Here is a 54166-nt window from a genome sequence, read left to right on the forward strand (position 1 = left end):
GGATGAAGGGGAGGGCGGGGCGCCCGGTGAGGCTCCACTCTCGTGCGGACCCGTTTCGGGCGGCGCGTCCGCGTGTAAATTCGCCGTGACGCGAGAGGACGTTCTGTATGGCCTACCTGCTGTCGGACGCGATGCGGGATCCGCGCCTCGCCGCCATGCTCCCGGTGGTGGCCGCCGGGCACGCGGCCGCCGAGCGCGCCGTGATCCGCTGGGCCCACACGAGCGAGCAGCTCGACATCGCGCCCCTCCTCCTCGGAGGCGAGCTGCTCCTGATGGAGGGCGCGCTCCTCTCGACCGACCAGGACCCGGCGGAGTGCCGCGAGTACGTGCGGTCTCTGGTGGATGCGGGAGTCGGCGCCCTCGCTCTCGAGCTCTCGCCGCGCCTGCCCGCGGTGCCGCCGCCGATCGTCGCGGCGGCCGACGAGCTCGGCCTCCCCGTGCTCGCCCTGCCCCGGCGCGTCCCCTTCGTGCAGGTCTGCGAGAGCATCAACACCCACCTCACCGAGCAGAAGTTCCGGAGCATCCGACTGGCGGACAGAGTGTCCGGTCTGCTGGCCGACGCAGCCTCCGGGGACGCGGGCGTCGACGAGCTCCTGCAGGTCGTCGCCTCCGCGACGGGCGCCTCCGCCTCGCTCGTCTCGCTCACGGGCGACGAGATCGCCCGCGCCTCGCCCGGGCCGGGCGTCGACACGGAGCCGACGGCCGGGACGTTCTCGAACGTGCTGCACGCGGGCGACTCCCTCCTGGGCACCCTGCATCTGCGGGCCCACGCCGACGCCGACCTCCACGCCGTCGCCGTCGCGCTCGACCGGGCGCCGGACGTCCTCGCGATCGCCGTGCTCCGGCACCGCCCGCCGTCGGTCACCGAGCGGCTGACCGCCCAGCTCTTCGCGATCGCATCTGTCGAGCGCGCGGACCCGGCGGCCGACCTCCAGATCGACGCCTTCCTCGGCCGCCTCGGCGCCGGATCCCGGGAGCGCTACCTCGGCGTCCGGGCCGACACCGGTCACGACGACCGGCGGCTCCGCGCTCTGCTCCGCCTCCTGACGGGCGCGGGAGCGGATCCCGGCCCGGTGCTCTGCGTGGTCGGCTCCGAGCTGCTGGCGCTGCTGCCGTTCGCCACCGCCGCCGCGATGGAGGAGGGCCGGACGGAGCTCCTGCGCCTCGGCGCCGCCCTCGACTCGGACGCTCTGCTCTGCGTCGGAAGCGGGCTCGGCGGGCAGGAGCGGGTGCCCCGGGAGCTGGCGGAGGTGCGCGGCGCGCTCGAGTGGGCGCCCGCAGGCGGAGTCGTCGACTCGCGCCAGTACCGCCTGGAGCGGTTCGCGAGCTCCCTGCAGGACGATCCGGAGGCGGACGGCCTCGTCGAGGAGGTGCTCGGGCCCCTGCGCGCCCAGCGCGGCGAGCTGCTCGCCACCCTCGAGACCTTCGCGTCGCTGTGGGGGAGCAAGACGGCGACGGCGTCCGCGCTCGGCATCGGCCGGCAGACCCTCTACGACCGGCTCGCGCGGATCGAGGAGCTGATCGGCCCGCTCGACTCGTCGCCGGCCCGCGCCCGGGTCGTCATGACCGCCGTCTTCCTGCACCGGGCGCGCGCGGCGCTCCCGGCGGGCTCGCCGCCGGTCGGGCGGACGTTCCCGCCTCCCGCCGAACGCTGACGCGGCCGGACGGGATCGACCGGCTCAGGCGGGCAGCAGCTCCGCGACGAGCGCCTGCACGCGGGCCCTGATGTCGTCGCGGATCGAGCGGACCTCCTCGAGCGGTCGGCCCTTCGGGTCGGCGAGGTCCCAGTCCTCGTAGCGCTTACCGGGGAAGACGGGGCAGACGTCGCCGCAGCCCATCGTGATCACGACGTCGGAGGCCTGGACCTGCTCGGTGGTCATCAGCTGCGGGACGGCCTGCGAGATGTCGATGCCCTCCTCCGCCATCGCCTCGATCGCGATCGGGTTGATGCTGTCGCCGGGCTCGGAGCCGCCGGAGCGGACCTCGACGGCGCCGCCGGAGAGGGCGCGGAGGTAGCCGGCGGCCATCTGCGAGCGGCCGGCGTTGTGGATGCAGACGAAGAGGACGGTGGGGGCGGCCATCGGGGCTCCTGGTGTCGAGGGGCGGTGCTCGGAGGAGCACGGGGCGAGGGTAGCGCGCCCGGGCGAACGGCTCGCGCGCCTGCGGAGCCGGAGGAGACTCCGACGGCCGGGTCGGGAATATACCCCCCGGGGGTATGTTGCACCCCCCTGGACCGAACCGGAGGAGACACCATGACCGACCACGCCCACCACCACCCGACCACCTGGCGCGCCGCCGCCCTCGCGACCCTGCACTGCCTGACCGGCTGCGCGATCGGCGAGGTCCTCGGCATGGTGATCGGCTCCGCCCTGGGGCTGCCCGCCCTGACGACGGTCGCCCTCTCGATCGTCCTCGCGTTCGTGTTCGGCTACGCGCTCACGCTGCGGGGCGTGCTCCGCTCCGGAGTGACGTGGCGCGCCGCCGTCGGCATCGCCCTGGCGGCCGACACCGTCTCGATCGCCGTGATGGAGGTCGTCGACAACACAGTGGTGCTCGCGATCCCCGGAGCGATGGACGCGGGGCTCTCGTCCGGCCTCTTCTGGGGCTCGCTCGCCGGCGCCCTGGCCCTGGCCTTCGTCGTCACGACCCCGGTGAACCGCCTGCTCATCTCCCGCGGCCGCGGCCACGCGGTCGTCCACGGCCTGCACGGCTGAGCCGCGCGGGCCTCGACAGGGCGCCTGCGGCGGCTGCTCGACCAGCAGGAGGCGCGTGCCGATCGAGCCGCCCGGGCCGCGGGCGCCGCGAGATCCCGCCGGGCGTCAGCCCTGCAGGCGGCGGTAGTGGCGGTTGCGGACCGAGAGGATCGCGCCTCCGATCACCGCCGCGAGGAACGAGCCGGCCAGGACGCCGACCTTCACGTGGTCGTCGGACTCGCTGCCCGCGCCGAACGAGAGCTCGCCGACGAGCAGCGACACCGTGAATCCGATGCCGGCCACGAACGCCATGCCGATCACGTCCACCCAGCGCAGCGACGGATCCAGGCCGATGCCGCGGAACCGGGTCAGGAGGAAGGTGCTCCCGGCGATGCCGAGCGGCTTGCCGAGCACGAGGCCCGCGATGATGCCCACGGCGATCGAGTCCTGGAACGAGTCGACCAGGCCCGCGACTCCGCCGACCGTCACTCCGGCCGAGAAGAACGCGAAGACCGGCACCGCGACCGCGGTCGAGAGGACGCTCCAGCGATCGGCGAAGTGCGCGGCGAGGCCGTCGTAGACCGGGCGCCCCTCCGCATCCGACCCCACCTGCACCCGGGCGCGCTTCGTCGCGACGACCGGCACGGTGAAGCCGAGCAGCACGCCCGCGACCGTGGCGTGGATGCCCGAGGCGTGCACGAGCGCCCACGTCGCCACTCCGAGCGGGATCAGCACCCACCAGGCGCGCACGCCGCGCTGCACGCAGACCGCGAAGACCGCCAGCGGCACCAGCGCGAGCAGGAGCATCAGCACGTCGATGCCGGCGGTGTAGAAGACGGCGATGATCGTGATCGCGATGAGATCGTCCACCACGGCGAGCGTGAGGAGGAACGTCCGCAGCGCCGGCGGGAGGAAGCGGCCGACCACGGCGATCACCGCGACGGCGAAGGCGATGTCGGTGGCGGCGGGGATCGCCCAGCCGTCCAGCGCGGCTCCTCCGCGGGGCAGGTTCACCGCGGTGAAGATCAGGGCGGGGACGGCCACGCCGCCGACGGCCGCGACGATCGGCACGAGCGCCGTCTTCGGGTCGCGGAGCTTGCCGGCGACGAACTCCTCCTTGAGTTCGAGCCCGACGACGAAGAAGAAGATCGCGAGCAGGCCGTCGGCCGCCCACGACCCGACGCTCAGCTCGAGGTGCAGGGCCTCGGGGCCGAAGCGGAAGTCGCGGACCGCGCTGTAGAGCGCGGACGCGGGGCTGTTGGCGACGATCAGGGCGAGGAGGGTCGCGGTGAGCAGGAACGCTCCGCCGACCGTGTCCTTCTGGAGGGTCTGGCGGAGTCCCCGCCAGATCGAGTGGGGGGCCTGATCGGCGGGCAGGGGCTCGTGCGGCATGAGGGGTTCCGTCCGGAGGGGTGGGTGAGCGCGGGGACGCGGCCGCGGGCTCCGGAGGAGGGGCGGTCGCGGGTCAGCCGCGCGGCGGCGGGCAGCCGGCGATCTCGCCGTGCGCGTTCGTCCCCCACGAGCTGAGCCATCCGTTCGTGCCCGAGGCGCGCTTGGTCAGCAGCTGCCGGGTGGGGTACGCCGCGGCGGCGCGCGCGCGGGCGCGGCTCAGCGGAGGGAGGGTCAGGGGCACCGCACCAGGGTACCGGTGGCACCCGCGAGGGGGCCGGGTGTGCACGAGCGCTCGGAGGAGGAGCCGCCTCTCCCGCTGCCGAGCCTCCCCGCCCCCTCCACTCAGGGGACCTCGTGCCCCGGGCCCGGCTGCCCGCCGAGCAGCGGGCGCAGCGCGGTCGCGACGGCGTCGGCGCGCTCCTCGCCGCCGAACCACGCGTTGCCGGCCCGCACGAGCGGGTAGGCGGCCGCGAGGAGGTCGCGCCCCGCCGGGGTCAGGGCGATCCGGGAGTGACGGCCGCGGCCGCGCTCGGCGCCCCGGTCGAGCAGGCCCCGCTCCGCCAGCCCGGCGACCAGGGCCGTCATGCTCTGCGGGCGGACGCCGACGGCGCGGGCGAGGTCGGCCTGCGTCAGCCCGTCGGCCGCCGAGAGCTGCGCCAGCACGCCGAACTCGACCGGGCTGAGCCCGACCGGCGCGAGCGCGTCGCCGACCCGCCTCGCCAGGTCGCGGGCGGCGCGGATGACCGTCCAGGCGGCGATCGCGTCGACGTCGTCGCGGGTCAGGGAGAACTCCGAGGACATGGACCGAGCGTAGCGGCGTAGTCTTCGAGTATCAGTTAGTTGATACCTAGGAGGAATCATGAGCGACGTGATCGCGATCACCGGAGTCACCGGCGACGTCGGCGGCAAGACATTCGAGCGGCTCGTGGCGGCCGGCGCGCCCGTCCGCGCGATCGTCCGTCGGCCCGAGCAGGCGGCGGCCCTCGCGGCCCGCGGCCTCGACGCGCGGATCGCCGATCTCGGCGACGGGGCCGCACTGACCGCCGCCCTCCGGGGCGCCGACCAGCTCTTCCTGGTCACCGCCGCCACCCCGCGCCAGGCCGAGCACGGCGCCACCGCCGTCCGTGCCGCCCAGGAGGCGGGCGTCCGCGCGCTCGTGCAGCTCTCCGGCGGCGACGCGGCCGAGCACTCGCCGCTCCCCTGGGGCCGCGCGATCTGGCGGACCGACGAGCGGGTGCGCGCCTCCGGGCTGCCCGCGACGATCCTCCACGCCTCGGGCTTCCTGACGAACCTCGAGCCCTCGGCGCCCGCGATCTCGCGCGGCCTGCTCCCGCAGACGATGGGGCGCGGCGTCATCCCGTGGATCGACACCGCCGACATCGCCCGGGTCGCCGCGCACGTCCTCGAGGCGGGAGGGCACACCGGCGCCGAGCCCGTCCTCACCGGACCGGCTCTGCTCGACGGGCCCGGCGCCGCCCGCGAGCTGACCGCGGGGCTCGGCCGTCGCGTCCGCTACCTGCACCTGCCCAGCCGCGTGTTCGCCGCTGTCCTGCGCCTCACCGGCATGTCCGCGTGGCAGGCGGAGGGGCTCCGCCGGCAGTTCGGAGTCGTCGCCCGCCGCGGCCTGGACGGCGTCGACGTGCTCACCGACGAGGTCGAGCGGATCACGGGGACGCCGGCCCGCTCGACGGCCGACTGGGCGCGGTCCCGCCGCTCCGTGCTCCTCGGACGGGAGCAGCCGCGACCCCTGCACGCTCCACCCGGCACCGGTACCCCTACCCGTGGATCCGCCGCAGGCGCATCGTAGGGCTATGAAGCAGATCCAGTACGCCGGCGCGACCTTCCAGGTGGGGGACGCGGTCGCCGACGCGCTCGTCTCCTACGCCTCCGGGCTCGCCGCCCACGGCCGCACCGACAGTGTCGAGCTCCCTGTGCTCGGCGGCGACGGCCACGCGACGGTCGTGACGCTGCTGCTCAACTCCGCGACGAGCCTCTTCGTCTCCGGCGCCGCAGGCCTCCTGCCCGGGCTCGACGAGAAGGCGGTCGCCGCCGACCTCCGCCAGCGGACGCAGTGGCTGGACGCGGTCCCGGCGGTCACCGCCGTGGAGCCGAGCGCTCCGGAGGACCTGATCTGGCTCGAGTTCCCGGAGGTCGCGGCCCTGATGGACCCCGAGACCGGCGCCCACTCCCCCGCGACGCTCCACCTCGTCGAGCACTCGCCGCGGCGCGACTCCCTCGTCTTCACCGTCGTCTACGTCAGCACCCTCGACCGCGACCTGGGCTCGGGGGAGATCCGCCGGCTGCTCGAGACCTGCCGCCGCAACAACGTCGAGCACGGCGTCTCGGGGATGCTCGTCTTCCGCGGCCGCCGCGTGATGCAGCTGCTCGAGGGCGAGGAGTCCGACGTGCGCTCGCTCTACGCGCGGATCCTCGCCGACCCGCGGCACGAGGGAGTGGTCACCGTCTGGACCAGCGTGCACGAGCAGCGCCGCTTCCCGGACTGGTCGATGGGCTTCGACGAGCTCGACCTGCCCGTCGAGCGGCCCGCCTCCTGGCCCGAGCCGGACCTCCCCGAGCAGTCGATCGACGCCGTGGCGGACGACTACCTCCGCCGCCGGTCGGAGGCGCTGCGGAGCGCGCTGGTGAGCAGCGACCCCCTCGTCGCGAGCCTCGCCGTCATCCTGCACGGGCACCGCCCCGAGCGCGTCCTCGAGGGCGGCGCCGGAGTGCGGCTGCGCTGCGCCGAGTGCCGCGCCTTCGACGCCCACGACGGGTACGACTCCTACCCCTGCGCGACCGCGAGGACCGCGATCCAGGCGCTCGAGGCGGCCTGACGCGAGCCGGGCGGCCGTGCGGGATCACCGTCCCGGGGCACTCCGAGCGCACCCCCCTTCCGCGCGTCTGCGCAAGCCCGTCCGCTCGCCCCGGCGCGCCCCTAGGGTGAGGCCATGACCGATCCCGGCGCGGCCCGCCACGACGTCCTCATCATCGGCGGCGGCAACGCCGGACTCTCGACCGCGGGACGGCTGCGGCGCTCCGGAGTGGACGACGTCGCGGTGATCGAGCCCCGGTCGACCCACGTCTACCAGCCGATGCTCTCCCACGTCGCGGGCGGCACCGCACCCGCCTCCGCGGCGACCCGGCCCCAGGGCTCGGTGACGCCGAAGGGGGTCGTCTGGATCCAGGACCGCGTCGAGACGCTCGACCCGGTCGCGCACACGGTCACCCTCCTCTCCGGCCGCACCGTCGGCTACGGGCAGCTCGTCGTCTGCCCCGGGATCCAGAAGGACTGGGCCGCGGTCCCCGGGCTCCAGGAGGCGATGGACTCGCCGTTCGGAGTGTCCAACTACGAGTACGAGTACGCCCGCAAGGCGTCGCAGGTGCTCCGCGAGGTCCGCTCCGGCACCGTCGTCTTCACGCAGCCCGGCGGCCCCGGCACCTGCTCCGGCGCCTCGCAGAAGCCGATGTACCTCGCCTGCGACTACTGGCGCGCGACCGGCGTCCTCGACCGCATCCGCGTCGTGCTCGTCGTGCCGACCCCCACCCTGTTCGGGATGCCGCTGATCGACTCCAAGCTCGAGCGGAAGGTGGCGGAGTACGGGATCGAGGTCCGCTACGGCCGCGAGCTGGTCAAGGTCGACGCGGCCGAGCGGAGGGTCGTCCTCGCCGTCGACGAGCGCGCAACCGCCCTCCCCGGCCCCGACCGCGCGCGGCGCTCGACCGACGGCCCGCGCGAGACGCTGTCGTACGACGTGCTGCACGCCGTGCCCCCGCAGTCGGCCCCCGACTGGCTGGCCGGCACCGGACTGGCCGCCGAGGGCGACGAGGGCGGCTTCGTCGAGGTCGACCCGCTGACCCTGCGGCACCCGCGGTTCCCCGACGTCTGGGGGCTCGGCGACGCGGCGGCCACGGTCAACTCGAAGTCCGGAGGAGCGCTGCGCCAGCAGACCACCACGCTCGCGAAGAACCTCGTCGCCGCGCAGAAGGGCCGCCCGCTCCCCCGCGTGTACAACGGCTACTCCGTCTGCCCCTTCGTGGTCTCGCGGTCGAGCGTGGTGTTCGCCGAGTTCGACGACCGCTACCGCCCGAAGCCGACCGTCCCCTTCTGGACGGGCCTGGCGAAGGAGCGGCGCCTCACCTACCTCGCCGACCGCCGCGTCCTGCCGTGGGTGTACTGGAACCTGATCCTGCAGGGACGGGCCTGAGCGTCCTCTTCCGGACATGTCCGGAAGAGGCGCTTGCCGCTGCCGGAGGCGCTCCCGAGACTGAGGGGTCGGCACCACCGTCCGACGTGCCCCCTCGTCTCCTGGAGGACCCGATGCGGCCCAGCCCGACTCCCGACCGCTCCGGCACCGCGCGATGACGACCGCGCAGGACTGGGGGCCCTCGACCGACGCGGACTCCGCCGGCGGTCCGCCTGCCTCGCGGAGGCAGCGCGTGCGCGCCTGGATGCGCGGCGGCTCCTTCGGGCCGACCGGCCTCACCCGGCGCGGCTGCCTCCTGGTGCTGGCGTCGGTGCTCGTGGTGGCGGTGCCGGTCGTCGCGCTGACGCTCGCGCACGTCGATCCGCACGCGTCGCTCAAGGTCTGGATCCTGGCGATCACGCTGATCGCGCTGGTCGGAGCGCTGCTCCGGGTCGTCGCCGACGCCGGTCCGGACCCGCAGGCCGACCTCGACCGCGCGGGCAAGGCGGTCGGAGCGGTGGCCGCGGCCTACACGGCGCTGGCCGTGATCATCGACTGGGGGATGCTGCACCTCTGAGGCGCGGTCAGCGGGCCTCGTCGCGCGGGTCGTCCGTGCCGTCGGGAGCGCTGCCGATCACGTCCGGTGTGCCGCCGGTGCCGCCCTGCGCGCTCCCGGTCCCGCCCTGCGCCGCTCGCTCGTCCTCGCGCCGGCTGAGCCAGCCCGGGCCCTCGCGCCGCAGCCGCTCCGCCTCCGGACTCGGGACGGGCGGCGCCGCCGGCCGCCGCAGGAGCCGCACCTGCCGGACCGCGCCGAGCACCACTCCGGCGCCGAACAGCGGCAGGCCGAGCAGGAGCACCAGCCACAGCGGCGCGTGCCGGCGTCCGCCGCCGACGACCGCGCCGAGATCCCAGCCCGCGTCCGCCGCCAGCCAGAGCATCCCCGCCACGAAGACGGCGCTCACCAGCGAGAGCGCCCAGGGCTGCGCGAGGAGGAGCGCCTGCGTGCGCTCCGTGCGGAAACCCTTCGCCATGCGCCGATCCTAGGCGGGCGTCAGCCGGCGAGGATCCGGTCGACCAGCCCCTGCGCGTCGCCCTCCGCGGGAACGATCTGCACGGTGTCGCCCTCGATCGGCTGCATCACGGAGAGCGCCGACTCGACCCGGTCGCCCACGCGGAGGAGGAGCCGGGCGTCGGCCCCCTCGTCGATGGCCGCCTGCGAGCCGCGGCGCAGGAGGGCGGCGCCCGCCTCGTCGAACCGGACGTCGACGACCCCCGTGCTCGGATCGGCCTCGACCGCGGCGACGCCCGCGCGGGTGAAGTCCTCGGGATCGACGAGGACGTCCTGCCCGCCGACCGGGACGCACTGCGGATCGGAGCCGGGCTCGCAGAGCGCCGAGACGGCGACCCCGAGGCCGCCGACGGGCTCCGGAGTGGCGGACGGGGACGCCGCGAGCGACGACCCGGCGGAGCAGCCGGTCAGGGCGAGCAGGAGGAGCGCGGCGGCTCCGGGGGCGGTGCGGCGGATCACGGGGTCTCCTCGGGTCGCGTCGGAGCGCGCCACGATACCGAGGCTCCGGCGCTGCGGCCACTCGGCGGCACAGCTCGGGCGGAGCAGCTGCGGGCGGAGCGGCCGGTCCGCGGCCCGGCGGGGCAGGCGGCGGCGACCCGCCCCTCAGAGCCGGACGACCAGCTTCACCGCCGACACACCCTCGTGCAGCCGGTCGAGGGCGGGCTGCAGCGCGGCGAGCCCCTCACCCACCACCTCGGGCGCCGGGGCGCAGACGTGACGGCCCTCGGCGAGCGCCGCCGGCAGGTGGTCGCGCCACAGCATCGGCCCCACCTCGTTCGTCATCAGCGAGCCGCCCCAGACGAAGCGGGCGCGGATGCCGCGGCGCCGGGCCGCGATCTGCAGCGCCGCGGTGCCGCCGACCACGCGCAGCATCGTCCGTACGAAGGCGGCGCTGACACCGCGCCGACGCGGGAGCGAGCCGAACGAGACGGAGGGGCTGGCCAGGGCGACGCGTCGCGCTCCGGTGCCCGCGGCCACCGCCACCGACGGAGCACCGGAGCCCGTCCCGATCGCGAGCACCCCCGCGACCTCATGGCCCGCGAGCGCCGCCACCAGGTCGGCGACGACGGTGGGGCTGCGGTAGTCGAGCACGATCTCGGCGCCCAGCTCGCGCATCCGATCGTGGTTGCGGGGGGACGCGGTCGTCGCCACGCGGTGCCCGGAGGCGACGGCGAGCTGGATCGCGTTGCTCCCCACGCTCGTCGTCCCGCCCCAGACCACGACCGTCCTGCCCGTCGGCCGGACCGGGACGCTCGGGTGCAGCAGGGCGAGGTGGTCCCGCTGGAACAGCGCCGTCGCCGCCGTCGAGACCGCGAGCGGCAGCACCGCCGCCTCCTCGAAGCCCAGCCGGTCGGGGATCGGCGCCGCCAGGTCCTCGCGCACGACCGTGTACTCCTGGAAGGCGCCCTCGTCGCGGTTCCGCCGCCCGCGCTCCATCCCGACCGCGTACGCGACGACCCGGTCGCCGACGGCGAAGCGCGTCACTCCAGGGCCGACCGCCTCGACCACTCCCGCCACGTCCTCCCCGAGCACCGCCGGGTACGGCACCCACCGGAACATCAGATCGCCCGTCCACTGCTTCATCTCGTCGACCGGATTCACGGCCAGGGCGCGGTTGCGCAAGAGGACCTCCCCCGGACCGGGGACGGGCATCGGAGCGGGGCGGACGACGAGGTCGGCCCGCGGGGCGGTCAGCAGGGCGGCGGCGTTCTCGGGCACGGGCGGCTCCAGTCGGAAGTGATGGCAGGACGTGTCGTCACACTACTCCTGATGACACGTCGTGTCGTCAGCTATCCTGGGCGGATGTCACGCTGGGCCCCCGATGCCGCCCTCCGCCTCGAGCAGGCGGCGATGGAGCTCTTCGCCGAGCACGGCTACGCGGGCACCACCGTCCCCGCGATCGCGGAGCGCGCCGGGCTCACCACCCGCACCTTCTTCCGCCACTTCGCCGACAAGCGCGACGTCCTCTTCCTCCGCGAGCGCGAGTTCCCCGAGATCGTCGGCCGCCTGCTCGCCGGCGCCCCCGCCGGCCTCGCGCCGATGGACCTCGTGATGCACGGCCTCGAGGCGGCCGCCTCGGGCGACCTCCAGACCTGGCGCGCTCCGATCGCCGCCCGCCGTGCCGTCGTGCGCTCCGAGCCGCAGCTGCGCGAGCGCGAGCTCCTGAAGTCGGCCGCCCTCGCCGAGAGCATGCGCGCCGCCCTCGTCGACGCCGGAGTCGCGCCGGAGGACGCGGCCCTCGCCGCCCTCGCGGCCTCCGCCCTCTTCGACCTCGCCCTGGAGCGCTGGCTCGCCGCGCCCGAGGGGTCCCTCCTGGTCGACGTCCTCCGCGCCGAGCGCGCACGCCTCGGCGCGCTGCTCGCGCGCTGACCCCGCATGACGCTGTCGAGGCGTCGCGAACGGTCGTCCTCCGCGGCGGGAGGCGGCCGTTCGCGACGCCTCGGACCGGCGAGCGGGGGACGATCCGCTCAGAGCGCCCAGGGGAAGGCGGGGGCGTTCGAGCGGGCGCCCTGCGCGGCCTTCGAGCGGCCGGGCTCGCCGAGCTCGGCGAGCAGCGCCTCCGACTCGCCGACGAGGACCGCGAGCGCGCCGGGCGTGAACCAGTCGGGGCGCAGGGCGAACAGGAGGTCCTCGGTCGCCGTGTTGCCGCTGGCGCCCGGTGCGAAGGGGCAGCCGCCGAGGCCGCCGAGCGCGCCGTCGACCACCGCGGCCCCGGCCTGCACGGCGGCGATCGCGTTCGCGACGCCCGAGCCCCAGGTGTCGTGGCCGTGGAACACGATCTCGCGGGGCGGGGCCTCCGCGGCCACGCGCGAGACGAGCGACGCCACCTGGCCGGCGTGCGCCTGACCGAGCGTGTCGCAGACGACCACGTCGGCCGCTCCCTCCGCCCGCGGGTCGCGCGCGATCGCGAGCACGCGCTCCGGGTCGACCGGGCCCTCGAACGGGCAGGTGAAGGAGGTGGCGATGCACAGCTGGATCCGCCCGCCGACGCTCTCGGCGAGCGCGACCGCCTCCGGCATCGCGGCCATGCTCGCCTCGGTCGGTCTGCCGACGTTGGCGAGGTTGTGCGAGTCGGACGCGGAGAAGCAGTACTGGAAGCGGCGCGCCCCCGCAGCGGCCGCACGCTCGACGTGGCGCGGAGTCGCGACCCACACCCAGCACCGCTCCAGCTCCTCGGGAGTGAGCGCGGCGATCACGTCGAGGGTGTCGGCCATCGGAGGGACGAGGTCGCCGCGCGCGAGCGAGCCGATCTCGAGCTCGGGCACTCCCGCGGCGAGCAGCGTGCGCGCGAGGTCGACCTTGCGCTCGGTCGTCAGGAGCTTGCCGGTGAGCTGCAGGCCGTCGCGGAGGGTGACGTCTCGCAGGCGCGCGGTGGCGAGCGCGGTCACCGGCCGGCCTCCTCGGCAGCGGCGGCGGAGGGAGCGGCAGGAGCCCCGCCGGCGGAGGGAGCAGCGGGACCGGTGCGCCGGAGCATCCCCAGCACCTCCTCGGTGTCCTGGCCCAGGTCGGGCGCGAGCGAGCGGATGGGGAGGGAGCGGCCGCCGAGCACCGGCACGATCCCCGGGAAGCCCACGCCGCGCAGAGTGCCGCCGGCGTCCTCGACGTCGAAGGCCTGGATCATGTCGCGCGCCGCGTACTGCTCGCTCGCGCTGATGTCGGCGGCCGTGTAGATCGGGCCGGAGGGGACGCCCTCGTCGTCGAGGACCGCGAGCGCCTCGGCGGCGGTGCGGCCCGCCGTCCACGCGCCGATCGCCGCGTCCAGCTCGTCGCGCCGGGCCCAGCGCTGCTCGTTCGAGGCGAGCGCCGGGTCCTCGCCCAGGTCGGCGCGGCCGATCACCGCCATCAGCCGCTGGAAGATCGCGTCCGCGTTCCCCGCGATCACGATGCTCGCCCCGTCGGCGCAGGTGTAGGCGTTGGTCGGGGCGATGCCCTCCATCCGCCCGCCGACGCGCTCCCGGACGATGCCGTGCGCCTGGAAGTCGGGGATCAGCGACTCCGTCATCGAGAACATCGCCTCGTGCAGCGCCACGTCGACGACCCGCTCCGCCAGCGGTGCCGGATCCAGCCCCGCGGAGCGGCGGGTCTCGCGCTGGAACAGCGCCATCATCACTCCGTAGCCCGCGTACAGCCCGGCGATCGAGTCGCCGATCGAGACGCCGACGCGCACGGGCGGCCGGTCCGGGTCGCCGACCAGCTCGCGGAACCCGCCCATCGCCTCCGCGACCGCCGCGAACCCGGGCCGGGCCGACAGCGGGCCGGTCTGCCCGAACGCGGAGATGCGGCCGATCACGATGCCGGGCCGGGCCTCGTCGAGCACGTCCGGCCCGATCCCCCAGCGCTCGAGCGTGCCGGGCCGGAAGTTCTCGAGCACCACGTCGCACTCGGCGACCAGGCGGCGGACGGCGTCCCGCCCCTCGTCCGTGCGCAGGTCGAGCGCGATCGAGCGCTTGTTGCGGTTGATCGTGTGGAAGAGGAGCGAGGTCTCGGACCCCTCGTGCAGCCGCCAGCGGCGCAGCTCGTCCCCCGTGCCGGGCCGCTCCACCTTGATCACCTCGGCGCCGAAGTCGGCGAGCAGTCGGCCAGCCGTGGGCGCCGCGATGAAGTTGCCGAGCTCGAGGACGCGGACGCCCGCGAGCGGGAGGGGTGCGGTCATGGCACGGCCTTTCGCTCCCGTCGAGGCTAGCGCGGAGGACGGCGCCACCCCCTGCCCTCACGCGGACGCCCGACCTACACTTGCCGGACATCATGCGCAGACACACCCTCACTCCGCGACCGGACTGGCGAGCCCGCTGCGACGAGATCGGCTTCAGCTTCTACGACCTCCCCTCCGAGGGCGGCCGCCCCTACTGGAACGAGTCCGCGGCGTACTCCTTCGAGCCCGCCGAGATCGACCTGCTCGAGCGCACGACCTCGGAGCTCTTCGACCTCTGCATGGAGGCCTGCGAGCTCGTGGTGCGGAAGGGCCGCTTCGCCGAGTTCGGCATCCCGCCCCGCTTCCACGAGCTGGTGCGCACCTCGTGGGACGAGGACGACCCCACGGTCTACGGCCGCTTCGATCTCGCCTACGACGGCGCGGGCGCGGTGAAGCTGCTCGAGTTCAACGCCGACACCCCGACCTCGCTGGTCGAGACCGCCGCGGCCCAGTGGCAGTGGCTCGTCGAGACGAAGGGTCCCGACGCCGACCAGTTCAACAGCCTGCACGAGCAGCTCGTCGAGCAGTGGCGCCACCTCCGCCTCGAGCGCTGGAGCCTCGACGAGGGCGCCCGCCTGCACCTCGCGTCGCTGCACGACTCCGGAGACGGCGAGCTGATCGTCGAGGACGCCGACACCGTCGCCTACATGGCCGAGACCGCGGCGCAGGCCGGCTTCGACCCCAAGCTGATCTTCGTCGAGGACATCCGCTACGAGTTCGACGGCGCCGGCTTCCTCGACGGCGACGGCGAGCCGATCCGCCACGTATTCAAGCTGTACCCGTGGGAGTGGATGCTCGGCGAGCAGTTCGGCGGCCTGCTCCTCGACCGGCGCGAGCGCACCCGCTGGGTCGAGCCGGCGTGGAAGCTCCTGCTCAGCAACAAGCAGCTGCTGGTGGTGCTGTGGGAGATGTTCCGCGGCCACCCGAACCTGCTGCCCGCCTCCGTGCATCCGCTGCCCGGCACCGCCCAGGTGCGCAAGCCGCGCCTGGGGCGGGAGGGCGCCAACGTGACGGTCCTCGACGCCGACGGCTCGGTCGTCGCCGAGAACGGCGGGAGCTACGGCGCCGAGGGCTTCATCCACCAGGAGCGCGCCGAGCTGGCCCGGGTCGACGGGAAGACCGTCGTCATCGGCAGCTGGATCGTCGGCGAGACCCCGGCCGGCATCGACGTGCGCGAGACGAGCAGCCTGATCACCGGCGACCTGGCGGAGTTCGTCCCCCACTACATCGAGGGCGGACGGAGCGACGGGGCCGCGACGGACGCGGACGCCGCGTCGGCCGCCTCCCGCCCCGGGCACGGCGCCACCCCCGCCTACGGCGCTCCCGCGTCCGGCACCCCCGCGCCCGAGTACGGCGCCCCCGAGCACGACCGGCCGCAGGACACCCGCGCGGCCCGCCCGCAGGACGAGGAGACCCGATGACGGACGACGACCGCACCCCCGGCGATTCCGGGACGCCGAACTCCGGGAACGACTGGGGCAGCCGCGAGCCCGCGGCGGGCTCCGGCACGCCGAGCGGCGGCTCGAGCGGCGGCACCGGCCGCGGCGACGGCCCCACCCGCACCGCTCCCCACCGCTCCCGGAGCGTCGGCATCAGCGGCATCGCGAAGAACCGCCGCGGCCTGCTCATCGGCGGCGCGGTCGCGGTCGGCGCGGTCGGCCTCGCCGTCGCCCTCGCGAACGGCGGCCCCTCGACCGACGGCGTCGTCGCCACGGGAGCGGACGGCCAGGACTACGTCATCCCCGAGAACGCCGAGCGCCCCGTCTACGCGAGCCGCGAGGACTGCCTCGCCGACGTGCGGGAGCAGATCGCCCAGCTCCAGGCGCAGGGCGAGGAGGTCGGCGACGACCCCGAGCAGCTGTGCGAGGCGACCGACGAGTACCGCGGGCACTACGCCGGCGGCTTCTGGCTCGGCCCGCTGATCTTCGCGTCCTCGCGCTGGAACTCGACGCGGGCGACCAGCTGGGCGCCCGTCGCGTCCGGCGGCTTCGCGGCCCGCGGAGCGACCCAGCCCGACGTCGTGCAGCGCGCGCCGGCCGGCTCGACCGTCGGCTCGAAGGCGACCCTCTCCGGCGGCTTCGGCGCCTCCGGCAAGTCCGGCTTCGGCTCCACCGTCGGCGGCTGACCGCGGCGCACCTCCGCCCTCGCGCCCGGGACGCGGGGCGAGACATCCGCCGAGACACCGCTCGCACGCCGGCCGTCTCGTCGATCACGGGGACGGCTCGCCGCCGCTCCCGCTCTCAGGAGGAGGGCGTCGCGCTCGGGAAGAAGTGCCGCTCGACGGGATCGCCGTCGGCGTGGGTCAGCGCCGCCGCGCGGATCTCGCGGTCGCGGCCGGTGAGCCGCTGGGTCTCCTGCCGCCGGAACTCGCCCCACGAGGGCACCATGAACGTCTCCAGCTGCACGTCGGCCTCCTCCCCGCTCCGGTAGAGCGCCCACCGCGAGGCGCCGGTCCGGCGGCGGGAGCTCTCCAGCAGCCGCATGGCCGATCGGAAGTCCGCGAGGGAGTCGGGGCGGACCGTCCACGAGATCTGCACCATCACCGGCCCGTCCGTCGGCTCCGGCTCGAACACCAGCGTGGGCGTGGGCCACGACATCGAGATGCTGCGGTCGACGGTTCCCGTCCCCGGCAGCAGGGGCAGCACCCGCACGCTGGCCGCCACGAGGAGGAGCAGAGCGGCCGCCGCGGCGTACGCGGGCGCGGTGCCGAGCACCTGCGCGGCCAGGCCCCAGCCGATCGACCCGACCGCCATGGTCCCCATGAAGACCAGGATGTAGATCGAGGCTCCGCGGGACCGCACCCACTGCGGCAGTGTGAGCTGCAGTGCCGCGTTCAGCACGGTGAGGGTGCCGATCCAGGCCAGCCCCGCGAGGACCAGCAGCAGCAGCGCCGGGACGAGGGGCAGGAAGGCCGCCGCGAGCGTCCCCGCCGCGAACAGCACGGCGCTCGCCCCGATGACGACGTCGTCCGAGAGCTTCCGGCGGGCGAGCGGCAGGGCGAAGACGCCGAGCACGGCACCGGCACCGAGGGCCCCGAGGAGGAAGCCGTAGCCGCTGGAGTCGAGCTGGAGGCGCTTCGCGGTGAGCGGCAGCAGCGCCCAGAGCGCACTGGCCGGCAGGGCGAAGAGCGCGGAGCGGAGGAGGATCCGGCGGACGAGGTGCGCGGAGGCGACGTACCGGATCCCTCCCTTCAGCGCGGCGCCGAACTGCTCGCGGTCGTCGAGGCCGGTCTGCGCCGGCCGCTTCCACCAGAGCAGAGCGAGCACCGCGCCGATGAAGCTCAGGGCATTGATGCCGAAGACCACCGGAGCGCCGAACGCCGAGAGGACGACGCCCGCTAGGGCCGGGCCGACCGCGCGCGCGCCGTTCACCGTCACCCCTCCGAGGGCCGACGACGCCGCGATCAGGTTCCGGGGCACGAGCTCCGGCTGGATCGCCTGCCAGGCGGGCGAGGTCAGGGTGGAGGTGATGCCGAGGAGGAAGGTGAAGGCCAGGATCGTCCACGGCGTCAGCGCACCGACCGCCGCCACGACCGTCAGAGCCGCCGCCAGCAGCGCGCTGGCCGACGACCCCCAGATGAGCAGCCGCCGCCGGTCGAGCGAGTCGGCCAGCACGCCCGCGGGGAGGGCGACGAGGATCGAGGGCGCCAGGCTGGCCGTCTGCACGAGCGCGACGACCGCCGCGCCCGCGGCCGCCTCGACCAGGTACCACTGGGCTCCGACGGTCTGCATCCAGGTGCCGATGTTGCTGCCCAGCTGGGCGAACCACAGCACGCGGAAGGCGGTGATCGCCATGGGCGCCCAGGCCGACGGCTGCGCCGGCGCGGACGTCTGCGCCGGGGCGGCGGGAGCCGGAGCGACGTCCTCAGTCACGGGGCACGGCCTGCCGCACCGAGAAGAGGTTGCCGAACGGGTCCAGCAGCTGGCACAGCCGCTCCCCCGTGAACACCGTCTTCGGACCGCGGTGGGCGACGGCGCCGTTCGCCGTCCAGTCGGCGACGACGGCGTCGACGTCGGGAACCGTCCAGTACGGGCTCGTGCCGTCGGGTCCGGGCCGGTTCAGCTCGTCCCGCTCGTGCAGCGTCAGACGGGTGCCGTCCAGGTCGTAGGCCACGAGCGCCCCGCCGCGGACGACGGGCTCGCGCCCGAGCCGCGCCGAGTACCAGGCGACAGCGGCGTCGAGGTCGTCGACGAAGTAGAAGACGTTGCCGACTCCGGCGAACTCCGTCGTCGTCATGCTCGGGCCGGCGGGAGGGCGTCGCGGAGGAAGGCGAGCGAGGGGCCGATGGCCGCCTCCGTGTACCCCTCGGCGTGACGGGTGCCCGGGATCAGCTGCAGCGTGCTGGCGACTCCGACCGCGGAGAGCGCCGCCTGCATGGCCTGCGCGTCGCTCACGGGGACGAACTCGCCGAGCGAGTTGGCCAGGAACACCGGCCCGCCGTCCGGGGAGGCGTGGCGCGTCGTGGAGGCGGCGGTGAGCAGCCCGCGGTCGCCCCCGACCTCGTTGAGGATCGTCCAGCGCAGGAAGGCGTCGTTCCGGCCGGTCTGGTTGATGTCGGCGCTCTTCATGGCGTCGAGGTCCTGCGTCGTCGGCGTGGCCGGGAGGTCGTCGGTCGCCTCGACGATGCCGAGGAGGTCGAACATCCCCGACCAGCTGACGGCGGGCCGACCGGTGGCGATCGCGGCCTCCACGACCAGGTTCCCGCCCGCCGATCCGCCGAAGAACGCCAGCCTGCTCCGGTCGAACGCCCACTCGGACGCGACTGCCCACCGCTCCGCGGCGAGCACGTCGTCCCTGCTGGCCGGGAAGACCGAGTCCGGAGCCTCGCGGTAGTCCGCCGCGAACACGAGGTAGCCGGCGTCGACCAGCATCGTCGCGAGCGCCCGCTCCTTGCTCTTGTCCCCCCGGAACCACCCGCCGCCGTGGATCAGCACGACGGCCGGCCGAGCGGCGTCCTCGGCCGGGGACACCGACCTGCTGTACACGTCCAGCACCTGCGGCGACGACCCCCCTTCGACGTACGGAACCCCGATGCTCACTGACGGCTCGTCCGACACGGTGACCCCCTCCGGTCCAGATTCTCGACTGCAGTCAGACCGTAGGAGCCGGGGGCGGCGCGAGCCAGGCCCTGGCGGGGTCACCCAGGAGGGCGCCCGCAGGCCCGCCTCCCGCGGCTGGGCGGATCGCGACTAGCCTCGGAGGGTGTTCCTGACCGAGCCGTACGGCTTCCGCGACCGCTCCGCCCTCGACGAGCGCCGGGCCCTGCTCGAGGACGAGCCCTCGGTGCAGCCCCTCCGGGCGTTCCGCGAGGAGCTCCTCGCCCGGCGCACCCGCAGGCATCCGGGTGCCGTGGTGCCCGACTTCGACCCGGCCGAGGCCGGCGTCGAGGCGCGCGCGCTCATCGTGCTGGAGGCCCCGGGACCGATGTCGACCGGCCCCGACGGCTCCGGCTTCGTCTCGGTCGACAACGACGACGCGACGGCCGCTTCGACCTGGACCCTCCGCGACGAGGTCGGACTGCACGCCCGCACCCTGATCTGGAACATCGTGCCGTGGCAGCTCGACGGCGCCCCCGACGCGGACGAGGTGCGGCAGGGCGCGATGGAGCTGCGCCGGCTCCTTCCGCTGCTCCCCGACCTGCGGGTCGTCGTCAACGCCGGGACCGCGCCGACCAGCGGCTGGAAGAAGAACATCGAGCCGTACCTGGTCGACGGCCCGACGGTCATCGACTCGTGGAGCCCCGGCCAGCGGGCGATGAGCCAGCCCCGCAAGCGCGACGAGCTGAAGCGCGCCTTCGAGCGCGCGACGCACCTGGTCGGCTGAGCCCCCGGGGCTCCGAGGCGTCACGAACGGTCGTCATCGGAGCCGGGAGGCAGCCCTTCGCGACGCCTCGACCGCCGGCGGACGGTCCGCTCAGGCCGAGCGGGCGTCCCGCAGCGCGTAGGCCGACTGCTGCGCGGCGCGGCGGACGTCGCGGTCCGGGTCGCGGAGCATGCCCGTCAGGACGGCCTCGACGCTCGCCGCGAACTCGCCCTTCGCGTCGCGACCGGAGGAGATCCCCGCCAGAGCGGCCGCCACGAGAGCGCGCGCTCCTGCCGCGCGGACCCGGGGGTGCTCGTCGGTGGTCAGGCGGGACAGCTTCTTCTGCCCGCCCAGCACGCGCTCGGCGCAGACGCGGGCGCACATCTCGCGGACGCGCCAGGAGGGGTTCGCGAGTCCGGCGGTCACCGCGTCGGCGGCGTCGTCGTCCCAGACGTAGAGGAGCGCGCGGGCGCCCCAGAGCTCGGGCCAGTAGAGGGAGGGCGCTCCCTTGAGGATCCCGTCGGCGTGCTCGCCGCCCACGGTGAGGAGGAAGGACTCGCCCTCGTACCCGCCGGTGAGCAGGGCCGCGGATCGCAGAGCGACGTTGCGCTCCCCCTCGCGGGCGACCTGCGCGCGCAGGCGCTCCTCGAGCGGATCGGTGAGGGTGACGGTCGGTTCGTTGTCGCGTGCCATGAGGCTCCCGAGAGTACTCGCCCGCCCCGCGCCTTCGAAGACCCGCAGCGTTCGGCGCCGCGGCGGTCGGCCCTCTCCGTCCTGCGGCGATGGTCCGATCAGCACTCGTGCCACCTGCTGGTCGAGTGGCGCCGCAGGGACCACGGCTGAGGGACGCCTGGTAGATTCGATCCGATCGACCCCCTCCCAAGCCTCTCCGCGATGCTCACATGGGAGGGGCCTTTTTCTTCGGCACCGAGGTACTGCGATGGCACGGAAACCGAGCCTGTCGTGGAAGCAGCAGGTCCAGCTCCTCCGTGACCGCGGGCTCGGCATCGCCGACGGGGAGGCCTGCACGAGCTACCTGGCCGCGCAGAACTACTACCGCTTCTCCGGGTACGCCCGCTACTTCCAGCGGGCTCCGCACGACGGGGACGACTCGTTCGCGGACGGAGTCTCGTTCGAGGACGTCCGAGCGGTCTGCGACGCAGATGAAGCGCTGCGGCAGAGCCTGCGTGCTCGACTGGCTCGTGCCGAGATCCTTCTCCGCAGCCGTACGGCTCATGTCATCGCTCGTGAGCACGGCCCGTACGAGTGCTCTCTCGAGAAGAGCTTCTACTCCGAGTCTCCGAACGCGGAGTCGACAGTCGATTCGTGCCTCCGCGACATCGAGCGCAGCAGGGAACCGCATGTCCTCCGCTTCACGGAGCTCCCCGGCGGCAGGGGCGCCGGAGCCCCCTCGATCATCGAGGACCGCAGTGAGAGCGACGCGACCGGGACGGACCCGCCCGCCCCGCGCCACGGCGGATCCCGCAGCGGAACGGACGGTGCCCGCCCGCTCAGGAGGCGCCCACCGGGAGGTCGGCCCCGCCTGACTATGCTGGTGCCACCCCCGGCAGCCGAGCCCTCTGAGCCTCGTCCGCGCCGGGGTGGCGCGGCTCACCCGCCCGGGGAGCGGAGGAGGTCCTCTCATGGCCGATCGGCCGAACCTCCGCCATGTCGCGGCGGTCGCGGGCGTCTCGCACATGACCGTGTCGCGCGTGCTCAGCGGGCACCCCAACATCAAGGAGTCGACCCGCCAGAAGGTCCTCGAGGCGGTCGACGAGCTCAACTACAGGCCGAACATCGCCGCCCGCTCCCTCGTCACGCAGCGCACCGACCGCATCGGCGTGATGATCGAGAGCGGCGCCGAGTACGGGCCGTCGAGCACCCTCCGCGCGATCGAGCGCGCCGCCCGCGAGAAGGGGTACTCGATCACCTCCGTCGCGCTGCGGCCGGACCTTGAGATGACCCCCACCGACGCGATCGCCCACCTGATGGGCCTCGGGATCGACGCGCTCTGCGTGATCGCGCCGCGCTCCTCCTCCGTGGCGACCCTCCGCACCGTCGAGATCGGCGTGCCGACGCTCGTGGTGAAGAGCGACAAGGATCCGAGCTTCCTCACCGTCTCGGTCGACCAGCAGGCCGGCATGTTCCAGGCCGTCGACCACCTGGGCAACCTCGGCCACCGCGACGTGCTGCACCTCTCCGGCCCCCTCGACTGGCTCGACGCGCGCGCCCGCGAGCGCGCCTTCCACAGCCGCGCGAAGTCGTGGGGGATGCACGAGCGCCCCATCGTCATCGGCGACTGGACCCCGGACTCCGGGTACGACTTCGCCGCGAGCCTGCAGTCGGTGCCCGACTTCACCGCGATGGTCGTCGCGAACGACGAGATGGCGCTCGGAGTGATCCACGGCCTCGTCGAGCGCGGGATCCGCGTGCCCGAGGACGTGAGCATCGTCGGCTTCGACGACCTGCCCACCGCCCGCCACTTCCTCCCGCCGCTGACGACGGTCCGCCAGGACTTCGACAAGCTCGGGACGACGGTCGCCGAGGTGATCCACGCGAGGATCCGCGGCCAGGAGATCCCGCAGCGCACCCGGATCCCCACGGAGCTGGTGATCCGCTCCTCCACGGCCGCTCCCCGATCGTGACCCTCCTGTTCCCGTCCCGCCGCATGCGCTCGCGTATCATCGGCGGCAGCCCCTGGCACGCCGGACCCTGACGGCGCGCCGCACACGAACCGAGGACGGCACGTGGCGATCTCATCGAGGACGACCCGGAGCTCCGCGGCACCCGTCGTCGAGATGACCGGCATCCGCGTCTCCTTCGCCTCCGGACCCGCTCTGAAGGACGGGAACCTGCGGCTGGTGCCGGGCGAGATCCACGGGCTGATGGGCGAGAACGGCGCGGGCAAGTCCACGCTGATCAAGACGCTCACCGGCATCCACCAGCCCGACGCGGGCGAGATCCTCGTCGACGGCGTCGCGCGGCGCTTCAGCGGTCCGGCGGAGGCGAAGGCAGCGGGCATCACGGCCGTGTTCCAGGACGAGCGCCTCACCGACAACCTCAGCATCGGCGAGAACGTGATGCTCGGACACGAGGTCCGCGGCCGCTTCGGCATCTCCTGGTCGCGCACCCACCACCGCGCGGCTGAGATGCTCGCCGAGCTGGGCCTGGAGGACCTCGACCCGCACCTGCCGCTGCGCTCGCTCTCGCCGGCGATCCGCCAGCTTGTCGCGATCAGCCGCGCGATGGTCGACCGTCCGCGCGTGCTCGTGCTCGACGAGCCCACCTCCAGCCTCGACCTCAGCGACGTGGCCCGCCTCTTCACGGTGCTGCGGAGGCTGCGCGACCAGGGCGTCGCGATCCTGTTCGTCTCGCACTTCCTCGAGCAGGTCCTCACCCTCAGCGACCGGCTGACGGTGCTCCGCGACGGCGGCACCGTCGGCGAGTACCCGGCGCACACCATGGACCGCGCCGAGCTGATCGCGAAGATGATCGGCAAGGACATCGACGCGCTGCGGCAGATCGGCTCCGACCGCCGCGAGCACCGCCGCCAGCCGGTCGGCCCGGCGATCTACCGCGCGCACGGGATCGGCCGCCGCGGCGCCGTGGGCCCGACCGATCTGGAGCTGCACCGCGGCGAGATCGTGGGCTTCGCGGGCCTGCGCGGCTCGGGGCGCACCGAGCTGGCGTCGCTGGTGAGCGGGGTCGAGAAGCCGGACACCGGCGAGGTGCTGATCGACGGCGAGCCCGCCCGCATCTCCGACCCGGTGTCGGGCCTGCGCCACCGCATCGCCCACTCGAGCGAGAACCGCCGCGAGGACGGGATCATCGGCGACCTCTCCCTCCGCGAGAACCTCGTGCTGGGCCTGCAGGCTCTGCGCGGCTGGGCGCACCCGCTGTCGGCCGCCGAGACCGACACCCTGGTGCGCACCTACGTCGAGGCGCTGAACATCTCGCCGGCCGACCCGGACATCCCGGTGAAGTACCTCTCCGGAGGCAACCAGCAGAAGGTGGTCCTCGCGCGGTGGCTCGCGACCCGTCCGCGGCTGCTCGTGCTCGACGAGCCGGCGCGCGGGATCGACGTGGCGTCGAAGGTCGAGATCCAGGCGCACATCGCGCAGCTCGCGAAGGAGGGGGTGACCGTCGTCTACATCTCGTCCGAGCTGGAGGAGGTGGTGCGCCTCAGCGACCGCATCGTCGTCTTCAAGGACCGCGAGAAGATCGGCGAGGTCAGCAACGGCCCCTGGCTCACCGTCGACACGATCGTCGAGATGATCGCCGCCGACCGCGACGACGACCTCGACGACGACGACGACTGACCTCCCCCGCCGGCCGAGCGGCCGCACCGTCCACCGGGTCTCGATGAGCCGTCCGGGCTGCTCGACCGCCAGGACCTCGACGCGCCGGCGGGTCCCGCTCGGGCGCCGGGCCTGCGAGGATCCGGGGGTGGACGATCAGCGACCGGACGAGCTCGCGGAGCTGCAGCGGCGCGCCTACGGCCGAGGCTCCGACATCGAGCGGGACCCCGGCGCGCTCGCCCGGCTCTCCGCGCTCGAGGCCCGCGTCCGCCCCGCCCTCGGCACCGCACTGCCGGACGCGCTGGTTCCCGCGGTCTCCGGGGACGCGGCGCCGGAGGACGCGGCACCTTCCGCGGACGCCTCCGCCGACGAGGAGTCCGACCCTTTCGGCCACGTCCCGCCCCGCCGCTCCCGTCGGCGCGGCCTCCTCCTCCTCGCCGCGCTGGCCGCGACGGCCGCCGTCGCCGCGGGGGCCACCCTCCTCGCCACCGCCGGGGACGGACAGCCCGGCCGCGAGGTCGCCGTGCTGCCGCTGTCGAACGGCACCGACCTCCCCGGCTGGGAGGGACTGGGGTTCGACGGATCGGTCACCACCGAGGACTTCGGCGGGCTCACCGTCGTGCGGCAGAGCCTGCCCGCCGACACGGGGCTCACCGTCGTCCGGCAGCGCCGCTCCTCGAGCGCCGGCTCGTGCCTCTCCATCGTGCGGACCGCCGAGCCGCAGGACGGCCTGTTCTTCCAGGGCTGCACGGCCGGAGCGTTCCCCGCGGTCGCGCAGTTCACCGTGACGTCGGCGGCGCCGGAGGCCCTGCGCGAGCGGTTCCCGATCGGCACGTCCCTGCGGTTCGCCCTCGAGGGCGACGAGATCCGCGTCCGATCCGACGCCCCCTGACCGCTCAGATCCCCGTCCGCCCGTGCGGGTCGCCCACCTTCTTCGACTCGCTCGACCCGCGCTCGCGCAGGAACACGGCGAGCGCCGCCATGCTGCCCACCGCGAGGAACTCCGACTGCCAGTTCTGGAGCGTCCGGTTCCAGAAGTCGGCGGAGGAGACGTAGCCGAGCCAGTCGACGGGCGCTTCCAGGCTCGTCAGCTGCTCCTCGTTGTAGGCCACGACGCCCGTCACCGACTGCGCCGCCCAGGACAGCAGGAACACCACCCCCATCACCAGCAGCAGCGAGTGCGAGAACAGCGCCTGCCGCACGCCGCCGGCGGACGCCGAGGGCGGCGAGTCGTCCTCCGCGGACGCCCCCGCCTTCTGCTGCTCGTCGGTCTCGAGGCTCTCCTCGCCCACCCGCTTCGACTCGGGCGAGCCGCGCTGCACGAGCCAGACGGTCGCGCCGATGTAGAGGAAGAACTGGAGGTACTCCGACTGCCAGTTCTCGGCGACGTCGATCGCGAAGTCGGAGGAGGTGACGAAGCGCCAGTAGCCGACCTCCCGCAGCCCCTCCGCGACCTGGGTGTCGTTGTACGCGGCGAGCCCGGCGAACGACTGCCCGGCGAGAGCGAGCAGGAAGATCGCGAGGAAGAACAGCGAGAGTCCGTTCTCGCGCAGGAAGCGGCGCATCCGGCTCACCTCCCGAGGATCCCGACGGCGAAGAACCCGATCAGGCCGAGCACGATCACGGCGTAGTACAGGGCGGAAGCGGTGCGCACGTCAGCTCCCGTCCAGGACGCAGTCGAAGGGCGCGTCCGCCACCGGCGTGCACCCCGCCGCGCGCACCAGCCAGCCGTCGTCGCCCGGAGTGAGGAACACCGCGGTGCCGCCGGAGCGCACGATCGCCGCCCGGCCGTAGACCTCGGCGTCCCCTGCTCCGTCTTCCGCGATCCCGAGCTCCAGCACGCCGCCGGGGCAGTCGCCCTACCGGTCCTCCACGGCCTCGCGGGCGGAATCGGTGAGCAGCGCGCACGCCGCGCGGCCGTCGCCGTCGGCGAGCGCGGAGAGGAAGGCGTCGGCCGCGCGGCGGGCCGCCGTGCCGTCCGCGGAGCATCCGCAGAGCGCGAGCACGAGGGCCGCCGTCGCGGCCGTCGCGGGGACGGAGCGCGATCGAGGGAGCATCATGGCCAGGGAAGCTACTCCCGGGCCCGACCACCGGGCAGAGAGTTGCCATCGGGCCCTGCGGGCCCCGCGACCGGATCGTTACCGAAGCGCACCGCCGTGCTGTTGCGTCACAAGAATTGTTCACGGTAACATTTCGACGTGGCGCTGCTTCGGCCGGCGCCCACTGCACATCCTGCACTCACCGCACCTCGGGCCGCTAGGCCCGCATTCGAGGCCCTTCGGGGTCCACCATCTCGGGCACTCTCTTCGTGCCCGCGATCTCAAGGAGGAGATCTATGTCCAAGACGAGGCGTATCGGCCAGTTCCTGGGTTTCGCAGCAGTCGGCGCACTCGCGTTCGGACTCGCGGGCTGCTCGGGCGGTTCCGGCACCGATTCGGGCTCCGGCTCGAGCGGTGACCTCACCACCGTCGGCTTCGTGGCCGTCGGCCCCGAGGGCGCGTGGCGCCAGGCGAACGAGACCAACATCGAGGACACGTTCACCAAGGACGCCGGCTTCGACCTGAAGTACGCACCCGCCACCAACGGAGACCAGAAGTCGCAGATCGACTCCTTCACCTCCTTCGTGGACGAGGGCGTCGACATCATCCTGCTCTCCGCCACGGAGGGCTCCGGCTGGGAGGACTCGCTCGAGCGCGCCCAGGAGGCCGAGATCCCGGTCATCCTGATCGACCGCGGCATCGAGCCGGACAACACCGACCTCTACGTGACCCGCATCGCGCCGGACAACATCGCGGTCAGCACCTCGGTCGCCGACTGGGCCAAGACCACCTTCCCGAGCGGCGCGAAGTACTTCACGCTCGAGGGCCCCGCGGGCGTCTCGGTCGTCAACGAGCGCAACGAAGGCTGGGACGAGGTCATCGGCGCCGACTCGAAGTTCACCAAGATCGGCGCACAGACCGCGAACTGGTCCACCGAAGAGGCCAAGAGCGTCTTCGAGACCGTCCTGAAGTCGAACAACAACGACGTCCAGCTGGTCTTCGCACAGAACGACGAGATGGGCCTCGGCGCTGTCCAGGCCGTCCAGGAGGCCGGCCTCACCCCCGGCACCGACGTCAAGATCGCCACGATCGACGGCACCAAGAACGCCCTGCAGGCGCTGGCCGACGGCGAGCTGAGCTTCGTCGCCGAGTACAACCCGCTGTTCGGCGAGACCGCCCTCGACGCGGTCGAGAAGACCCTGGCCGGCGAGACGGTCGAGTCCTCGATCGTCGTCCCGAGCGAGACCTTCGACTCGCCCGAGGCCGCCACCACCGCGCTGCCCGACCGCAAGTTCTAGTCGCTCAGCACCACCGGTCGCCCGGCGTCGTCCTCGACGCGGCACCACTCCCCCGGAGCGACCGGGGCCGGCCCACCCGCCGGCCCCGGTCGCTCCGACCCTTCGGCGCACCTGTTCGGCTGCGCCCCGCTCGAGAACGGAACGACGCGACATGACAGGTTCGCCTCCGATCGTCGAGATGAAGAACATCTCGATCAGCTTCCCCGGCGTGAAAGCCCTCGACGGCGTCGACTTCCGCCTGTTCCCGGGCGAGGTCCACACCCTCATGGGTGAGAACGGCGCCGGCAAGTCCACGCTCATCAAGGCCCTCACCGGCGTCTACCGCATCGACAGCGGAGACATCGTGATCGACGGGGAGACCCGTCGCCTGACCGGCACCGCCGACTCGCAGGCCGCGGGCATCTCCACCGTGTACCAGGAGGTCAACCTGGTCACGAACCTCTCCATCGGAGAGAACGTGATGCTCGGCTACGAGGTCCGCGGACCCTTCGGCATCAACTGGAAGGCCACCCACCAGGCCGCGAAGGTCGCGCTCGAGAAGCTCGGCCTCGGCCACCTCAACACGCGCCAGTCGCTCGCCTCGCTCTCGATCGCGATGCAGCAGCTGGTCGCGATCAGCCGCTCGACGGTGAGCGACTCCAAGGTGCTCATCCTCGACGAGCCGACCTCGAGCCTGGACGCGAACGAGGTCGAGAACCTCTTCGTCGTCATCCGCCGCCTCCGTGCGGAGGGCGTCGCGATCCTCTTCGTCTCGCACTTCCTCGACCAGGTCTACGCGATCAGCGACCGCCTGACGGTGCTGCGCAACGGCACCTTCGTCGGCGAGTACCTGACCCACGAGCTCGACCGCACCTCGCTGATCTCGAAGATGATCGGCAAGGACATCGCGGCGCTGCGCTCCCTCGACTCCGAGCGCGAGAGCCAGGACCACCTCTACCGCGACGCCCCGCTCTACACCGCGAAGGGCATCGGCAAGAAGGGCTCCATCGAGAGCACCGACCTGACGCTGCACCGCGGCGAGGTCGTCGGCTTCGCCGGGCTCCTCGGCTCCGGCCGCACCGAGCTCGCGCGCCTGATCTACGGCGTCGACAAGCCCGACACCGGCGAGATCACGATGCACGGCAAGAAGATCGACGTCCCGACGCCGACCGCCGGTCTCGCCCACAAGATCGCGTTCTCGAGCGAGAACCGCCGCGACGAGGGCATCATCCGCGACCTCTCGGTCCGCGAGAACCTCATCCTCGGCGTGCAGGCCAAGCGCGGCTGGGCCCGCCCCCTCTCCAAGAAGGAGAAGGACGAGATCGTCGGCAAGTACCTCGTCGAGCTCAACGTGCGCCCGGCCGACCCCGACCGCCCGATCAGCAAGCTCTCCGGCGGCAACCAGCAGAAGGTCCTCCTCGGCCGCTGGCTCGCCACCGCCCCCGAGATCCTCATCCTCGACGAGCCGACCCGCGGCATCGACGTCGGAGCGAAGGCCGAGATCCAGGAGAAGGTCGTCGCCCTCGCCGGCGAGGGCGTCGCCGTGGTCTTCATCTCGTCCGAGCTCGACGAGGTCGTCCGCCTCAGCGACCGCATCATCGTCCTGAAGGACCACCGCGTGATCGCGGAGATCCTCAACGGTCCCGCTGTCACTGCGGAGTCGATCGTCACTACCATCGCCGCAGAGGGAGTCGTCGACGAGGACGTCGTCGTCCTCGAGAGCGCCACGCAGGAGGCCGCATCATGAGCAGCGACACCCGACCCGCCCGGGGATCCGTCCTCGGCGGGATCATCCGCCGCCAGTACTTCTGGGGAGTCGTGGCGATCGCCCTGCTCCTCCTCGTCAACGTCGTCAAGGACCCGGGCTACCTGGCCGTCTCGGTCAGCCCGACCACCGGCTACCTCGTCGGCAACGTCATCGACATCGCCCGCGCCGCCGCTCCGATCCTGATGATCGCCGTCGGCATGTGCCTGGTCGTCGCGACCGGGGGCATCGACCTCTCGGTCGGCTCGATCATGGTCGTCGCCGGCGCCGTCTCGATGGAGTTCCTCAACTCCGCGGGAGCGCCCGACTCGCTCGGCGCCGCAGCGGGTGCCTTCGCACTCGCCCTCCTCGTGGCCGCCGTGCTCGGAGCCGTCAACGGCGTCCTGGTTTCGGTGGTGGGCCTCCAGCCCTTCATCAGCACGCTCGTCGTGATGCTCGCGGGCCGCGGCCTGGCGAAGGTCATCACCGGCGGCCAGAACACCGCCGCCACCAACGAGCCCTTCCGCTGGGTCGCGAACGGGTACGTCTTCGGGCTCCCGGTCGTGTTCCTCCTCGCCATCGCGATCGTCGTGGTCGTCGGAGTCCTGGTGCGCCGCAGCGCGCTCGGCCTGATGATCGAGGCCATCGGCATGGACCCGAAGGCGGCCCGCCTCGCGGGCATCAACCGCCGGGGCCTGCTGATGACCGCCTACATCGGCAGCGGCATCCTCGCCGGAGTCGCGGGCGTGTTCGCCACGGCGAGCGTGATGACGGTCGACGTCTCGCGCACCGGCTACCAGCTCGAGCTCGACGCGATCCTCGCGGTCGTCATCGGCGGCACCTCGCTCGCCGGCGGCAAGTTCAACATCACCGGTGCCGCCGTGGGCGCGATCCTGATCGCCACCCTCGACAAGACCGTCGTGTTCCTCGGAGTCTCGTCCTCCGCGACGCCCGCCTTCAAGGCGATCGTCATCGTCGCGCTCTGCCTCCTGCAGTCCGAGCGCGTCCGCTCCGCCTTCAAGTCCCGTCGCGAGGCGCGCCGCAGCGTCCCGCAGAAAGAGGCGATCCCCGCATGAGTGCCGTGATGACCCGCTCCGCCCCTCCGGCGAGCACCAAGCGCACCTCCGGGGCGCGCGGCTGGCTGAGCCAGCACCTGGACAAGCTGCCCACCCTGGCCGCGCTGATCATCTTCTTCGGGATGATCGTCTACGGCGAGGCCGCCTACGGCCGGATCCTTCAGGCGAGCACGATCTCGAACCTGCTGGTCAACAACGCGCACCTGATCATCCTCGCCGTGGGCCTCACCTTCGTGATCCTCACCGGCGGCATCGACCTCTCGGTCGGCGCGGTGATCGCGTTCAGCAGCGTGAGCGGCGTGCTCCTGATCAACGCCGGCTGGAACCCCTGGCTCGTGATGGTCCTGATGGTCGTGATCGGCGCCCTGTTCGGCGTGATCTCTGGCGTCCTGATCCAGTACTTCAACGTGCAGCCGTTCATCGCGACGCTCGCGATGATGTTCCTGGCCCGCGGTCTCGCCTCCATGCTGAGCACCGTCCCGGAGCGCCTCCCCGAGGACTCGGCCGTGCTGAGCCTGGCCACGCCGATCAAGCTGATCGACGGCCCGAAGGTCAACGACTTCGTCATCAGCCCCGGCGTGATCATCGCGATCCTCGTCGTGGCCGGCGCGTTCTTCGTGCTGCACCGCACCCGCCTGGGCCGCACGGTCTACGCGATGGGCGGCTCCGAGCAGTCGGCGGCCCTGATGGGCCTCCCGGTGGTGCGGACCAAGCTGTTCATCTACATCATCAGCGGCACGCTCGCCGGTCTCGCCGGTGTGGTCTACACCGCCCGCCTCGGCAGCGCGCAGAACATCACCGGCACCGGCTGGGAGCTCGACGCCATCGCGGCGACCGTCATCGGCGGCACGCTGCTCACCGGCGGCGTCGGGTTCGTGCTCGGCTCGGTGGTCGGCGCCCTGGTGCTCGGACTGATGAACGTCCTGATCACCCGCGACGGCGGCATCCCGCCGGAGGCGACCACGATCATCACCGGAGGCATCCTCCTGGTCTTCGTCCTCCTCCAGCGCGCCGTCATGGCCCGCAGCAAGACCTGACCGGGCTCCCGCCCGATCTCCCCCGGCGCCCCCTCGTCCCTCCGCGGACGAGGGGGCGCCGTCGTGTCCGGGGCGCTCCGCCGGCCTCAGGAGGCGGAGCGGCAGAGCGTCAGCGCGGCCTGCTCGCGGGTGGCGTAGCCGCATTCCTCGGCGAGGCGGGCGAAGTCGGCAGGGCCCCGCCGCCGCAGGCCGATCCGGCGCCGGAGGGTGCCCGCCCGGCGCGTCTCGATCTCCTCCGCCGGCGTGCGGCCGAGGAACGCGAAAGCCTGCGCGAGCATGCGGGGGCAGACGAGCAGCTCCCGGGCGAGCACCGCGGCGGAGAACGCCGGGTCGCGGTGGCGCGCCTCGATCACCGGGATCGCCTCCGCGTAGACCTGGTCGGCGCTCCGGGTCCGGACCCGCGGAGCGCTGTGCTCGACGATCCCCTCCAGCAGCAGTTCGCTCGCCCGCCTCACGCCGGCGGCCCCGAGCACGGCCGGATCCCCCTCGATCAGACTGTTGGCGAGGGCACGGGCAGGCGTCCAGACCGACTCGCGCACCGGCACGACCTCGTTGATCCGCTCGCGGACCCACCGGTGCTCGAGCACGGCGGCGTCGAAGCTCCAGGTGTACGAGACGGTCGGCCGCCGGTAGTCGATGCGCGCCGGGACCCTGGCGTCGAGGAGCAGGACGCTGTTCGGCGTCGCCTCGAGCACGCCCTCGTCGAGGACGACCTCTCCCCCGCCCTCGACGATCAGGGAGATGTGAACGCCCGCCGGCCTGTCCGCCCTGTCGACCGACGGCGAGGGGGCGACCCTGATCCCGTTCGGCCCCCACACCCGCGTCAGCGCGAGTCCCGGTCCGTCCGCTGCGTCCATCCGCAGACCGGGAGCGCCGGTCCCGCGCTCGTACCAGGCGCGAGCGAACGCCTGCATCCGCTCCTCTGCGGCCCCCATCTCCCGCCTCCTCCGCGTCGAACGAACAGAATCCCTCATCTGTCGATCACCGCCGGACGTTCGCACGGATCTCCCAGGCCTCCGCGCCTCGCGCTCGGAATCCGGCCGCACGCCGTCGCCGGACCGGGAGGACGGCCACGGGGACCGTCGCGGTCAGCGGCGCTGGGAGAGCCGCCACAGCGCGCGGCGAGCGCTCCCCTCGGAGGCGAAGCCCGCCTCCTCGGCCGAGCGCGCGAAGTCGGCCGTCGCCAGGGACCGCCCGCCGATCAGGAGCAGGAGGGTGCCCGCCCGGCGCCGCTCGAGCTCGTCGTCGGCCGTCCGCCCGAGGAAGGAGAACGCGCGAGCCAGCGTCAGCTCCGACACCAGGAGCTCGCGGGCGAGCCGGGCGGCGGTGAAGGCGGGATCGCGGTGGCGCTCCTCGATCAGGGCCATGGCCTCCCCGTAGACGTCCTCGGCGCGGGGACGCCTGCGCGGTGCGGAGCCCTCGACCAGCTCCTTCAGGAAGGCCTCGCCCGCCCGGGCGACGGCGGGCTGCTCCGCCAGAGCGTGGTCGCCGTCGAGGAGACCGTTCATCAGCGCCCGCGCCGGGGCCAGGAAGCAGCCGGCGACGGGCAGGACCTCGCCGAAGCGCTCCGTGAGCCAGCGCTGCTCCAGCGCCCGCTCGCCGAGCACCCAGGCGTAGATCACGGTCGAGCGGGGGAAGCGCGCCCCGGTCCGCGGCTCCGCGTCGATGACCACCAGATCACCACTGCCGCACTCGAGCATCCGTCCGTCCTGTCGGATGCGTCCTCCGCCCTCGACGACCAGCAGCAGATGCGCGCCCGGCGGGCAGCGCGACTGCGGCTTCTGCTCGAGAACGCAGCCACCGGGGATCCACAGTCTGGCGATCTCGAAGCCGAGCGAGCCCGTCGCCTCGACCCGCAGTCCAGAACGGGCCTCCACGCCGTTCCAGTGCTCGGCCATCCGCCGGTACATCTCGGCCGATCTCGACCTCATCGGGCGCCCCCTCCTCGCGGGCACGCTGACGCCTCACCACGGGAGTGATTCGCAGCCCGCGCGTGCTCCGTTTGTCACCGGACCGGTCACAGCGGACGGCGACGCTCCCGCTCACCGCGCCGCCGGCGCCCCGGCGGCGCCCCGGCGGCAGCGTGCGACCGACGGGATCACCGGGTCAGGAGGGCGATCGCGACTCGGAGCGGCGTCGGAGCTCACCACTCCCTCCTCACGGCAGCGCCACTTCCTCCTCACCTGCCCCCGAGCGCTTGGGCCGACCGCCCGCCCGCGGGAAGACTCCCCAGCGGTACGGCGCCCGTCGTACCCGCCGAAGCGGCCGAGCGGACGACGACCGTCCTCCGAGCAGGCCGCCGGCGAGAAGACAGACCGAGGAGCTTCACTGTGACTTCCGACAACTCTCCCGCTGAGCAGGGTCCGCTGAGGCGACGCACCGTCGTCGCCGGCGCCACCTGGTCCCTGCCCGTGATCGCCGCAGCGACGGCCACCCCGGCCGCCGCCGCCTCTGCCACGCAGACCCTCGTGTTCAGCTCCATCCCGACCATGATCGCGTGCATGCCCAACACGGCGCCGATCACGCTGACCCTCACCGGCGGCAACGTCGCGAACGTCCCCGTGCGGGTGAACACCCCGCCCGGCTTCCGCTTCGGAGGGAGCGGGACCGACACCTTCGTGACCGACGCGAACGGAGTCGCCACCATCCCGGTCGGCGGCGTCATCGCGGGCCCCTCGACCGGCTCGGCCCTCGCCTTCGGCGGCTCGGCGAAGACGAACGCCCCGTTCCCGGTCCGCCAGACCGGCGACCTGCAGTACAGCACGGGCCTCGCCACTGTTCCCGAGAACTCCGGATTCATCCACACCTCCTCGCAGGGTGTGAACGGCAACGTCTCCGTCAAGGCGAACGGCGACATCTGGCAGTACCGGCGGTCGGACGGCTGGCAGAAGCTCGGCACGGGCGCCTCCACGGAGCCCAGCACATCCGGGCTCACGCAGCAGCCGGACGGAACCTACAACGCGCACTGGATCAAGGACGGAGTCCTCCAGTACGGCAAGGCGCTCGCGACTGTTCCGAACAACTCCGGATTCGTCCGCACCTACGGTCAGGGCGCGGACGGGAACGTCTCCATCAAGGCGAACGGCGACATCTGGCGGTACAACCGCCAGGCCGACGAGTGGACCCTTCTGGGCACCGGCGCCAGCACCGAGCCGAGCGCGGCCGGCATCTCCGCGAACCCGGCCGGGACCCTGAACGTCCACTGGATCAAGAACGGAGTCCTGCAGTACGGCACCGCAGCGGCCACGGTGCCGACCAACTCCGGATTCGTCCGCGTCTACGGCCTCGGCACCCGCGGCACGATCGCCGTGAAGTCGAACGGCGACATCTGGCGGTACACCCCGCAGGGCAACGTCTGGGACCTCGTCGGCACCGGAGCCAGCACCGAGCCGAGCGCCGCCGGACTGACCCAGCGGCCGGGCGGGACGTTCGAGATCCACTGGATCAAGGACGGGGTCCTGCAGTACGGCACCCGGCTCGCGACCGTTCCGGAGAACTCCGGGTTCGTCCGCACCTACGGTCAGGGAGCGGATGGGAACGTCTCCGTGAAGGCGAACGGCGACATCTGGTACTACAGCACGGCGCAGAACACGTGGACCAAGATCGGCTCCGGTGCCAGCACCGGCCCCGATGCGGCCGGGATCACCGCCCAGGGAGACGGCGCGCTGAACCCCCACTGGATCAAGGCGAGAACCGACTGCCGCTGATCCGCGCCCGGCGGCCCTCTCCGCCCGCGTCCTGCCGGACCGCGGGCGAGGAGGGCCGCCTCCGCCCTCCCGCCGAGGACGGGCGCCTCGTCCGAGGAGGAACGCGCCACCCCGTCTCGGCGCCCCTCCCCCGGCCTAACGTGGTCACCGCCCGCGCACCCCGTCCCCGCTGCGAAGGAGCCCGGTGACCGCTTCCGAGCAGCCGGCCGCCCCGCGCGGTCTCGTCGAGACGCTGCAGCTGAGCGGTCCCCGCGTGGAGGCGTGGCTGAGGAGCCTCGGCTGGGCGAGCGACGGAGCTCCGCCCCTGCACCTCGCCGGGGACGTGCTCGCCGTCGACGGCTTCCGGCTGAGCCGCCTCTGGCACACACCCGGCACGCTCCGGACCGACCCGCCCCTCCCCGCCCCCGACCGGGCCGAGGTCGACCTCATCGTCCCGGTCGCCGGCGAGATCGTCGTCGACGGCCCTCTCGAGGCCGCTCGTCTGCGGCCCGGCGGGCTCGCCCTCCTCCGACGCGACGACTCCGCTCGGTTCCGGGCGGAGGAGGACTCCGCCTGGCTGGCGCTGAGGACGTCCTGGGGCAGGCTCGGCCTCACGAGCGCACAGTCCGACGGGCCGTCCTGCATCCTGCTCGCCGCCGACAGCTACAGCGGCGCCTTCGTCTCCCTCGTCAACGCGACCCTCAACGCGGACCTCGCGGCGGGCGATCCCGGCTTCAGCGAGCTGCGCCGGGCGCTCGAGGCGACCGCGTCGGCCCTGATCAAGCAGAGCCTGCCGCCCGCCCGTCCGGAGGACGGACTCGAGGGCGTCCTCCTCCGCGCGATCGCCGTCATCGATGCGGAGGCGGGTGACGCGGACTTCACCGCCGGCGTTCTCGCGATGCGGCTCCGCGTCTCGCGGGCGACGCTGGACCGTGCCTTCCACCGCCGGGGCACGACCGTGGCCGCGACCCTCCGCGAGCGGCGCGTGCACCTCGCCGCGTCGCTGCTCGCCGCGAGCCCGTCGCTCTCGCCCTCGGCTCGCGCGGCCGTGGCCGAGCGGGCCGGCTTCCGGACGCTGAGGGCGATGGACCGCGCGCTGAGCCGTTCGCGCGACGTCGACCGCGGCTGATCCGACCGGACATCGGCGTACGCGTCGCTCCAGGATGCACTCGGGATTCGTCGAACCGGTTCGCCTCTCCTCTGGAGTGTCGGGAAATGATCCGGTTAGGCTCTTCACGTTGTCGTCAACATAGTGTTACCGTGAACATTGCCGCGTACGAAGCCGGCACACTCCCTCCCCTCAGCAATGGTGCCGACCCTGGAGCAAAGCGCGATGAAGCCTTTCCTGCGACCACTCGTCCTCGTGACGGCCGTGGCCCTCACCGTCCCCCTTCTGACGGCCCAGTCGGCGAGCGCAGCTCCCTCCGACAGCCTCGTCCTGCGCTACGCGCTCGACGAGACGAGCGGCACGACCGTCGCCGACAGCTCGGGCAAGGGCCGCACCGGCACGCTCGTCAACGGAGCCGCTCCTCGCGGAGCCGCGGGCGTCGCCCTCGACGGGACCGACGACTACGTCAAGCTGCCCAACGACCTGCTCGCGGGCCTGAACTCGATCACGGTCAGCACCGAGGTCCTGGTGAACGCGAACCAGGGCACGCCCTACTTCATCTGGGGCCTCGGCAACACGACGAACGGCGCCGGGAACGGCTACCTCTACACGACGGGCAACGGCTACAAGGCCTCGATCGCCACCGGCAACTGGACCACCGAGCAGACCGTCAACTCCAACGCGAACCTCGCGCGCAGCGTCTGGAAGACCCTCACCTACACGCTCGACGACGCGAGCGACACCGCACGCCTCTACCTCGACGGCACCCAGGTCGCGCAGCAGACAGGAGTGACCATCACTCCCGCCGCGATCGGCAACGGCACCACCACCGCGAACGCGATCGGCCGCTCCGTCTACACGGCGGACAAGACCCTCGCCGGCTCGGTCCGCGACTTCCGCGTCTACAGCACGGCGCTCAGCGCGGCCGACGTCGCGACCCTCCAGGCCCCGGACAGCACGCGCGTCTCCCGCGACTCCGCCGCCCTGGACCTCGGGAGCCTCTCCTCGGTCTCCGCGAACCTCACCCTCCCGACGACCGGCCCCAACGGCTCCGCCATCGCCTGGGCCTCGAGCAACTCCGCGGTCGTCTCGACCAGCGGAGTCGTCACGCCACCCGCGACCGGGGTCGCCTCGGTCGAGCTGACCGCCACGACCACCCGCGGCTCGGCCACGGCCACCCGCACCTTCACCGCCACCGTGCCCGCCAAGGACGTGAACGCCGACGCCCAGAAGGCGCTCGACGCCCTCTCGATCGTCAACTCCGGCGACGTCCGCGGCAACGTGACGCTGCCCGCGAAGGCCGGCTCCTACGACGTCGCCTGGTCCTCCTCGAACACGGCCGTGCTCAGCACGACCGGCGTCGTGAAGCGCCGGTCCGCCGCCACGCCCGTCACACTCACCGCGACGATCGCCGGCACGACCGCGACCCGGCAGCTGCCCGTCACGGTGACCGCGGCTCCCGCGGACCTCGACACCGAGTACGACGCGGGCTACCTCTGGACCCACTTCGCCTCGACCGACTACGAGAAGATCTACTTCGGCTCCAGCACCGACGGTCTGCACTGGTCGAAGCTCAACAACGACAAGGCCGTGCTCGCCAACCTCGGCGGCACCCTCGGCGTCCGCGATCCGCACCTCGTGCGCTCCCCCACCGGCGACGAGTACTGGATCATCGGCACCGACCTGCACGCCGAGGGCACCGCTCCCGGCGGCACCTGGGACCAGACCAACGCGAGCAAGAACCTCGTCGTCTGGCGCTCGACGGACCTCGTGAACTGGAGCGATCAGAGCATCGTCTTCGCCGGCTTCCCCGACGCGGGCAACGTCTGGGCTCCTGAGGCGATCTGGGACGACGCGACCGGCCAGTACTACGTCTACTGGGCCGCCCGCGACAAGACGCTGACCGGCGGGGCCTCCGCCCAGCGCGTCTACGTCTCGACCACGCGCGACTTCGTCGGCTTCTCCACCCCGAAGGTCTGGCTGGACGAGAACCCCGCCGCCGGCGGCGGGAGCCGCGGCAGCATCATCGACACGACCATCGCGAAGGAGGGGGACACGTACTACCGCTTCTCCACCGCCGACTGGCGCACGGTCGTCGACAAGGCCCCGAGTCTCGCCGGCCCCTGGACTCGCGTGATCGGCTTCGGCGAGGAGAAGTCCCGCGGCCTCTCCGACCACCTCGAGGGCCTCACCGTCTACCAGCTGCCCGACGGCCGCTGGGTCGTCATGGGCGACTCGTTCGGCTACTCCGCCTACGTCACCGACACCCTCGCGGACATGCGGTTCACGGCGCTTCCTGTCGGCACCACCGGCGCGAACACGTACTCGTTCTCGAAGCCCTTCCGCCACGGCTCGGTGCTCCGCCTCTCGAGCGCTGAGGAAGCGCGCCTGACGGCCGCCTACGGCACCAGCAGCACCGGCCCCGCCGCGAAGCCGGTCAACGCGGCCGGCGAGATCCTCCGCTACACCTTCGACGGCGGCTCGGGCACCACGGTGCGCGACAGCTCGGGCAACAACCAGAACGGCACGCTGCCCTCGGGTGGCACCTGGAAGGACGGCGCCCTACAGCTCGACGGCACCGACGACTACGTCAAGCTGCCGAACGACCTGCTCGCCGGAGTGACGGACCTCACCATCCAGTCCGACGTCTGGATCGACCCCGCGCAGGGCGGCGCCTACTTCCTCTACGGCCTGGGCAACACCACGAACGGCGCCGGCGACGGCTACCTCTTCACCTCGGGCAACAACTACCGCACCAGCATCGCGACCGGGAACTACACCACCGAGCAGACCGTCGCCGGCGGCTCGGCCCTCCCCCGCGGCACCTGGGCGCACCTGACGTACACGCTCTCCGGCACCACCGGCACGATCTACCTCGACGGAGTGAAGGTCGCCAGCGGCACCGTCACGACCGACCCGAAGGACATCGGCGGCGGCTCCACCTCGGCGAACTACATCGGGCGCTCGAACTACGACGCCGACAACCGCTTCCGCGGCCAGATCCGCGAGTTCTCGGTCTACAACCGGGCCCTCAGCGCCTCCGAGGTGCTCGCCGCCTCCGGCAACACGTCGGCCCTGGTCGACCTGTCGCTCAGCGGCGACGTCCTGAAGACGGCCCCGATCGTCGACTCGGCGAGCAGGACGGTCACCTTCCCGGTGAAGCCGGGGACCGACCTGACGAAGCTCACCCCGACCTTCTCCACCGCGGCCGGCGTCACGGCGAGCCCCGCCTCCGGCACCGTCCGCGACCTCTCCACCCCGCAGACGGTCGTGCTCACGCCCGCCGCCGGCGGCACCGCGACCACCTGGACCCTGAAGGCCGTCGTCATGAAGTCCCCGGTCCTCGCAGGCCTGAACGCCGACCCGAACATCGCGGTCTTCGGCGACACCTACTACCTGTACGCGACCTCGGACGGCTTCGCCGGCTGGGGCGGCAAGACCTTCTACGCCTGGTCCTCGAAGAACCTCATCGACTGGACCCGCTCGGAGCAGCCCTTCCTGACGCTCGACGGCGCGAACGGCAACGTGCCGTGGGCGACCGGCAACGCCTGGGCGCCGACGATCATCGAGAAGAACGGGAAGTACTACTTCTACTTCTCCGGCGAGAACTCCTCGCTGAACCGCAAGACGATCGGAGTCGCCGTCTCGGACAGCCCGATGGGCCCGTTCACGGCGCAGCCGACCGCGATGATCACCAACGGCGAGTCCGTGCGGTCCGGCCAGGCGATCGACCCCGCCGCGTTCACCGACCCGAAGACCGGCAAGAGCTACCTCTTCTGGGGCAACGGCGACCCGCTCTACGGGGAGCTGTCCGACGACATGCTCTCGATCAAGACCGGCACGATCAAGAAGATCAGCGGTCTGACCGACTTCCGCGAGGGTGCGTTCCTGAACTACCGCGACGGTCTGTACCACCTCACCTACTCGATCGACGACACCGGCTCGGAGAACTACAAGGTCGGCTACGCCACCTCGACGAGCGTCGACGGACCGTGGACCTACCGCGGCGTGGTCCTCGAGAAGGACACCTCGCAGGGCATCCTCGCCACGGGCCACAACTCGATCGTCAACGTGCCCGGCACGGACGACTGGTACATCGCCTACCACCGCTTCGCCATCCCCGGCGGAGACGGCCAGCACCGCGAGACGACGATCGACCGGGTGACCTTCGACAAGACGACCGGGCTCATGCAGAAGGTCGTCCCGACCCTCACCAGCGTCGCCGCGCAGACGATCGTCGACACCGCGCCGCTCGCAGCCTCGATCACGGGGAAGGCGACGGTGGGCAGCACGCTGACCGCCTCCGCCTCCTCCCCGTGGACGGCGACCGGCTTCCAGTGGAAGCGCGGTGGGACCGCGATCAGCGGGGCGACGGCGTCGAGCTACACGCTCACCGCCGCCGACCGCGGAGCGACGATCTCGGTGGCCGTGACCGCCGCGAAGCCGCAGTGGACGCCGGCGACGGCCTCCGCCTCCGTCGGTCCCGTGACCGACTCGGCACCCGCGATCGCCGTGACCACGACCTCCACGACGCGCTGCGCCGCCGGGAAGATCGTCGTCACCGCGACCGCCACGAACCCGAACGCCTTCGCCGCGAAGATCGTGATCGGCACGACGTGGGGCTCCAAGAGCTTCGCCGACGTCGCTCCCGGCGCCACCGTCTCGGCCGCCTTCACCACCCGGGCGACGAGCGTGACCGACGGATCCGCGACCGCCACGGCGACCGCGTTCATCAGCGGGAAGCCGGCCACGGCCTCCGCGACCGCCCCCTACTCCGCGGCCAGCTGCAGCTGATCCGCGGGCACGACCCACACCCATTGAGATCGAGCCGGCGACGACGCCGGCCGGAGAACGGAGAACACCCGACATGAACACCCGATCCCTTCTGATCCGCGGAGCCGCTGGACTGGCCGGAGGCGTCCTCCTGCTCGGAGTCGCCGGAACGGCGTTCGCCGCCGAGGTCAACTACGGCAACGACGACGTCGACATCAACGTCGAGATCGCCGACCTCCCCGGGACCGGCGCCCTCTCGATGACCGTCGCCGCGGACTCGACGACGCTGACCGAGACCGGCTCGGACAACGTCCGCCGCCAGTTCACCGGCACCCTGCCCACCGTCACGGTCACCGACACCCGTGACGCCGCGGACGTCTCCCCCGACTCCGCGTGGTACGTCATCGGCACGGCGAGCGACTTCACGTCGGCCGACGGCTCGACCATCGGCGCCGAGAACCTCGGCTGGACCCCGGACCTGGTCGACGGTGGAGACCTCGGCGAGGTCGCCGCGGGCGATGAGGTCGGCACCGCCATCGACGGCGGCGCCAACGGCGTCGGCCTGAAGGGCAAGGAGCTGCTCGCGATCGTCGCCAGCAACTCCCAGCAGGTCAACCCCGAGGGCTCCTGGAGCGCCGACGCCGACCTCTTCCTCCGCACCCCCGTGAACGTGGACGCCGGCGCGTACTCGTCCACCATCACCCTGTCGCTCTTCGAGTGACCCGTCGCGGCCGGGGGACGCACTCTCTCGGCCGCGATCCCACCACGGCCGACGCGGCCGGGCCCGCCCGCCCGGCCGCGTCGTGCTTCCCCCGTGCGACCATGAGGTTCTGATGACTGCTCCGCGCCGCTCCGCCGCTCCCCGCCGCCCGCTCCTCCCCGCGCTGCTCGCGCTGATCGTCGCCCTCCTCGGCGCGGGAGTCGCTCCGGCGGCCGTCGCGGCCGACGGAGCGATCACCTGGGCGGTCAGCCCCTCCACCGACGGCGTCCCCGACAAGCGCGCGTGGGTCGAGCTCGAGCTCGCCCCCGGCGCGAGCGCCTCGGACGAGGCGGTCGTGCGGAACCTCAGCGACCAGCCCGTGACCTTCAGCATCACCAGCGCCGACGGCTACTTCACCGACACCGGCCGCTTCAACATGCTCAACTCGGACCAGGAGTCGGTCGACGCCGGGCTGTGGATCTCCGCCCCCGAGACCGTGACCGTCGATCCGGGCAGCAGCGGCGTGGTGCCGTTCACCGTGACGGTCCCCGACAACGCCACCCCCGGCGACCACGCCGCCGGCATCGCCGCCTCCGTGCTCTCGCAGGGCACCGAGGCGGGAGGCGCGAACGTCGGAGTGGAGAGCCGCATCGGCTTCCGCGTGATGACCCGCGTGACCGGCGAGGTGACCCCCTCCTTCTCCGTCGAGGACCTGGCCAGCGACTACCGCCTCTCCTGGAACCCGTTCCAGCCCGGCTCCCTCTCGCTCGTCGCCGACGTGGTGAACACTGGCAACGTGCGCCTGCTGCTCGACGGCACGGCGAGCGCCCAGGGCGCCACCGCCCCCGTCGTCGCGGCCGACGCGCCCCAGCAGGAGCTGCTGCCCGGCGACCGGCGCAGCGTCTCGGTGCAGCTCGACGGCATCTGGCCCCTCTTCGGGGTCGGCGCCGACCTGACCATCGCACCGACCGTCGCCGCCGCCGATCAGGAGCCGGTCGCCACCGCTCCCGTGACGGAGTCGATCACGGTCGCCGCCGTGCCGGTCCCGCAGCTGCTCGTGATCCTCGGGGTCGCCCTCATCCTCGCGGCGCTGCTCGCCGGGCGCTCGCGCTCGCGCCGCCGCATCGCCGCCCTGGTGCAGCAGGCCAAGGAGGAGGGCCTGCGCGAGGGCGCGCGCGTCTCCTCCTGAGCACCCCCTCCGCACGCTCCCTCCCCCCTCCCTGCCGCCGAGGGGCCCCGGGCCGTCGAGGGGACCCGCTACACCGGGTTCCCCCGACGGTCCAGGGTTCGCTCACCGCGCGGCCATGCGTCAGAGTGAGCGGATGACCACCACCTCCCTGGAGGCGCCGACTCGGCGTCTCGGCCTCATCGCGCTCATCGCGACCCTCGGCGGCCTCCTCTTCGGCTACGACACCGGCGTCATCAACGGCGCCCTGGAGCCGATGTCGGCCGAGCTGGGCCTCACCGCGCTGACAGAGGGGGTCGTCACCAGCTCGCTCCTCTTCGCCGCCGCGATCGGCGCGATCTCGGGCGGACGCCTCGCCGACGCCCTCGGGAGGCGGACCACGATCCGCCTGCTCGCCGTGCTCTTCCTCGTCGGCGCCCTCGTCTGCGTGGTGGCGCCGGGCTTCGGCGTGATGGTCCTCGGGCGGGCGGTCCTCGGACTGGCCGTCGGCGGCGCCTCGGTGGTCGTGCCGATCTACCTCTCCGAGATCTCCCCCTCCGAGATCCGCGGCTCGCTCGCCGGCCGCAACGAGCTGATGATCGTGATCGGCCAGCTCGCCGCCTTCGTGGCCAACGCCGTCATCGGCACCGTCTGGGGCGAGCTGCCCGGCGTCTGGCGGATCATGCTCGCCGTCGCCGCGCTCCCCGCCGCCGCGCTCCTGCTCGGCATGACCCGGGTCCCGGAGTCGCCGCGCTGGCTGATCGCGCACGGCCGCCGCGACGAGGCGCTCGACGTGCTCACCACCATCCGGACGCCCGACCGGGCCCATGCGGAGGCGGAGACCATCGCCCGCTCGATCGGCGCGAAGGACGGCCCGAGGATCCCCCTGCTGCAGGCGCTGCGCGAGCGCTGGGCGGTGCGCATCCTGCTGGTCGGCATCGGGATCGGAGTCGCCCAGCAGCTCACCGGCATCAACTCGATCATGTACTACGGCCAGTCGGTGCTGAAGGAGGCGGGCTTCGACCACGACGGCGCGCTCGTCGCCAACATCGCGCCCGGGGCGATCGCCGTGATCGGCGGCCTGATCGGGCTGCGGCTCATGCAGACGATGAACCGCCGCACGACCCTCCTGCTCGGCTACTCCCTGACCACCGCGATGCACTTCCTGATCGGCATCGCCTCCGTCGCGCTCCCCGTGGGGAACCCGGCGCGGCCGTACGTGATCCTGGTGCTGGTCGTCGCGTTCGTGGGGAGCATGCAGACGTTCCTCAACATCGTCACCTGGGTGATGCTGTCCGAGATCTTCCCGCTGCGGATCCGCGGCGTCGGCGTCGGCATCGCGATCTTCTGCCACTGGATCACGAACGCGGTGCTCGGCCTGTTCTTCCCCACCCTCGTCTCCGGCGTCGGCATCACCGGAACGTTCTTCCTGTTCGGCGCCGTCGGCCTGCTCGCGCTCGTCTTCATCTGGAAGCGCGTGCCCGAGACCCGCGGCCGCGCCCTCGAGGAGGTCGAGGCGGGCGTCGTCTCCGGCGAGCTCCTGCGCCGCTGACGCCCGTCCCCGGGATCCGCCTACTGGTAGGTGACGAGGTCGGGGAGGGGGCGCACCTCGGCCATGGTCTCGGCGGGGGTGAGCATGGGCGCGTCCTCGTCGTAGAAGTTCTTCCAGCCCCAGCCGATGCCCTCGGGGGCGCCCTCGTGCAGCGCGTCCCAGGTCGCCTGCTTGTCGGGCTGCGAGCCCTGGCCGTCGACGTGGATGAGGAACTCCAGCTCGGGCCGGTCGCGGCGGATGCTGTCGCGGTCCTGCAGCATCGACAGCCGGAACTGGTGCAGCACGAACATCTTCGGCGGCAGCCCCTCGCTCTGCACCAGGTCGGCCAGCCACTCCGACACGCTGTCGACCTCGGCGGCCGAGACGCGCCCGATCTGCTGCAGCGGCTTCTGGCCGGGCAGCAGGCGCCACTCCGGGTCGAGCGCGAGGCCGACGTTGGGCAGCGACAGGAGGTCCGCGTACTGCTTCGCCTGGGTGAGGAAGTCGGTCAGCCCCGACTGCAGGTCGAGCACCACGTACATCCCCGCCGCCTGCGCCGCGTCGATGTAGGGGCGGATGTCGGCGGCGTCGAGCTCGTTGGAGTAGTCGCCGTCCTTGCCGGGGTCGCCCGCCGCGACCGTGGTGATGATCTCGAGGCTCGGCACGACCTTCTTGTCGGTGAGCGCCCGGTACGGCTCGGCCACCGCCTCCGCCCGCGCGATCGTGGGCTCGAGGCCCTGCTCCCCCAGCACGCCGAGGACGGGAGCGCCCGGAGTGCCGTAGATCGCGACGAAGAGGTGCCCGCCGAACATCCGCTGGCCGCCGCCCGGCAGCTGCCAGCCGCTCTCGGCCGCGCGCACGGCCCACTCGGGCTCGGGCTGGGCGGCGAGCACGGGGCCGAGCAGCAGCGTGCAGGAGGCGTCGGCCTCGGCGATCGCGGTCACGGCTCCGCCCGAGGCGAGCAGGTCGTCGCCGTCGACCACGGTGACGGGCACGCCGGCCGCGCGGGCGGTCGCCAGTGCGGCGACGTCGGCGTCCTGCGCGCGGGCGAGAGCGTGCAGGCCGGTCAGGGCGTCGGCCCGGGCCGGGAGAGCGCCGAAGGGAGCGTCGGAGGCGGTGGACGGCGCCGCGGCGGCGAGGTCGGCGAGCGCCAGGTCGGTCACGGTCACGCCGGACGCGGTGCTGAGGGCGGCCGCGTCGGAGGCGGCGGCGACGACGTCGACGCCCTCGGGCGCGGTGACGTCGCCGATCGCGAGCACGCGGGTCACGCCGAGGCGGGCGAACTCGGCGGCGAGGGCGTCGGAGGTCGGAGCGGTGGAGGACGGTGTGGCGGACGGGGTGGCGGATCCGGTCGCGGAGTCGGACGGGCCCCCCGGATCGGACGGCGTCTCGGAAGCCGTGGATCCCGCGGCCGCGGCGTCCGCGGTCGGGGCGGCCGTCGCTCCGGATCCCGCCGAGCCGACCAGCAGCGGCACGCCCCAGGCGATGCTCACCTGGGCGGCGCGCAGGCGGGACTCGGCGACGTCCTCGACCAGGACGACCAGCGGAGCCGCGGCGAACAGGGCCGCGCTCGCGGCGAGCGCGTCCGGGGCGAGCGCCACCGGCCCGCTCGGAGCCGCGGTGCGGGTGCGGGGCGCCTCCTGCTGAGCGTCGTCCGGAGCGGAGGAGTCGGGCGTGCAGGCGCTGAGCAGCGGGAGCACCGCGAGACCGCCGATCACGACGCTGCGGCGCGAGAGCCCGGAGCGGGAGGGGACGGAACGGGGTGTCGAGGGCATGGCAGGCCTCTCCTCTCGGAGCCCGATCGGGGCTCTCTGGTGCGTGGCTGGTCCTCTCGACTATCGCAGGCCCGGCGGCGGCGAGCGCCGAGGGAGCCGTCCCGGGCGCGCCTCCGACGCCGTCCGGACATGCAGAAGGGGAGCGGCGCCGCAGCTCCGCTCCCCTCCGAGTGGCTGGATCAGACCGTGCGGGGGGCCTTCGCGAGGTTGGCCTCGAGCTCCTCGCGGTTCTGCCGCACCACGTAGGCGGGGCGGTCGCGCTCGACGCGCCACGACTCGCTCAGCGGCGTGATCGCGACGGTGTCGAAGCCGATCCGGTCGTAGAGGTCGGTCACGAAGTGGATCGCCTCGGGGTAGTCGCTCGACGTCGCGAGGGCACGGCGGTCGGGCGTGCCGACCGGGGTGCCGTCGGTGGTGATGTCGGCGGCCATGATGTGGTTGAACGCCTTGACGACCTTCGACTCCGGGAGGTGCTGCTGGAGCATCTCGCTGGTCGTGGTCTCGCCCTTGTCGAGCGCCTCGATGCGGCCGTCGCGCTCGAAGTAGTAGTTGTTCGTGTCGAGGACGATCTTGCCGGCGAGCGGGGCGACCGGCACCTCCTCGAGGTTCTTCAGCGGCACCGTCACCACGGCGATCTCGGCGGCCTCGGCCGCCTCCTGTGCCGTGGCGGCGCGGGCCTTCGGGCCGAGCTCCGCGATGAGGTCGGCGAGGGTCTCGGGGCCGCGCGAGTTCGCGATGACCACCTCGTCCCCGAGGGCGATGACCGCCCGTGCGACCTGGCTGCCGATGTTGCCTGCTCCGATGATTCCGTACGTCGTCATGCTGAGGAGAACGCGGAGGGTGCCCAGGCATTCCGCTCTGCGGCGTTCTCCCACGCCGCACCCAGGTGGGCCCGTGCCTCCAGTAGCCTCGGTCCTCGGGCGCCGCTGCCCGAGAAGGAGTCCGTGATGCCGCAGTACGACCTCCCGCTCGACCTCCTCGAGCAGTACGCCCCCGAGATCGCCGAGCCCGCCGGGTTCGCCGAGTTCTGGCGCGACACGATCGCCGAGGCGAGGGCCGTCGCGACCGAGCCGCGCCTCGAGCGGGTCGACGCCGGCTTCGGACTGCTCGACACCTTCGACGTCACCTACTCCGGCTTCGGCGGCCACCCGATCCGCGCGTGGCTGATCCTCCCCCGCGGCGTCGAGGGCCCCCTCCCCGGGCTCGTGACCTTCATCGGCTACGGAGGCGGCCGCGGGCAGCTCGCGGAGTGGACCGCGATGTCGGCCGCCGGCTACGCGCACCTGGTCATGGACACCCGCGGCCAGGGGTCCGGGCACCGCTCCGGAGCGACGCCCGACCCGGTGGGCAGCGGGCCGCACGTCTCCGGCTTCATGACGCAGGGCATCGAGTCGCCCGCGGAGCACTTCTACCGCCGCGTCTTCACCGACGCCGTCCGAGCGCTCGACGTGCTGCGCGCGCACCCCGCGGTCGACGCCTCCCGCGTGGCCGTCTCGGGCGGCAGCCAGGGAGGCGGGATCGCCCTGGCCGTCACGGGGATCCTGGGCCTGCTCGGCGAGTCGGAGTCGGCGCGCGCCGCGATCGTCGACGTGCCGTTCCTCTCCCACATCCCGCACGCCGTGCGGCTGGTCGACACGATGCCGTACGGCGAGATCGTGCAGTACCTGCACACCCACCGCGGCGCCGAGGCGCGCGTGTTGGACACCCTCTCGTACTTCGACGGCACCTCCTTCGCCCCCTACGCGCAGTCCCCCGCGCTGTTCTCGGTGGCGCTCCGCGACGACATCTGCCCGCCGTCCACCGTCTACGCCTCCTACAACCGCTATGCCGGACCCCGCGAGATCCGCGTCTACCCCTTCAACGGCCACGAGGGCGGCGAGGCGTTCCAGATCGGCGAGCACGTGCGCTTCCTGGGGCGCGAGCTGGCGTAGGAGGAGGAGCCGCCCGTTCGGCGGACGGGGGCGGTGCGCCCCGGCGCATCACCCGTTCCGACTCGCGATCATCGCGCTGCCGATGCGGTCCTCGAGGTCGGCCAGCTCGTCGAGGACGTCGCCGACCACCCAGACCTGCCGGGCGCCTCGACGGGCGTCGCTTTGTGACGCCGTGCGTCGCGCTCGGTACCCGTTCGCGGCTCCGCTGGGCACTATCGATTCCATGACCCGCCAGATCCGCTTCAACGCCTTCGACATGAACTGCGTCGCCCATCAGTCCTCGGGCATGTGGCGCCACCCCCAGGACCAGTCCTGGCGGTACAAGGACCTCTCGTACTGGACCGACCTGGCGAAGCTGCTCGAGCGCGGCACGTTCGACGGCATCTTCATCGCCGACGTGCTCGGCACCTACGACGTCTACGGCGGCTCGAACGAGGCGGCGATCCGCCACGGCGCGCAGGTCCCCGTCAACGACCCGATCCTCCTCGTCTCGGCGATGGCCGCCGCGACCGAGCACCTCGGCTTCGGCATCACCGCGGGCACCGCCTACGAGCACCCGTACCCGTTCGCGCGGCGCATGTCGACGCTCGACCACCTGACGAAGGGCCGCGTGGGCTGGAACGTCGTCACCGGCTACCTCCCCAGCGCCGCCCGCAACATGGGCCACGAGGACCAGCTCGAGCACGACGACCGCTACGACGTCGCCGACGAGTACCTCGAGGTGCTCTACAAGCTGTGGGAGGGGTCGTGGGAGGACGACGCGGTCGTCCGCGACCGCGAGTCCGGCGTGTTCACCGACCCGGCGAAGGTGCACGAGATCGGGCACCGCGGCAAGAACTTCACCGTCCCCGGCATCCACCTCTCGGAGCCGTCGGTGCAGCGGACCCCCGTCATCTACCAGGCGGGAGCGTCGCCGCGCGGCATCCGCTTCGCGGCGGGCAACGCGGAGGCGATCTTCGTCGCGTCCTCGACGAAGGCCGGCCTGAAGGCGACCGTCTCGCGCATCCGCGACGCCCTCGAGGCGGCCGGCCGCGACCGCTACTCCGCGAAGATCTACACGCTGCTGACGATCATCACCGCCGAGACCAGCGAGGCCGCGCACGAGAAGCACCGCGACTACCTCTCCTACGGGAGCGAGGAGGGGGCGCTGGTCTTCATGTCGGGCTGGATGGGCATCGACCTGTCGCAGTACGACCTCGACGAGCCGATCGGCAACGTGAAGAGCAACGCGATCCAGTCGGCCGTCGCCAACTTCCAGGAGGCGAACGAGGACGGCTCGGAGTGGAAGGTCCGCGACATCGCCAAGCTCAGCGTGATCGGCGGGCTCGGCCCGTTCGTCGTCGGCTCGCCCGCGGAGGTCGCCGACCACCTCCAGGAGTGGGTCGAGGAGACCGACGTGGACGGGTTCAACCTCGCCTACGCGATCACGCCCGGCACCTTCGAGGACGTGGTGGAGTTCATCGTGCCGGAGCTGCGCCGCCGCGGTGCGTACCCGGAGGAGTACGTCGAGGGGAGCCTCCGCCAGAAGCTGCACGGCCGCGGCGACCGGCTGCCGGAGGAGCACCTCGGCGCCGGCTTCCGCTACGCGCCGGCGGCGGTCTGACGACAGGGGGCGCCTGGCGGCCGGTGGGGGGCAGGGGTCTCGATACGCCGCTCCGCGGCCGCGCCGGACGCACGAGCACCCCGCCGCGATGCGCGACGGGGTGCTCGTGACGTGCGGAGGGGCTCAGCCCTCGAAGGTGGCGTCGAGCGTGATGTCGACTCCGGTGAGCGCCTTGCTGACGGGGCAGGTCTCCTTGGCCTCATCGGCGGCCTTGAGGAAGGCGGCCTCGTCGATGCCGGAGACCTCGCCGCTCACGATGAGCTTGATGCCGGTGAGCTTGAATCCGCCGGCCGAGTCCGGGCCGAGCGAGACGTCGGCGCGGACGTCGAGCGCCTCGACGGTGCCGCCGGCCTGGCCGAGGACGGCCGAGAACTGCATCGCGTAGCAGGCGGAGTGGGCGGCCGCGAGGAGCTCCTCGGGGCTGGTCGAGCCGTTGGCGTCGTCGGCGGCGCGCTTGGGGAACGAGACGTCGTAGGTGCCGATCTTCGAGCTCGAGAGCTCGACCTGGCCCTCGCCGGTCTCGAGCGAGCCGTTCCAGGCGGTGCGTGCGGTACGAGTGGGCATGAGTCCTCCTTGGGGGGCGGGGAGAACCGTAGAACGATCGTTCTCCCCTGATGCGCCGAGCCTAGGTGGAACGCGCGGCGTCCTGCAACCACCGGCCTCGGACCCTCGGCGAGATGCCAGTCCGGCGCGCCTCCGTCGGCGTGTCGCGTACGGGAGCGGCCTGTCGCGGAGGAGAGGACGGCCGCCAGGTCAGTGCACGAGCTTCAGGCCGACGACGCAGCCGACGATCCCGAGGACCAGCAGCGTGCGCACGAGCGAGAAGCCCTCGCCGCCGAAGAACATGCCGTAGAGGACGGTCAGCGAAGCGCCGATCCCGACCCAGACCGCGTACGCGGTGCCGGTGGGCAGCTCGCGCATCGCGTAGGCGAGGCCGGCCATGCTCGCGACGACGCCGACTCCGAAGACGACCGACGGGCCGAGCCGCGTGAATCCCTCCGACTTGCCGAGGGCGGTGGCCCACACGGCCTCGAGGACACCGGAGAGGATGAGGACGATCCAGGACATGACAACTCCTACGAGTCAGTCTTGTCGCGTTCCGGGTACTGCTCCCTCGTCCGGTCGCCGTCATCGGCTCCGGACAGTCTGCCCGTGCGCGCTGGGCAGGCCCTGGGCAGCGCGCGGCGGGGGCGGAGCCGCCGCGACCGCGACTCCGCCCGCCGCCGTCAGCGCGGCTGAGCCGGGTTCGTCGGCACTCCGTGCGAGGGCGGATTGATCGGCGGACCGGACGTCGCCGGTGAGACCGGCGATCCGGACGACGAGCGGGACACCTCGGGCAGCGACTCCGGCACGCTGCCTGCCGGCTCCGCTCCCCCGCGCAGCTGCTCGAGGCGCGAGTGCAGGATCGTCGTCACCGGCAGGCGGTGCCCGTGCGCCTCCTCGTAGGCGAGCAGCACGCCGAGGCCGGCCTCGTCGAGCGGGCGGATGCGCTCCGCGAGCGTGCCGAGCGGGATGTCGTTCCAGTCGGGGAGCGGCAGCTCCTCGCGGGAGGGTGTGTCGGTCATTCGTACTCCTTCCGTTCCCTCCATCCCACGCCTCGGACGGCCGTCCGCCCAGGGGCTTGACCGGTCGCGGGGAGAGCGCGGCGGTCGGGAGGCACGGTCCGGCGGAGCGGCGGCCCCGCCGGGACCGTCAGCGGATCAGGCGGTGCGGCGGGACGAACGACGGGTCGCCAGGTGCACGAGGACTCCGACCACGAGGAGGATCCCCGCGTAGAGCCAGACGATCGGGTCCTGCTGGCTGAGGAGCAGCACGCACGAGGCGACGCCGAGCACGGGGATCGCCGTCCACACGCGGAAGTGGTCGTGCTCGACCTTGTCGCGCCGCAGCACGAGCACCGAGACGTTCGTGCTGATGAACACCAGCAGGAGGAGCAGCACCACGGTCTCGGCGAGGGTCGCCAGATCGCCGACCAGGGTCAGGAGGCATGCCGCCAGCGTGGTCACCGCGATGGCCACCCACGGCGTGCGGCGCTTCGGCAGCACCCGGCCGAGCACGTCCGGGAGGAGGCCGTCCTTCGCCATGCCGTAGGTGACGCGGCTCGCCATGATCATGGTCAGCAGCGCTCCGTTGGCGACCGCGACGAGCGCGATCAGGCTGAACAGCCACGCCGGCACCCCGGCTCCGCTCGCCGTCACGACGTCGAGCAGCGGGGCGGAGGATCCGGACAGCTCGTCGGCGGGCAGCGCGATCGAGCTCGCGAGGCCGACCAGGACGTACACCGCACCGGCCGTCAGCAGCGAGCCGAACAGCGCGCGCGGGTAGACGCGGCTGGGGTCGCGGATCTCCTCGGCGATGTTGGCCGAGGTCTCGAAGCCGACGAAGGAGTAGTACGCGATGATCGCCGCGCCGAGCACCGCCAGCGCCGGCGCCTGCTCGGAGCTGAGCTCGACCGTGCGGGCGAGGTCGCCGCCTCCGCCCGCCACCAGCAGCGCGACGCATCCGATCACGATCAGCAGGCCGCCGACCTCGATCACGGTCATCACCGTGTTGCTGAGCAGCGACTCCGCGACTCCCCGCGCGTTGAGGCACGCGACGAGGATCAGGAAGACGATGGCCGTCGGCACGGTCGGCACGTCGAGGAAGGTGCCGAGGTAGTCGCCGGCGAACGCGAGCGACAGGCCGGCCGCGCTGGTCACTCCGGCCGCGAGCATGGCGAAGCCGACCAGGAACGAGACGATCGGGCGCTTGAAGGCCCGCTGCGCGAACACCGCCGCGCCTCCCGCCTTCGGGTACTTGGTCACCAGCTCGGCATAGGAGCCGGCGGTCAGCAGCGCGAGGCCGAGCGCGAGCAGGAGGGGCATCCAGACGGCGCCGCCGACCTCCGCCGAGAGCGTGCCCATGAGGGCGTAGATGCCCGCGCCGAGGACGTCGCCGAGGATGAAGAAGTAGAGCAGCGGGCCGGTGATGCGGCGGCGCAGGGAGGTGCCGCCGGCCTCTCCGGTCGCGGGGGCGTCGCTCGTGGTGGCCATATCGTCCTCTCGTCGCGCGCTCGGGAGCGAGCACGACGGGCCACGCTAGAGAGGAGGGGGCCGGGAGGTCGAGAAGGTTGACCGGGTGGGGCCGAGGGCGCTACACGCGCGGGGCGTCTGCGGAGCGGGCGCCTGCGGGCCGGGCGCGACTTGCGGGCCCGGCGCCTTCCGCGGGCCGGGCGCGTTCCCCGATTGGGCACCGCATGCCGCGCCCCGAGCCGGCCGCTAGCCGAGGACGACGTGCTCCCCGCCGCGCTGCTCGGCGATCTCCTCGCCGACCTCCTCCGCCTCCTGGCGCGACTCGTGGTGGCTCAGCGGGACCCGGGCGTGGGCGATGCGGTTGTGCCAGCCCTGCTCGTCGGAGGAGGTCTCGATGGGGAGGACGGTCGTGGTGCTCATGGTGCTCCTTCGTGGTGGTCCCTCCATGGCACCTCGCGCCCCCCGCCGCTCGGGAGAGGGTTGACGCGAGCCCGTGTCTCGAGCAGGACGGAGGCGTCTCGGCGGCACACCAGCGAGCGACGGCGCCGCGGCGGGTCAGGGCGAGACCATGCCGCCGTTCACGTTGAGGGTCTCGCCGGCGACGAAGCTCGACTCGGCGGACGCCAGGAACACGTAGGCCGGGGCCTGCTCGGCAGGCTGCGCGGCACGGCCCATCGGCGACTCGCTCGAGCCGAAGTCGGGCAGGCTCTCGGGGTCGACGCCGCCGCTCACCTGCAGGGCGGTCCACGTCGGGCCGGGCGCCACGACGTTCACGCGGATGCCCTTCGCGGCGAGCTGCTGCGCAAGGCCCTTCGAGAGGTTGTTGATCGCGCCCTTCGTCATCGCGTAGTCGAGGCGGTCGGGGGCGGGCTTGTGCGCCTCCGCCGACGCCGTGTTGATGATCGTGGCGCCCGCGGGCAGGTGCGGGAGGGCCGCGCGGATGATCCGGAACGGAGCGAAGACGTTGACCGCGAAGGTCGCCTCGAACTGCTCGTCGGTGATGTCGAGCAGGTCCTCCTTCCAGATCTGCTTCCCGGCCACGTTGACCACCGCGTCGAGCCCGCCGAGGCCCTCGACCGCCTCCGCCACGAGCCGCGTGCAGTACTCGGCACTCGTGAGATCGCCGGGGATCGGCACGGCGGTGCGCCCCTCCGCGCGGATCAGCCCGATCACGTGCTGCGCGTCCTCCTCCTCGCTCGGGAGGTAGGCGAGGGCGACGTCGGCCCCCTCGCGGGCGAAGGCGATGGCCACGGCGGCGCCGATCCCGGAGTCGGCTCCCGTGATGAGCGCGCGGCGACCCGCGAGCCGACCGGTGCCGCGGTAGCTCTCCTCGCCGAGGTCGGGCACCGGGGTCATCCGCGACTGCAGCCCGGGCTCGGGCTGCTGCTGGACCGGCGGAGTCACATCCGGGTACCGGGTGGCGGGGTTCGTGAACGTGTACTGGTCGGGCATGGCTCCTCCGTCCGCGGCACCCGGATCGGGCCGCTCCCCTCCATCCCAGGCGAGCCGCGCCTCCGGGGCCACCCCGTGCACGGGGTGGCCCCGGAGGCGCGGCTCGCCTGGGATGGAGGGGAGCGGC

The 54166-nt window shown here is 73.0% G+C and carries 52 protein-coding genes, 1 pseudogene and 1 riboswitch; of the genes and pseudogenes, 26 read left to right on the forward strand and 27 right to left on the reverse strand.

The features are described 5' to 3' along the window. Positions 1-107: 107 nt before the first annotated feature. Positions 108-1655 (forward strand): PucR family transcriptional regulator, encoded by a 1548-nt coding sequence (locus tag C5C35_RS13555; RefSeq protein ID WP_104263305.1) that lies wholly within the window; start codon positions 108-110, stop codon positions 1653-1655. A 24-nt stretch (positions 1656-1679) separates the two neighbouring features. Here C5C35_RS13555 and C5C35_RS13560 read toward each other — a convergent pair whose 3' ends face one another. After that, on the reverse strand, positions 1680-2081 hold the full coding sequence (locus C5C35_RS13560; RefSeq protein WP_104222419.1) for an arsenate reductase ArsC: 402 nt from the start codon (positions 2079-2081) through the stop codon (positions 1680-1682). A gap of 171 nt (positions 2082-2252) precedes the next feature. On the opposite strand from C5C35_RS13560, the gene C5C35_RS13565 reads away from it, so the two are divergent. Further along, positions 2253-2714: a DUF4396 domain-containing protein gene (locus C5C35_RS13565; RefSeq protein ID WP_104263306.1), complete on the forward strand. Its 462-nt coding sequence runs from the start codon at positions 2253-2255 to the stop codon at positions 2712-2714. Between the two features lie 105 nt (positions 2715-2819). Here the strand turns inward: C5C35_RS13565 and nhaA are convergent, their stop codons facing one another. The 3 genes from nhaA to C5C35_RS13575 form a co-directional block, all read right to left on the reverse strand. Next, on the reverse strand, positions 2820-4085 hold the full coding sequence (gene nhaA / locus C5C35_RS13570; protein WP_104263307.1) for a Na+/H+ antiporter NhaA: 1266 nt from the start codon (positions 4083-4085) through the stop codon (positions 2820-2822). Between the two features lie 73 nt (positions 4086-4158). Beyond that, entirely contained in the window at positions 4159-4326 is a 168-nt protein-coding gene (locus tag C5C35_RS17040) for a hypothetical protein (RefSeq protein ID WP_181027217.1), read from the reverse strand. Between the two features lie 101 nt (positions 4327-4427). After that, the gene (locus tag C5C35_RS13575) at positions 4428-4886 is read right to left on the reverse strand and encodes a MarR family winged helix-turn-helix transcriptional regulator (RefSeq protein WP_160035578.1); all 459 of its coding nucleotides are present in this window, start codon (positions 4884-4886) and stop codon (positions 4428-4430) included. A 58-nt stretch (positions 4887-4944) separates the two neighbouring features. Between C5C35_RS13575 and C5C35_RS13580 the strand changes: the two genes are divergently transcribed. The 4 genes from C5C35_RS13580 (at position 4945) to C5C35_RS13595 (ending at position 8846) form a co-directional block, all read left to right on the forward strand. Further along, on the forward strand, positions 4945-5892 hold the full coding sequence (locus C5C35_RS13580) for an NAD(P)H-binding protein (protein WP_104263309.1): 948 nt from the start codon (positions 4945-4947) through the stop codon (positions 5890-5892). Positions 5893-5896: 4 nt separating this feature from the next. Continuing rightward, on the forward strand, positions 5897-6919 hold the full coding sequence (locus C5C35_RS13585) for a BLUF domain-containing protein (RefSeq protein ID WP_104263310.1): 1023 nt from the start codon (positions 5897-5899) through the stop codon (positions 6917-6919). A gap of 114 nt (positions 6920-7033) precedes the next feature. Beyond that, entirely contained in the window at positions 7034-8290 is a 1257-nt protein-coding gene (locus C5C35_RS13590) for an NAD(P)/FAD-dependent oxidoreductase (protein WP_104263311.1), read from the forward strand. 232 nt (positions 8291-8522) lie between these two features. Further along, the gene (locus C5C35_RS13595) at positions 8523-8846 is read left to right on the forward strand and encodes a hypothetical protein (protein WP_104305349.1); all 324 of its coding nucleotides are present in this window, start codon (positions 8523-8525) and stop codon (positions 8844-8846) included. 7 nt (positions 8847-8853) lie between these two features. Here C5C35_RS13595 and C5C35_RS13600 read toward each other — a convergent pair whose 3' ends face one another. The 3 genes from C5C35_RS13600 to C5C35_RS13610 form a co-directional block, all read right to left on the reverse strand. Continuing rightward, positions 8854-9300, reverse strand: a complete 447-nt coding sequence (locus C5C35_RS13600) for a hypothetical protein (protein WP_104247793.1) — start codon at positions 9298-9300, stop codon at positions 8854-8856. Positions 9301-9320: 20 nt separating this feature from the next. Then, positions 9321-9797 (reverse strand): hypothetical protein, encoded by a 477-nt coding sequence (locus C5C35_RS13605; protein WP_104263312.1) that lies wholly within the window; start codon positions 9795-9797, stop codon positions 9321-9323. A 144-nt stretch (positions 9798-9941) separates the two neighbouring features. Continuing rightward, on the reverse strand, positions 9942-11057 hold the full coding sequence (locus C5C35_RS13610) for a zinc-binding alcohol dehydrogenase family protein (RefSeq protein ID WP_104263313.1): 1116 nt from the start codon (positions 11055-11057) through the stop codon (positions 9942-9944). A gap of 84 nt (positions 11058-11141) precedes the next feature. Between C5C35_RS13610 and C5C35_RS13615 the strand changes: the two genes are divergently transcribed. Beyond that, entirely contained in the window at positions 11142-11708 is a 567-nt protein-coding gene (locus C5C35_RS13615) for a TetR/AcrR family transcriptional regulator (RefSeq protein ID WP_159940693.1), read from the forward strand. A gap of 98 nt (positions 11709-11806) precedes the next feature. Here C5C35_RS13615 and C5C35_RS13620 read toward each other — a convergent pair whose 3' ends face one another. After that, entirely contained in the window at positions 11807-12727 is a 921-nt protein-coding gene (locus tag C5C35_RS13620) for a hydroxymethylglutaryl-CoA lyase (protein ID WP_181065492.1), read from the reverse strand. Next, complete coding sequence (locus tag C5C35_RS13625; protein ID WP_104263314.1) at positions 12724-13992, reverse strand: CaiB/BaiF CoA-transferase family protein; 1269 nt, start codon at positions 13990-13992, stop codon at positions 12724-12726. The genes C5C35_RS13620 and C5C35_RS13625 overlap by 4 nt, the downstream gene beginning before the upstream one ends. Positions 13993-14084: 92 nt before the next feature. On the opposite strand from C5C35_RS13625, the gene C5C35_RS13630 reads away from it, so the two are divergent. Together C5C35_RS13630 and C5C35_RS13635 are read left to right on the forward strand one after the other, a co-directional pair. Then, entirely contained in the window at positions 14085-15452 is a 1368-nt protein-coding gene (locus C5C35_RS13630) for a glutathionylspermidine synthase family protein (RefSeq protein WP_104263315.1), read from the forward strand. Continuing rightward, positions 15449-16156: a hypothetical protein gene (locus C5C35_RS13635; RefSeq protein WP_104263316.1), complete on the forward strand. Its 708-nt coding sequence runs from the start codon at positions 15449-15451 to the stop codon at positions 16154-16156. The genes C5C35_RS13630 and C5C35_RS13635 overlap by 4 nt, the downstream gene beginning before the upstream one ends. 115 nt (positions 16157-16271) lie before the next feature. Here C5C35_RS13635 and C5C35_RS13640 read toward each other — a convergent pair whose 3' ends face one another. From C5C35_RS13640 to C5C35_RS13650, 3 genes are read right to left on the reverse strand one after another with little or no spacing between them, the layout of a single operon-like run. Continuing rightward, positions 16272-17903 carry an MFS transporter gene (locus C5C35_RS13640; protein ID WP_244230571.1) on the reverse strand — a complete coding sequence of 544 codons (1632 nt, stop codon included), beginning with the start codon at positions 17901-17903 and terminating at the stop codon, positions 16272-16274. Beyond that, on the reverse strand, positions 17896-18267 hold the full coding sequence (locus C5C35_RS13645) for a VOC family protein (RefSeq protein WP_104234343.1): 372 nt from the start codon (positions 18265-18267) through the stop codon (positions 17896-17898). The genes C5C35_RS13640 and C5C35_RS13645 overlap by 8 nt, the downstream gene beginning before the upstream one ends. Further along, positions 18264-19070 (reverse strand): alpha/beta hydrolase, encoded by an 807-nt coding sequence (locus tag C5C35_RS13650; protein WP_181134088.1) that lies wholly within the window; start codon positions 19068-19070, stop codon positions 18264-18266. The genes C5C35_RS13645 and C5C35_RS13650 overlap by 4 nt, the downstream gene beginning before the upstream one ends. A gap of 163 nt (positions 19071-19233) precedes the next feature. On the opposite strand from C5C35_RS13650, the gene C5C35_RS13655 reads away from it, so the two are divergent. Then, positions 19234-19854 carry a hypothetical protein gene (locus C5C35_RS13655; protein WP_104250025.1) on the forward strand — a complete coding sequence of 207 codons (621 nt, stop codon included), beginning with the start codon at positions 19234-19236 and terminating at the stop codon, positions 19852-19854. Positions 19855-19944: 90 nt separating this feature from the next. Here the strand turns inward: C5C35_RS13655 and C5C35_RS13660 are convergent, their stop codons facing one another. Then, the gene (locus C5C35_RS13660; protein WP_258066332.1) at positions 19945-20526 is read right to left on the reverse strand and encodes a HEAT repeat domain-containing protein; all 582 of its coding nucleotides are present in this window, start codon (positions 20524-20526) and stop codon (positions 19945-19947) included. Positions 20527-20773: 247 nt separating this feature from the next. Between C5C35_RS13660 and C5C35_RS17425 the strand changes: the two are divergent. The 4 genes and pseudogenes from C5C35_RS17425 to C5C35_RS13680 form a co-directional block, all read left to right on the forward strand. Next, positions 20774-21172: pseudogene (locus tag C5C35_RS17425) on the forward strand (Abi family protein); the annotation flags it as partial. Between the two features lie 304 nt (positions 21173-21476). After that, entirely contained in the window at positions 21477-22478 is a 1002-nt protein-coding gene (locus C5C35_RS13670) for a LacI family DNA-binding transcriptional regulator (RefSeq protein WP_104227009.1), read from the forward strand. A gap of 153 nt (positions 22479-22631) precedes the next feature. Beyond that, positions 22632-24152 (forward strand): sugar ABC transporter ATP-binding protein, encoded by a 1521-nt coding sequence (locus C5C35_RS13675; RefSeq protein ID WP_104255631.1) that lies wholly within the window; start codon positions 22632-22634, stop codon positions 24150-24152. Between the two features lie 127 nt (positions 24153-24279). Next, complete coding sequence (locus tag C5C35_RS13680) at positions 24280-25023, forward strand: hypothetical protein (RefSeq protein ID WP_104263318.1); 744 nt, start codon at positions 24280-24282, stop codon at positions 25021-25023. Between the two features lie 4 nt (positions 25024-25027). Here the strand turns inward: C5C35_RS13680 and C5C35_RS13685 are convergent, their stop codons facing one another. The 3 genes from C5C35_RS13685 to C5C35_RS13695 all read right to left on the reverse strand — a co-directional run bounded on the left by C5C35_RS13685 (position 25028) and on the right by C5C35_RS13695 (position 26191). Next, on the reverse strand, positions 25028-25696 hold the full coding sequence (locus C5C35_RS13685) for a DUF6766 family protein (RefSeq protein ID WP_104263319.1): 669 nt from the start codon (positions 25694-25696) through the stop codon (positions 25028-25030). 90 nt (positions 25697-25786) lie between these two features. Continuing rightward, positions 25787-25972, reverse strand: coding sequence for a hypothetical protein (locus C5C35_RS13690; RefSeq protein WP_104263320.1), 186 nt, complete (start codon positions 25970-25972; stop codon positions 25787-25789). Positions 25973-25990: 18 nt separating this feature from the next. Then, positions 25991-26191 (reverse strand): hypothetical protein, encoded by a 201-nt coding sequence (locus C5C35_RS13695; protein WP_104222395.1) that lies wholly within the window; start codon positions 26189-26191, stop codon positions 25991-25993. A 275-nt stretch (positions 26192-26466) separates the two neighbouring features. On the opposite strand from C5C35_RS13695, the gene C5C35_RS13700 reads away from it, so the two are divergent. The 4 genes from C5C35_RS13700 to C5C35_RS13715 all read left to right on the forward strand — a co-directional run bounded on the left by C5C35_RS13700 (position 26467) and on the right by C5C35_RS13715 (position 31304). Beyond that, positions 26467-27468 carry an ABC transporter substrate-binding protein gene (locus C5C35_RS13700; RefSeq protein WP_104222394.1) on the forward strand — a complete coding sequence of 334 codons (1002 nt, stop codon included), beginning with the start codon at positions 26467-26469 and terminating at the stop codon, positions 27466-27468. A 151-nt stretch (positions 27469-27619) separates the two neighbouring features. Next, a complete protein-coding gene (locus C5C35_RS13705; protein WP_104222393.1) occupies positions 27620-29194 on the forward strand; it encodes a sugar ABC transporter ATP-binding protein in 1575 nt (524 codons plus the stop codon). Then, a complete protein-coding gene (locus tag C5C35_RS13710; protein ID WP_104263321.1) occupies positions 29191-30267 on the forward strand; it encodes an ABC transporter permease in 1077 nt (358 codons plus the stop codon). Before C5C35_RS13705 ends, C5C35_RS13710 begins: the two co-directional genes overlap by 4 nt. Beyond that, positions 30264-31304, forward strand: a complete 1041-nt coding sequence (locus C5C35_RS13715; RefSeq protein WP_104222391.1) for a sugar ABC transporter permease — start codon at positions 30264-30266, stop codon at positions 31302-31304. Before C5C35_RS13710 ends, C5C35_RS13715 begins: the two co-directional genes overlap by 4 nt. A gap of 86 nt (positions 31305-31390) precedes the next feature. On the opposite strand, the gene C5C35_RS13720 is transcribed toward C5C35_RS13715, so the two are convergent. Next, on the reverse strand, positions 31391-32239 hold the full coding sequence (locus tag C5C35_RS13720; protein WP_104263322.1) for a hypothetical protein: 849 nt from the start codon (positions 32237-32239) through the stop codon (positions 31391-31393). Positions 32240-32392: 153 nt separating this feature from the next. Continuing rightward, positions 32393-33235, reverse strand: coding sequence for a hypothetical protein (locus C5C35_RS13725; protein ID WP_146084609.1), 843 nt, complete (start codon positions 33233-33235; stop codon positions 32393-32395). 399 nt (positions 33236-33634) lie between these two features. On the opposite strand from C5C35_RS13725, the gene C5C35_RS13730 reads away from it, so the two are divergent. The 6 genes from C5C35_RS13730 to C5C35_RS13755 all read left to right on the forward strand — a co-directional run bounded on the left by C5C35_RS13730 (position 33635) and on the right by C5C35_RS13755 (position 44288). Next, a complete protein-coding gene (locus C5C35_RS13730) occupies positions 33635-35011 on the forward strand; it encodes a hypothetical protein (RefSeq protein ID WP_104263324.1) in 1377 nt (458 codons plus the stop codon). 184 nt (positions 35012-35195) lie between these two features. Next, a complete protein-coding gene (locus tag C5C35_RS13735) occupies positions 35196-36119 on the forward strand; it encodes a helix-turn-helix domain-containing protein (protein ID WP_104263325.1) in 924 nt (307 codons plus the stop codon). Positions 36120-36323: 204 nt separating this feature from the next. Beyond that, positions 36324-40892 carry a family 43 glycosylhydrolase gene (locus C5C35_RS13740; protein WP_181134089.1) on the forward strand — a complete coding sequence of 1523 codons (4569 nt, stop codon included), beginning with the start codon at positions 36324-36326 and terminating at the stop codon, positions 40890-40892. Between the two features lie 73 nt (positions 40893-40965). Beyond that, on the forward strand, positions 40966-41592 hold the full coding sequence (locus C5C35_RS13745; RefSeq protein ID WP_104227017.1) for a hypothetical protein: 627 nt from the start codon (positions 40966-40968) through the stop codon (positions 41590-41592). Positions 41593-41704: 112 nt separating this feature from the next. After that, a complete protein-coding gene (locus C5C35_RS13750) occupies positions 41705-42760 on the forward strand; it encodes a WxL protein peptidoglycan domain-containing protein (RefSeq protein ID WP_104222384.1) in 1056 nt (351 codons plus the stop codon). Positions 42761-42893: 133 nt separating this feature from the next. Continuing rightward, positions 42894-44288, forward strand: coding sequence for a sugar porter family MFS transporter (locus C5C35_RS13755; RefSeq protein ID WP_258060020.1), 1395 nt, complete (start codon positions 42894-42896; stop codon positions 44286-44288). A 20-nt stretch (positions 44289-44308) separates the two neighbouring features. Here the strand turns inward: C5C35_RS13755 and C5C35_RS13760 are convergent, their stop codons facing one another. Together C5C35_RS13760 and C5C35_RS13765 are read right to left on the reverse strand one after the other, a co-directional pair. After that, complete coding sequence (locus C5C35_RS13760) at positions 44309-46042, reverse strand: hypothetical protein (protein ID WP_104263328.1); 1734 nt, start codon at positions 46040-46042, stop codon at positions 44309-44311. A 179-nt stretch (positions 46043-46221) separates the two neighbouring features. Next, positions 46222-46863 carry an NADPH-dependent F420 reductase gene (locus C5C35_RS13765; RefSeq protein WP_104222381.1) on the reverse strand — a complete coding sequence of 214 codons (642 nt, stop codon included), beginning with the start codon at positions 46861-46863 and terminating at the stop codon, positions 46222-46224. 126 nt (positions 46864-46989) lie between these two features. On the opposite strand from C5C35_RS13765, the gene C5C35_RS13770 reads away from it, so the two are divergent. Further along, the gene (locus tag C5C35_RS13770; RefSeq protein ID WP_104263329.1) at positions 46990-47973 is read left to right on the forward strand and encodes an acetylxylan esterase; all 984 of its coding nucleotides are present in this window, start codon (positions 46990-46992) and stop codon (positions 47971-47973) included. 48 nt (positions 47974-48021) lie between these two features. Here C5C35_RS13770 and C5C35_RS17045 read toward each other — a convergent pair whose 3' ends face one another. Next, entirely contained in the window at positions 48022-48186 is a 165-nt protein-coding gene (locus C5C35_RS17045) for a hypothetical protein (RefSeq protein ID WP_181134948.1), read from the reverse strand. Positions 48187-48196: 10 nt separating this feature from the next. Here C5C35_RS17045 and C5C35_RS13775 point away from each other — a divergent pair, with 10 nt between their 5' ends. Beyond that, positions 48197-49576 carry an LLM class flavin-dependent oxidoreductase gene (locus C5C35_RS13775; RefSeq protein ID WP_104247810.1) on the forward strand — a complete coding sequence of 460 codons (1380 nt, stop codon included), beginning with the start codon at positions 48197-48199 and terminating at the stop codon, positions 49574-49576. A 123-nt stretch (positions 49577-49699) separates the two neighbouring features. Here the strand turns inward: C5C35_RS13775 and C5C35_RS13780 are convergent, their stop codons facing one another. The 6 genes from C5C35_RS13780 to C5C35_RS13805 form a co-directional block, all read right to left on the reverse strand. Then, positions 49700-50140: an OsmC family peroxiredoxin gene (locus tag C5C35_RS13780; RefSeq protein ID WP_104222378.1), complete on the reverse strand. Its 441-nt coding sequence runs from the start codon at positions 50138-50140 to the stop codon at positions 49700-49702. Between the two features lie 189 nt (positions 50141-50329). Next, positions 50330-50644 carry a multidrug efflux SMR transporter gene (locus C5C35_RS13785; RefSeq protein ID WP_104222377.1) on the reverse strand — a complete coding sequence of 105 codons (315 nt, stop codon included), beginning with the start codon at positions 50642-50644 and terminating at the stop codon, positions 50330-50332. A gap of 9 nt (positions 50645-50653) precedes the next feature. Beyond that, a riboswitch (guanidine-III (ykkC-III) riboswitch) is annotated at positions 50654-50717 on the reverse strand. Between the two features lie 85 nt (positions 50718-50802). Then, positions 50803-51141, reverse strand: coding sequence for a hypothetical protein (locus C5C35_RS13790; protein WP_104255587.1), 339 nt, complete (start codon positions 51139-51141; stop codon positions 50803-50805). Positions 51142-51276: 135 nt separating this feature from the next. Next, the gene (locus C5C35_RS13795) at positions 51277-52608 is read right to left on the reverse strand and encodes an APC family permease (RefSeq protein WP_104227025.1); all 1332 of its coding nucleotides are present in this window, start codon (positions 52606-52608) and stop codon (positions 51277-51279) included. Positions 52609-52833: 225 nt separating this feature from the next. Further along, positions 52834-53007 carry a DUF2188 domain-containing protein gene (locus C5C35_RS13800; RefSeq protein ID WP_181134090.1) on the reverse strand — a complete coding sequence of 58 codons (174 nt, stop codon included), beginning with the start codon at positions 53005-53007 and terminating at the stop codon, positions 52834-52836. Positions 53008-53142: 135 nt separating this feature from the next. Next, positions 53143-54039 (reverse strand): SDR family oxidoreductase, encoded by an 897-nt coding sequence (locus C5C35_RS13805; RefSeq protein WP_104263331.1) that lies wholly within the window; start codon positions 54037-54039, stop codon positions 53143-53145. Positions 54040-54166: the final 127 nt, after the last annotated feature.

Source organism: Rathayibacter sp. AY1F8, assembly GCF_002932165.1.
In the GTDB taxonomy this organism is placed as follows: domain Bacteria; phylum Actinomycetota; class Actinomycetes; order Actinomycetales; family Microbacteriaceae; genus Rathayibacter.

What these genes read in the sequence shown, in the direction of transcription:
- C5C35_RS13555 (WP_104263305.1), top strand. Translation starts at nt 108, where the DNA reads ATGGCCTACCTGCTGTCGGACGCGATGCGGGATCCGCGCCTCGCCGCC.
- C5C35_RS13560 (WP_104222419.1), bottom strand. Translation starts at nt 2,081, where the DNA reads ATGGCCGCCCCCACCGTCCTCTTCGTCTGCATCCACAACGCCGGCCGC.
- C5C35_RS13565 (WP_104263306.1), top strand. Translation starts at nt 2,253, where the DNA reads ATGACCGACCACGCCCACCACCACCCGACCACCTGGCGCGCCGCCGCC.
- nhaA (WP_104263307.1), bottom strand. Translation starts at nt 4,085, where the DNA reads ATGCCGCACGAGCCCCTGCCCGCCGATCAGGCCCCCCACTCGATCTGG.
- C5C35_RS13575 (WP_160035578.1), bottom strand. Translation starts at nt 4,886, where the DNA reads ATGTCCTCGGAGTTCTCCCTGACCCGCGACGACGTCGACGCGATCGCC.
- C5C35_RS13580 (WP_104263309.1), top strand. Translation starts at nt 4,945, where the DNA reads ATGAGCGACGTGATCGCGATCACCGGAGTCACCGGCGACGTCGGCGGC.
- C5C35_RS13585 (WP_104263310.1), top strand. Translation starts at nt 5,897, where the DNA reads ATGAAGCAGATCCAGTACGCCGGCGCGACCTTCCAGGTGGGGGACGCG.
- C5C35_RS13590 (WP_104263311.1), top strand. Translation starts at nt 7,034, where the DNA reads ATGACCGATCCCGGCGCGGCCCGCCACGACGTCCTCATCATCGGCGGC.
- C5C35_RS13600 (WP_104247793.1), bottom strand. Translation starts at nt 9,300, where the DNA reads ATGGCGAAGGGTTTCCGCACGGAGCGCACGCAGGCGCTCCTCCTCGCG.
- C5C35_RS13615 (WP_159940693.1), top strand. Translation starts at nt 11,142, where the DNA reads ATGTCACGCTGGGCCCCCGATGCCGCCCTCCGCCTCGAGCAGGCGGCG.
- C5C35_RS13625 (WP_104263314.1), bottom strand. Translation starts at nt 13,992, where the DNA reads ATGACCGCACCCCTCCCGCTCGCGGGCGTCCGCGTCCTCGAGCTCGGC.
- C5C35_RS13630 (WP_104263315.1), top strand. Translation starts at nt 14,085, where the DNA reads ATGCGCAGACACACCCTCACTCCGCGACCGGACTGGCGAGCCCGCTGC.
- C5C35_RS13635 (WP_104263316.1), top strand. Translation starts at nt 15,449, where the DNA reads ATGACGGACGACGACCGCACCCCCGGCGATTCCGGGACGCCGAACTCC.
- C5C35_RS13645 (WP_104234343.1), bottom strand. Translation starts at nt 18,267, where the DNA reads ATGACGACGACGGAGTTCGCCGGAGTCGGCAACGTCTTCTACTTCGTC.
- C5C35_RS13660 (WP_258066332.1), bottom strand. Translation starts at nt 20,526, where the DNA reads ATGGCACGCGACAACGAACCGACCGTCACCCTCACCGATCCGCTCGAG.
- C5C35_RS13670 (WP_104227009.1), top strand. Translation starts at nt 21,477, where the DNA reads ATGGCCGATCGGCCGAACCTCCGCCATGTCGCGGCGGTCGCGGGCGTC.
- C5C35_RS13675 (WP_104255631.1), top strand. Translation starts at nt 22,632, where the DNA reads ATGACCGGCATCCGCGTCTCCTTCGCCTCCGGACCCGCTCTGAAGGAC.
- C5C35_RS13685 (WP_104263319.1), bottom strand. Translation starts at nt 25,696, where the DNA reads ATGCGCCGCTTCCTGCGCGAGAACGGACTCTCGCTGTTCTTCCTCGCG.
- C5C35_RS13695 (WP_104222395.1), bottom strand. Translation starts at nt 26,191, where the DNA reads ATGATGCTCCCTCGATCGCGCTCCGTCCCCGCGACGGCCGCGACGGCG.
- C5C35_RS13700 (WP_104222394.1), top strand. Translation starts at nt 26,467, where the DNA reads ATGTCCAAGACGAGGCGTATCGGCCAGTTCCTGGGTTTCGCAGCAGTC.
- C5C35_RS13705 (WP_104222393.1), top strand. Translation starts at nt 27,620, where the DNA reads ATGACAGGTTCGCCTCCGATCGTCGAGATGAAGAACATCTCGATCAGC.
- C5C35_RS13710 (WP_104263321.1), top strand. Translation starts at nt 29,191, where the DNA reads ATGAGCAGCGACACCCGACCCGCCCGGGGATCCGTCCTCGGCGGGATC.
- C5C35_RS13715 (WP_104222391.1), top strand. Translation starts at nt 30,264, where the DNA reads ATGAGTGCCGTGATGACCCGCTCCGCCCCTCCGGCGAGCACCAAGCGC.
- C5C35_RS13720 (WP_104263322.1), bottom strand. Translation starts at nt 32,239, where the DNA reads ATGGGGGCCGCAGAGGAGCGGATGCAGGCGTTCGCTCGCGCCTGGTAC.
- C5C35_RS13725 (WP_146084609.1), bottom strand. Translation starts at nt 33,235, where the DNA reads ATGAGGTCGAGATCGGCCGAGATGTACCGGCGGATGGCCGAGCACTGG.
- C5C35_RS13740 (WP_181134089.1), top strand. Translation starts at nt 36,324, where the DNA reads ATGAAGCCTTTCCTGCGACCACTCGTCCTCGTGACGGCCGTGGCCCTC.
- C5C35_RS13745 (WP_104227017.1), top strand. Translation starts at nt 40,966, where the DNA reads ATGAACACCCGATCCCTTCTGATCCGCGGAGCCGCTGGACTGGCCGGA.
- C5C35_RS13750 (WP_104222384.1), top strand. Translation starts at nt 41,705, where the DNA reads ATGACTGCTCCGCGCCGCTCCGCCGCTCCCCGCCGCCCGCTCCTCCCC.
- C5C35_RS13755 (WP_258060020.1), top strand. Translation starts at nt 42,894, where the DNA reads ATGACCACCACCTCCCTGGAGGCGCCGACTCGGCGTCTCGGCCTCATC.
- C5C35_RS13760 (WP_104263328.1), bottom strand. Translation starts at nt 46,042, where the DNA reads ATGCCCTCGACACCCCGTTCCGTCCCCTCCCGCTCCGGGCTCTCGCGC.
- C5C35_RS13765 (WP_104222381.1), bottom strand. Translation starts at nt 46,863, where the DNA reads ATGACGACGTACGGAATCATCGGAGCAGGCAACATCGGCAGCCAGGTC.
- C5C35_RS13770 (WP_104263329.1), top strand. Translation starts at nt 46,990, where the DNA reads ATGCCGCAGTACGACCTCCCGCTCGACCTCCTCGAGCAGTACGCCCCC.
- C5C35_RS13775 (WP_104247810.1), top strand. Translation starts at nt 48,197, where the DNA reads ATGACCCGCCAGATCCGCTTCAACGCCTTCGACATGAACTGCGTCGCC.
- C5C35_RS13780 (WP_104222378.1), bottom strand. Translation starts at nt 50,140, where the DNA reads ATGCCCACTCGTACCGCACGCACCGCCTGGAACGGCTCGCTCGAGACC.
- C5C35_RS13785 (WP_104222377.1), bottom strand. Translation starts at nt 50,644, where the DNA reads ATGTCCTGGATCGTCCTCATCCTCTCCGGTGTCCTCGAGGCCGTGTGG.
- C5C35_RS13790 (WP_104255587.1), bottom strand. Translation starts at nt 51,141, where the DNA reads ATGACCGACACACCCTCCCGCGAGGAGCTGCCGCTCCCCGACTGGAAC.
- C5C35_RS13795 (WP_104227025.1), bottom strand. Translation starts at nt 52,608, where the DNA reads ATGGCCACCACGAGCGACGCCCCCGCGACCGGAGAGGCCGGCGGCACC.
- C5C35_RS13800 (WP_181134090.1), bottom strand. Translation starts at nt 53,007, where the DNA reads ATGAGCACCACGACCGTCCTCCCCATCGAGACCTCCTCCGACGAGCAG.
- C5C35_RS13805 (WP_104263331.1), bottom strand. Translation starts at nt 54,039, where the DNA reads ATGCCCGACCAGTACACGTTCACGAACCCCGCCACCCGGTACCCGGAT.